Here is a 42,566-nt window from a genome sequence, read left to right as displayed (position 1 = left end):
AAAAGTATGCTATGTTTATTCATGCTAGCCTCCACATTATATTGTTGATAGATATATTATGGCTCTGGTTGAAAAACTAACCCACTGTAGAGGCTAGCACCTTAGTGGGAAGTCATTATGTCTATACAAAATGATGAGAGTGCAATTTGATTGAAACGGAACGGTTGATTTTAAAACCTGTGACATTATCTGATTATGATATGTATCATGATATTTTGTCATGCCCTGATATGACAAAATACTTACCAAAAGGATCTCCGTACACAGAGCAAGAGGTGATTTCTCTTGTTGCTAAACGAGTAGAGCATTGGGAACTAGGCTTTGGAACGTATACTGTTTATTTAAAAAATGATTTAAGTAAAAAATTAGGGTACGTAGGAATAGAAGAGTCCCCAAATCCAAATTGTAACGATATTCGGTATGGTTTTATGCAAATTGGTCAAGGTAAAGGTTATGCATTTGAGGCGGCTAAAGCTTTATTGAAACATACTTTCCAGTTGGATATACATGCAAACATATATGGTGTTGCAGTAAAAGCTAATCTGGCGTCGATTAAAATATTGAAAAAATTAGGGATGGTAGAAGATGACTCTGTAATCATTTATGACGAAGAACGTCTAGTCACATTTTCCATTGCAAAATTTGTATAACAAGGCAATTAAATCGGACGCATAACGGTTGTCGCGATTTTTGCTAGAACCAAAAAGATCGCAAAAACAAAGCCAACCTACACACCATTTATTGCGGCGTTATACGCACCTAAAGTTTAGTATTAAATTTAATCATAGAGAGAGCCATGGAAAGTCAGATTGAGATAGTCGAGAGACTAATTGAGGAAGGTGAAAGTTTCACTTTTCAAAATTTTTGTTTAGCTGTAGGTGATTATCAAGGACGTTATGGTGGCCCTGACTCTCCAGAGTGGGGAATATTTAAAATAAGAGCTCAAAATATAGTATCCAAACATCTTTCAGATAATTCTCCTGCAATGTCTCTAATTGCCGAAGGGCTTACGCAATACACCGAAGGTAATGAGCCAGATAAATTTGAGATAGCTAAATCTAATTTAGTTAAAGCATTAAAAATATTGGCAACGACTTTAAAAAATGATGTTTATGGAGAGCTTAAAGCAGAAAAGAGCACCCCGACATCAGCAGCACTTTCTAATAAAATTTTTGTTGTACATGGTCATGATCAAAGTTTAAAAACCGATATTGAACGCTTTTTACACGAAATAGGTTTAGTCCCAGTTGTCCTTCATCGTGAGGCCGATGAAGGCGCTACTGTGATTGAAAAATTTGAAAAACATAGTGATGTAGGTTTTGCTTTTATTTTGTTAACTCCTGACGAAATTGGTTATACAGTTGATCAAATTAATATCCCTGAACCGGATAAAGTCATTGAGTATAGAGCTAGGCCTAATGTCATATTTGAGTTTGGGTATTTTGTAGGTAAATTAGGCCGAAATCGTGTTTGTTGCTTGCATAAAGGCGATGTGGTTTTACCAAGTGATTTGAACGGTCTAGTTTATAAAAAAGTAGATGGTTCAGTTGATCCTCAAGCATACGCAATAATAAGAGAGCTTAAAGCGGCAGGTTACAAAATCAGTATGTAGTTTGTGCGTATAACAGCAAATCAACTAGGACTAAAAACAGCGGGCTGTTCGCTTCGCTCCATTTTAGCCCACTATTTTTAGCCTGTTATTTGGGCGTTATAACGAAAGTGAGCATGGTCGAAATATTTAACTCAAATTTTAAAAATTACATAGCAAGTGAGTTGGCAAAGCAGTCTATGAATTATTCTGAAGATTTAGATCTTCGGGGGAATTTTATGCTCCTTATTAATCGTATTCGTAGAACCCCAATCGCTCAAAAGCGAAATGTAATTGAGTCATCGGTATTTAACTGCCCTCATGAACATATGTCATCATATCAAAGATTTATCCAGCAGGTTGAGTCTGGCGCTTCTCTTTTGCGATATTGCAGTAGGGGTAACTTTACAAATCCTTATAAAGTAAAGGATCAATTATTTGATGATTGGGGAATCACTCATTTTCACTTTGTTGAAACTGGTACTAAACAGGTGATGTTTGCAATTGTTGAGCCCGAAACTATATTCTTGTTGGCAGTATTCCCCCACGGAATAGGTTTCGGTGACGTCTGGTATAAGAAGCAACTAGTTGAAATTGTTCATAATGAATTTCCTTCTTTGATCGCTTATTTAAAGTTAAACGATTCAAAAAAAATAACAGCTACTGAAGATCATAGACAAGCTCGTAAATTAGGGTTAAACCTACCTGTCGTACTTGATGATGGCTCCTCGTATTACCCAATAGGGGTGGGAGTTATTAGTAACAAAGAGTCGATGCATGACAGTATGGCTTGGATGCACCTTTCTAGACAAATAGAAGCGTATGCTCAATATACTAGTAATTACATGGAGGGCGCTGCATATGGTTGTGGTGTTGAAACTAGCAAGCTAAGTTTTTCTTTAGATTTTGCTTACGATCAACAACAGCAATTATTTTTCGCTCAGTGTAAATCGAGCTGCGGTGTAGTAATTTCATTATAACAACACGCCCTGAGGTGGACAGCTAGTAAAATTTAACTATTAATTGCAAATTTTAAAAGCGGTGAGTCTCTTCTTTTTAGCGCCGCTAAATAGGTTGATTCATCATAGGGAGTGTTAGTTTTCCAACATCTAAATACTATCCTGATCCACTTAAAGGCTAAGGCTCTAATGATACTATTATGTGGTTTTCCTTTAGCTTGTTGTTGCTCATAATAAGCCTTTGCCCAGAATGAATAACGAACCGAAAAACCAGCCCACTCAACAAATGTTTGTCTTAAAAAAGTAGGACAACTATACCGCCAATGTGTCCACATTTTCTTGCCACTACGCTCAATTACAGGCGCTATACCTGCATATTTTTGTAGCTCTGATGCATCATGATAACGCAATCTATTACTGCCAAAAGCGACTAATAAACGAGGAGCAAGTTGTGGGCCTGCACCTGGTAAACTATCAAATATATTTTTATCTGCTTGCGCTTTGTCACCCCTTTAATTGCTTTATCAAGTTGCTCAATACCTTGTAATAATACTTTGAATTGGCTAATTAACACTTCGACTAACATTTGGTTAGGCTCTATCACTCCTTTATCTTCGGTTAATGGCATTGCATTTTTTATACCGAGGATCCGCTTGTTGTTAACGTCTACATAACGTGAGTTATGTGCATTAAAAAAGTCTAATAATGCTTGTTTTCTGGCTCTCTTAGCTTTACCTAATGACGGCCATTTTATAATAAAATTACAAAATATGATGGTGTCTTTTTCTTTAAACCATTCAAGAGCTTGTGGATAATAATTCTTTAATGTCGCGGTTATTTTATTGGATAAATCAACACTGTTTTGCACCAAGCCTCGGCGATATTCAACGAGTTGAGATAGTGATCGTATTGCTGCTGACTCAGGCTCAATAACAGAGAGTTTATCCATGTGTAACGTCAGAATTTCGACCTGTATTAATGCATCAGAAGGGTCGTCCTTTGCACCACTTGGCGTGAATGCTTTACGATATTTTGCTACGGCTGAAGGGTTTATGGTAAATAAAGTCAGGTGTTCATATTTAGCTAATGCATAAATGAGAGGGCCTTTTTTGAGTTCACAAACGATAGCGATTTTTTGCTCTGGATAGCGTTGTTTGAGCTCCATTGCCCAGTCATGTAATGCTTGAGGTTTATGTTTAATGATGGAGTAATTATATATTTCAGTATGGTTAGGATGTTCGCATATATCATGCTTCTTATCAGCCCAATCGATCCCTATTAAAACAGCAAAATTATCAATATTATATCCTTTCATTTTGAAGCTCCTCCGCGTAAAGTAAATGTTGGAATGTGCTTAAGGCTCGTTTCTCGCAGGTCTTATAGATAGTCGTGGTAGGCGATCCCTGAGTATGCGTTTTGAAGCGAGTTGTTCTGTTGGTTCGAACGTCTTGTTAAAAACATAGTATGTTTAGCAATTCAATATTCGTAACCAACAGAAGCATGTTCCATTTAATATAATAATGAATGAATCTATTAAATTAAATGGCTTGGTCGGACTATAAGTTAATCAACTGGACGTATTACGGTTGTCATCATTTTTGCAAAAGAAAAAACCGCAAAAACAATACCAACCTACACGCCAGTTATTAAGGCGTTAGCACTAACGTGAGGATGAGGATTTTTCAGTGAATTCTTTTATTGAAAACTATTGTGGTTGTTGGAAAAGTAAATCTGGATATAGCCTGAATATCGTTCTAAATCCCGATGAGACAGTTAATGTATCATTTCGTCGAGCGGATGAAGATGGCGCTATGTTGCGTCCGTGGCTGAAAAACAGTCCTGCGGTTGATATGCTTGGTAGATTGGATTCTGAAGGTTCTGGAACTTTAGATGTTGAATTATCCGGTGATATAAATAGTTTTTGTTTAAACCTATATTTTGAAGCCTTCGATGACAAATATCAAAAACTATGTCCATCAATAATAAGAAATGAGGAAGAGGCGTTTTTGGAACAATATTATGAGCTTCTAGGACCACTTGATACTTTTGAAAAGTGTTAACAAGAACTTTAAACGGAATATAAACAGTTGGCTATGTTTCACTTCTACACTATTTTAGCTAACTATTTCTGTCCGCTTAAGTGGACGTTGGTATGACTTCCCACGTCAATATAAATATTACTTTTCCCTGCTAAGTATATTTAGATACTTATAGTTTTCTCTGTTATTAAGAGAATTAATGTACAGAATGAAACAAGTAATTTCGTCGGTTATCATGCTGATATTCGTGGATTACTAACCTATTGGTTAGCAGCGCCTACCTTACTTATTTCGTCGTGGTACCTGTCTTCAGTCTATCTTATTAGTAAACTAATAGCAGGTGGCTAAGAGATTGCACTGTTCAATCTTATAGACAGGAATAATTTAATAAAAATATATCAGAGCTTTTGATGCTCTTTTTAGCTCGATATTCGCTCTGTGGGGAGAGTTAGAGTTATTTATGTATCTATGTGAGCATTAACTATTAAATAGTGCTTAGAGTGCTTCTTTGATAATGTGCAAAGATCCTATCAGTTTTAATGACCTACTGGCTATCACTACTCCAATCGATGCATCGTGTCATGAAATCTTGATGAGCATCATCCTATGCAGCAGTGCATCGTTAGGCTATTAAGATAATTGATAGAGGATAGTGGTTTGCACTTTTAATAAACAAAAGTTATTCAACCTCATTTTTGCCCACCGAACTGCTCTAAATTGTCTACAGTAACGCTCTAATTTGCCCACCGAACTGCTCTAATTTGTCTACACTAAGTAGATTATATACTTATTATTCAATATGTTGTGAAGCACTAAAGTTAAAGAGAAAGATAAAATATAAGACCTTTGCAGAATTAATAGATTTTATTTCATTTTTAGCGTTGGGCTTATAAAGCCTGCCAAAATATATAATTTAATACGATATGAGCTAGATTGAGGTAATGAACCTAATTATCAAAGTTATTCAACCTCATTTTTGCCCACTGAACTGCTCTAAATTGTCTACAGTAACGCTCTAATTTGTCCGTCGAACTGCTCTAATTTGTCTACACTAAGCAGGTTTTATATCTATTATTCAATATGTTGTGAAGCACTAAAGTTAAAGAGAAAGATAAAATATAAGATCTTCACAGAATTAATAGGCTCTCTTTATTTTTAGAGTTTCGCTTATAAAGCATGCCAAAATATAATTGATTATGAATGATCTAAATCGAGAGAATGAACTTAATTATCAAAGTTATTCAACCTCATTTTTGCCCACCGAACTGCTCTAAATTGTCTACAGTAACGCTCTAATTTGCCCACCGAACTGCTCTAAATTGTCTACAGTAACGCTCTAATTTGCCCACCGAACTGCTCTAATTTGTCTACACTAAGTAGATTTTATACTTATTATTCAATATGTTGTGAAGCGCTAAAGTTAAAGAGAAAGATAAAATATAAGACCTTTGCAGAATTAATAGATTTTATTTCATTTTTAGCGTTTGGCTTATAAAGCCTGCCAAAATATATAATTTAATACGATATGAGCTAGATTGAGGTAATGAACCTAATTATCAAAGTTATTCAACCTCATTTTTGCCCGCCGAATTGCTCTAAATTGTCTACTTAAAGTATGTTTTTTTATTTAAATTCAATGGTTTATTTTTAATTGGGAGGTTGGGGGAGCTTTGTATTAAAGTCCTTATTGAACTTTGGCTGGATTTTATTTTCTTTTATCATCAATAATATTTAACGATAAAAGGTATTCGAGAACAGGAAAGCAATATGATTGTCTGGTGTGAAATATTCAATGAAGTACTGACAAAGTGAAAAATTGTGAGGTGATCTTTGTTTATATAATCGTAATAGAGACTAATAACACAAAGATCGCTAACCCCCAAGATCAACTCTTTCTGGATTGTTTAAGCTGCTATTTTTTTTGAAGAAACAGTTTTTCGCTGACGTTCTATCAGTTCATCGCTGAACTTTTTATGTAAATCAGAACAGATTATTTTTGTATAACTGATCATTCTTTTGAGATCTTCCATTGTAAGTTTTGCGGATGAATTCCATTTTTTTAGATCTTTTAAATAATTAAATAGTAATTTGAAATTTTTTCTTTTCCACGAACCTTCCTCATTACTTCCAGCATTTACTTTTGGTCTGCGAGCTAACCTTGGTCTTTCTGGCTTAATCCAAGGTGATGTGATTTTTCCCTCTGTACTTATAACTGTTTTTTGGGATTCATTAATGTAAGTAAATTGTATTAAATGAATTTTGTTACTTCGTTTTTTAGTCTCAAAGCTTACAGTTAAATTTGTTTTTCTATTAATTTCATCAATGGCAGGTTGGAGTATGCGTTGTTTAAAATCACGCCATTTAGTATAAGAGCCCGTTGGAATAAGGAGTTTTTCTTTAACAGTATTTAAAAGAAGTTTTAAGTCATAATAATTACCACTTTTCATTTTATATTCTTGTGTTAACCATAGGTACAGCCTGTGTGCAAAAGGTGTTTTTAATTTTCGGATATCGTTTAGTTTTATTTTGGTGAAATTCTTGTTTAATTCAAATAAGTAGGGTGAAATACTATCAGAGAATTTTAGTTCTATGCTATGCCCATCACTCGATGACCGGTGGTAATTACATATGCTAAACCACTTTATTGATTTTTCTTCGGATTCAGAATTTAAGCTTTTAATTTTCAATGTTTTTTCTCTGATGGAAACTAATGAATTTTGCATGTTTCGCCAGATGTTTTTCGGAGACAAGTTAAACATATCTGCAAATTCTTCTGCGTATATCTCAATTGTCCCCATATTCGATTTTCTGGAGTCAACTTTAGTTAAAGCAATGTAAATAAGACGAATTTCATCTATTTTCAAGCTGTAATTTGAGTTAATTAAACTGTTATGTAGGACAACTGTTAAATTATTTTTATTCGAATAAGAAATTTTCATTTTCCTAATAAATTTTGTTGTTTTTATTATTTAACTTTGCATTTTTGTAAGTGCTAGGTGATTACAATTTTGATTGTCGATAACAAATCAAGTTAATTTTGCTCACGTTTAATTAAACCTATGAGTTCATTTTTAAGCGATCTTAGTGTCTTAAGTGCACTTGGGTTATCTAAATAAATACCACAACTAAACTTTCGTTTGTGTCCTCTTAGATAGTTTGTATTTCGGCTAAATACTTTTATTTCTATCTCGTTTATATATGCGGAGTACTTAACATTGATATGTAATATTTCATTGTTGATGATCGCGAGTATTAAAATTGAATTAACAACACCATAAATTTTTTTCATTTCATCTGTCATGAATTAGCTCCCTTTATCGTATTTGTACTGAATGCCAGAGTTTTTGAGACTCTGCATACTTTTTGTCGATATGAGCGGCTAAATCTTCGATTTTAACCATAGTTGGGGAGCGTTCTGAGTTACGTAGCTTTAACGTCGGGAAAGGCAAGGTACATGCCTTTGCTTGGCTCTCTGCTGTTTTAGGCTTAAGGCCTAAGAATTCTTCACTAATTTTTTCAAGCGGTATAAACGGGCTGCCGAAACGAGCTAGTAATGCAAATGTAGTTTCCATAAGATCCTCTAATAATTAACGTCATTAAATGCAATTAAATGCTTTTCATATAACTAGTAAAACACGAGGTCTTAAATTTCCAAACTCCTGGGTATTTTCGCAAAAAGTTCACATAGAACAATTGATTTTTTTGTTTAAAAACAATAATATATGAGTTTTTATGTGAGATTTTTTCTGTGTGTGATGCGGTGTAATAAGGAGTGAAGTTAATTTTATTGGCGAGATTTAAAATTAATTCGAAATTTATTTTAAATATTTACTCTTAAATGTGAGGTAGATCTACTTTTAGCTTAAAAAGCAGTTGTTATCTTATTTTTACCTGATTACGTATAAAGCTCAGCCACTATAGCGGCTGTCCTAATAGCAACAAGCTCAATGGATACGGTATATTCTTGTTCTATTACCATTTTTAATTCGAGGATTACGCTCAAAATCACCAAACTTATTAAAGCATCTTAATATTGTGTATTTAACCACCTGAAATTAAATCACTTTAAAATTCTTCATATGTCAGAGCTTTGTGAGTAATCAAGTATTTTTAATCCTATTAATTATTTTCATATTTTGTACGTAGGGCTCAACAATTTTGAGATTTAAAAATAGTGATTATTAGATTTTTAATCGTACTAATTATTTTAAATTTTGCATGGGTCATTAGAGAGTATTTTATCTTCGATTCTTGCTTAGTAATTCAAGTGTTTTACGAACATTATTTCGTATTAAATTTTTTATAAAAAACTACGCTGTGAATCTTTTTGTATCAAGTGTTAGAAACTCTCTGAAATTTTTCATTCTAGACATGAGAAAATCTGCAAGAATTACATTATGAAATTAGCATTTCTAACCTAATCTAATAGTAACGAAACTACATGCAATTTCGTTACTACCAGAAATTAAAATAATTACATGCAATTTCGTTACTATAGGTTTTTTACACTCAATTTCGTACTATAGGTTTTTAGTGTTTTTTACATGCTATTTGTACGATGGATTTTTTGCGTTTTTTCGTACAATTTATTAATACGTAAAAATTAATTGTGATAATTATTTATTCTAAAATTGTGTGCTTTGACCTTAAAAATAATTTCAGATTTGGAGGGTTAATCGTATCTTTATTATCTTTTTAAGGTGTTAAAAATTACTGATTGTTACTACTAAATTATATTTTTTATGAAGAGTCTTCTTTTATTTTTTATTTCGTTTTGCATTATGAAAAAGTTGACTGTTCAATTAAATTAATATGGTGACTGTTGCGAGTTAATTACTTTTATTGTATTCATATGCATGCTTATGAATGCGGTCGTAGCTTGAATACAAAAGCAATGATTTATTAGGCTTTACATGATGTTTAATATTCATTATTCTAGGGTTTAAACTTATGAATACAAAAAGACTGAAATGAAATTAGCTTATCTTCGAGTTTCAACCATTGAACAAAATACTGATCGTCAAATCATCGAAGCTGATAAAATATTTATTGATAAAGTAAGTGGAGCAAATACAAATCGACCAGAGCTTATTAAGTTAAAAGAGCATGCAAGATCAGGTGATATTGTTATTTGTCATGATATAAGCCGTTTAGCACGTAATCTAAAGGATCTAAAAGACCTTATTGAGTTTTTTATAGATAAGGGGGTTGCAGTTAAATTTTTGAAAGAAAATATGGTGTTTTCGGCAAATAAACAAAACCCTATGAATGAATTGATGCTGAATATGCTTGGTGCTGTTTACCAATTTGAACGAGACATAATGAAACAGCGTCAAGCGGAAGGGATTGCTCAAGCAAAAGCAAAAGGGGTCTATGAAGGAAGATCTTCTTCAATGAGGTTAAAGGCTGATATTATTAATGAATATAAAGAAAAAATTCCGCAACGAACAATAGCTAAAAATCTAGGTACTTCAGTATCTACGGTTCAGCGTGTTATTAAGCAGTATAAGTTAAATGTTTTATGACCACAGTTTAAGTATTAAGAAAGACAATCTAAGAAAATTCTAATTTAGAAACCATTTTTTCAGGGTTTTCTTTGATTAAAGTTAATAGCTTTTTTGTTACACCTGATGGATTACGACGCTTACTTTCCCAACTGCACACTGAGTCATAACTTGCGCCTATTATTTCGGCGAACTCTTTGCGATCTTTGCCTGAAGCTTCTCTAATTGCTTTGACATCTAATGTATCATAGACATGAATATGCTTTTCCTCAGGATTTTTGCTGCCTGTTTCAATATCTAGCATCTCATTTGCACTAGCAAGTAAATCTTCAAATAACTCATCTTTCATAATATATAACCTTTGTTAAATAAGTTTTTCAGAAACTTTTCTCAACTGCTTTTTTTGCTCATTAGTAATATTATCTAATTCATTTTTTGGATAAATAAGGGCTAAATATAATCGGCCAGAAGATGCAGAAAGATTATAATATATAACTCTTACACCGCCACTTTTACCGATTTCTGGCCTAGACCACCTTAGTTTTCTAAACCCTCCTGTACCAGCTATGATTTTACCTAACTCTGGGTTTTCTATTAAAGCTTCTTGCATTTTTTTAAAGTCATCGTCGAGTAACAAACTTTCTCTGTGCTTACTAAAACCGCTAAGCTCAATAAATGTGAACATAATTTACTCTATTTATATGCAGTTTAGATTGTACTATGTACTAAATCAATATTTATATTGATGCTTTCAGTAGTACTATGTACTAAATTAATTTTTATTCATTAAATTTATCATGTAATTTATGCGGAAATAGCTGGGTGTATACTTGCCATAAAATATTTAAATTGCGATGGCCGGTTACTTGAGCTACTTCTTCGATAGAATAACCTTTTTCAAATAATCGGCTTGCACCTTCTCTTCTTAAGTCATGGAAGCGTAGGTCGGTTATTCCTAACATGTTACGTACCCGCTGAAAGCCTGCTGTGACGCTTCGTGAGTTGTAAGGAAATATAAGTTCATGACTTCTAGGTTGTTTCATCATAATATCAAAAGAGCCGCCTAATAATGGAGCGATCATGTGATTTCCTTCTTTCTTTCGAGGATCTTTTCTATCTCGAATTAAAATGGTTTTATGAGCTTCATTTAAGTCATCCCAGCGTAATTTGCAGACCTCTCCAATACGCATACAAGTTAAAATACTAAAGTCGAGGATATCTATGTATGGAATACGCATCTTACCGTTAGCATGAAACTCTTGGCGTTTTAATAAGCCTTCTTTCAATCTTTCTATTTCATCTTCTGTAGGTCGTCTTGTTCGCTTAGTACTTTTTCCAACTAATTTCATATCGATAAGTATTGGAACTGCTTCTTCGAATATCTCAGGACTTGATTTAATATTAAATACGGGTAACGATTTTTTCATGACGGATCGTAAGTATGCAATATCATGATAAATAGTTTGTGGTTTGGTGCCTGTAGCTTTGCGGATCTTACAGTGCTCGATGAGATCACTTGTTTTTAACTGATCGCTTTGGATTGCCGCTATATCACAATCACGAAGCATTTTTATTACATATTGTTTAGTACGCCCCGTGTTATCCCATAAATTTCGATCATCTATAAATTGATCAAGTAGCTCACCAATCGAAGATGCTTTGGATTGATTAATGCCAAATTCTTCTAGTTCTGAAGTTTTATTTCTTCCCCATGTTCTGGCAAGCTCTTTCCTTTTGAATGTCTTGGCTTCTCTGTGTATGATCGAACTGTTCTTTTTTACTGTCACGGTTGCTTTAAAGCGAATTTCACCATTTGCTAATGTACGTGTTTGTATTGAAAAAGATGCCATTTGTCCTACTCCTTTGAGGCGTACTTAAGGCGTACTGTAGAACGAAATTCAGCATAATTCAACGTAATTCAAGGCAGTTTAAGCCGATAAAAAAGTGAACGAAAACAATGATAAACATTAACAAATCAAGTGGTTACCCTACAAATCGCTTTTCTATCGCACCGATGCTTGATTGGACTGATCAGTATTGTCGTTATTTCCATCGTTTAATGAGTAAAAATACGCTGTTATACAGCGAAATGGTCACCACAGGTGCTATTTTGTATGGGAAAGGGGATTACTTACAAAAAGATGCTGCTGAGCATCCAGTAAGTTTGCAGTTAGGTGGCTCAGCACCATTAGATTTGGCGCAAGCTGCTAAAGCAGGTGCGGAACGTGGATTTGATGAAATAAACTTGAATGTAGGTTGCCCTTCTGACCGTGTTCAAAATGGTCGCTTTGGTGCGTGTTTAATGGCTGAAGGGGCATTAGTTGGTGATGCAGTAAAAGCGATGAAGGATGCCAGTGGTTTACCCGTGACGGTTAAAACACGGATTGGTATTGATGAACTAGACTCCTATGAATTTTTATGTGACTTTGTTGAAAAAGTAAAAGCACAAGGTTGTGATACGTTTATTGTTCATGCGCGTAAAGCTTGGTTAAGTGGTTTAAGTCCAAAGCAAAATCGTGATGTACCACCTTTAGATTATGAGCGTGTGTATCAATTAAAGCGTGATTTTCCTGAATTAACGATTGCGATTAATGGCGGTATTAAAACGTTATCTGATTGTGAAACTCATTTGCAGCATTTAGATGGAGTGATGTTAGGAAGAGAGGTTTATGCTAATCCATATATCTTAAGTACGGTTGATCAGCAGTTGTTTGGATGTGACAAAGAGCCATTAACTCGTTTTGAAGTTTTAGAAAAAATGTACCCTTATATTGAATCTCAGTTAAGCCAGGGTGTACACTTAAATCGTGTCGCTCGCCATATGTTAGGCTTGTTTCAAGGTTTACCGGGTGCACGAGCATGGCGTCGACATTTAAGTGAAAATGGTCATATACCCGGTTCAGGTATTGAAGTCATGCAAAAAGCAGCATCATTTGTGATTGAAGATTAAGATCTACTTGTTAGCGAAGGTGAGGTAATAGGATGAAAAAGTTATATTTACTGTTTGCTATGATTGGTATTCAGCTTGCTCTTTATGGTTGTAGCTCACAAACGACAACCGATGCAACAGCGCAAATACAAAGTAAAACGCAGCGTTTAATGATTGTGAGTAGTGGTAACCCCTCGGATGTATTGCCCGCATTTACTACTTATACTTGGAGCGATCAATATAATCAGGTGTTATCAGGGGTTGCGGGACAAAATCAGCAACAGCTGAAAGGTTATATTCGCAACCAAATAACCACTTATTTGAGCAGTAAAGGCTATCAATATCGTGCTGATCCTAAGCAAGCTGATATTGTTGTTGGATTTTTATTTGCGCTAGAAGATGATATTGCGGACCAAACTATTCAGCAACGCTTTGGACTGCTACCAGGTTTAACACGTAGTAATGTTAATGATCCTCGTTATGAAAAAGGGTCACTGTTATTAGCTGCGTTAGATAACCAAGAAAAAACCGTTTATTGGCGCTCTGCTGTGCAAGGCTTTGTCGATTTAGAACAAGATCGCATGGAAGCAGGCTCAGTACGTATGCAATATATTTTAAGTATGATGTTAGGTGATTTTCCACAAGCGGGTAAATAGGCGAGAAAGTCATTACATAAATTGTATTGATGAAACCACACTTAGCAGATATGTATCGGTTGCTATTCAATATACAAATAATGAATGACAACCGATAACGAATATAGTGCAGTATTCTATTTAATGCCGCTCACTGTTAACTAGGGGCTGTTGATCTTTGTCGTTTAAATTTTGTTCACCACAAGTCGTTTTGATCGAGGCGGACAAAGTGAAGCCTAGTCATCCTAAGCAAATTTTGTCCAACAAAGAGCATAACGCCTTGTGGTGAACCCGTAGGGCAACGTTTTCTGACTATTTCTACTGCGTTTTTGCTTATTTATGGAGAATAACCACACGTCATAAGCTCAGCCTTGTATAAAAAGCCAGCAACTCGTTGCAAAAATAAACTTGAAAGATCAACAGACCCTAATAGACTTACTCGCAATATGATTGTTGATTGTGTAGCCACTATCTGAAAAAAAGGCCTGAGTTGCTAGGTACTGATCTTCTAATACTTCTTTTAAGTTATACTCAATTTGTGTAATACCTTTCGCTGCAATCTCATTTTCAATTTGCTTTAACAAATTCTTGCCTACGCCACGTCGACGAGTTAGATCTCTAATAGCTAGTTGTGAAAATATAGCTGTTGTATCTTGGGTTTTTACATTTACAGCACCTATATGGCGCTCATTAAACATCGTGACGTATAACTTGGTATCGGCTTGTGCTAGTTGCTCTTTAATGGCTTGTTCGGTTAATGCTGCCGGTGGTAGGTGGCCTGCATAGGTTTTCTGTAAATCTATTAATAATTGATTTGATAGGGTGTCAGCAATGAAAACGGATAGGCGCATACAAGTCTCACTATTAGGTTGTTAGTTATGTTATTCATTCAGCAGTGGGAAATTAATACTACTGGTATCTGAATAAACTCGATTTTGTTGATAATATTGTATTTTTTTAAGCAATAAGACCACACGCTCTTTTAATGGAATTAATTGCCTTAAGGGCACTAATTGGTAATCTTGTTCGGGTAAAGCTAAGCGTTGTGATAAATATTGTAAGGTTTCAGGGTAAGGGTGCGCAATAAGAATGGTATAAGGGGAATGTAAACTATGTTCGATTGCTGCCTTAAATTGCTTTTCCATCGCCGCTTGTGTGCGTACATTGTCTAAGAATATGTGACGTCTTAAAGCAGGTAGCCCGGCAGTTAATGCTGCGGTTTGTGCGACGCTCTTAGCACTCGTAAAGCTATCTACAAAAAACAATCCCTGTTGATATAACAATTCCATTGTCCATTGCATTGCTGTTTGATTCTCGGTGAGTTGGCTACCCATATGGTTATTAGCACCAACAGCATGGGGGATGACCTTTAGGGAATCGATCAATTGTTGTTGGAGAGTCTGTTTATCCATCTCTTCAATTAATGCACCTTTACCTAATAAATGGTTATGGCTGTGTGCCTGCATTGGTATGTGTAATAGTACTTCTCGATGTTGCTGGTGGGCAGCTCGAGCAAGGCTTTTAGAGAAAGGTGTAAATGGGAGAATAGAAAAAATAACATTTTTTGGTAACTTTAAAAATGCCTGATTATTCTTATTATTACCAATGTCATCAATGATAATAACTAGCTTGCCGATTGCTAAGACATTAGTTGCTGTAATAAAGAGCCATGTATAAAGTAATAATCTACCTGTTTTATTTAGAAAGGTGAGTAGCATATTACTTACTTCTTGTTAACCAGCGTAATGGATCTTCTGCTTTACCTTTGTGGCTTAATTCAAAATATAAGCTGTTTCTATCTTGTCCACCACTGTGTCCTGCCAGCGCTATCGCATCACCTTGAAAAACCACATCACCTGCTTTTTGCAGCAATGTTTCATTGTATCCGTATAAAGTAATATAGTTATCGCTATGGTCGAGCGCGATCACCATGCCGTAGCCTTTAAAATACCCTGCAAATAGAACTCGTCCAGTAGCCACTGCTCTTACTTTTTCGCCCTCATTGGCTGCGATAGCAATACCTTTCCAGGTCACTTGACTGCTACGAGAGCTGCCAAAACGATGTAATACTTTTCCTTGAATAGGCCAAGGTAATTTACCTTTGAGACCTGCAATTTTTGAGTGCGTTTGTGCTTTTTTTCTCGCTGCCGCTTCTGCTTGTGCTATTTTTTCTCGTTCCAGTGCGGCTTGTGCCTGCGCCTTTGCTCTATTCTTACGTTCTTGCGCAGCTTTGGCTTTAGCTGCTGCGAGCTGCCTTTTTTTACGATCTTCGGCTGCTTTTTTAATGCGAGCTCGTAATACTTTCTCGGAGTTCGCTAATTCTGCTATTTTTGCATTTTGATAGTTAATATCTTGTTTTAATTCACGTAGTGCTTGATCGCGTTTTAATCGCTGATTATTTACCGTTGCTTGAGTTTGTTTCTGTTCTTGATACAGGCCTTCAAGAGAAGCCAGTGCTGCTGTTTGTTGGGCGGCGTTTTTATCGAGTTTTTGTTGCGTTGAATGTAAGGCTTCAATACTTTCTAAGCGCGCTTCATTTAAATAATAGTAATAGCTTTTGGCGCGAATGACTTTGCTCAGATCCTCTTGATTTAGCATTAATTTAATAAGGTCATTTTGCCCTGTCATATAAGCACTAATGAGCTGCTGCTCTAATAATGTTTGTTGCTTTTTTTTGTTGTCTTCTAGTTGCTTCGTTTCTTGCTGCAAAGTGATTAGTGCATTGCGTTTGTCATCAATCATTTTTTTGGTTTGATTAACCTGTAAAGATGCCTTGGCAATTGCTTGGTCACTTGCTGCAAGTTGAGCTTCAAGCTGCTGTTGTTGTTTTTGTTGTTCTGATTTTGTTTGTTTACTTTGATTAATTTGACGTTGTAAGTTTGTAAGGTCTGCAGCTGAAATTTGATGGCTAAAAAGAATAGCAACGAGAAAAGGAATGCACAGTAATTGTTTTAAAGGTCCTCGTTGACTGGAATAAAATGGATTTGGCATCACTGTTGGTATCGACCTTATAAACGGATTAGTATGATTGATAAATATATCAATCAGATAATACCTACAATTCTTTTGTATGTTGAGTAAAAAAACAATTACTGAAGGTTTACATGCATTTTATTCGATTAAATAGGAATTTACGCAAATTAAGTGGAAATTACTTGAACGAGATAGCTGATTTTAGGAAGAAATCAGGTGCGCCAGAAGAGCCTAACGCACCAGAGTTAAACTTACTTAACAGTAATTAAAGGTTTACCTGTCATTTCAGTTGGTATTTCCATGTTCATCAATGACAACATAGTCGGTGCGATATCACATAGACGACCGCCTTCAGCTATAGTTGCTTCACGACCCACATAGATAAACGGTACTGGTAAATTAGTATGTGCGGTATGAATGCCACCTGTATCAGGATCAATCATTTGTTCTGCATTACCGTGGTCAGCAGTAATTAAACATTCACCGCCCACTTCTTTTAATGCACCTACAATCTGACCAATACAAGCATCTACAGCTTCACAAGCTTTAACTGCCGCGTCATATACACCAGTGTGTCCAACCATATCGCCATTCGGGTAGTTACAGATGATCACATCGTATTCGCTGCTTTTGATTGCGCCTACTAATTTTTCAGTTAATTCAGCAGAGCTCATTTCTGGTTGCATATCATAGGTCGCCACTGCAGGAGAGCTAATTAATGTACGATGCTCGCCAGGGAACTCATCTTCAATACCACCGTTAAAGAAGAAAGTCACATGTGCGTATTTTTCAGTTTCTGAAATACGTAATTGTGTTTTGTCTTTTTTCGCTAACCATTCACCTAACGTATTAGTTAGTTGTTCGCTTGGGTAAGCTGCTGGCGCTTTAATATCTGCTGCGAACTCTGTTAACGTAACAAAGTGAACGTCTGGTGTTACTGCACGTTCAAAACCAGTGAAGTTTTGATCAGTGAAAGTATAAGTTATCTCACGTGCACGGTCAGCGCGGAAGTTTAAGAATAAAACTGCGTCACCGTCAGAAATAGGTGCAGCTTCGCCAATCACAGTTGCTTTTACAAATTCATCATTTTCATCACGAGCATAAGCATTTTCAAGACCGACTAATGCGCTGTCGGCTGTGTATTCTGATTTTGCTTCAGTAAGTAGGCTATAAGCTTGCTCTACACGATCCCAACGATTGTCACGGTCCATTGCAAAGTAACGGCCCACTAAAGTAGCAGTACGACCAACGCCAACTTCTTTATATTTATCTTCAAATTTCGACAATGTACCTGCTGCACTGCGTGGCGGAGTATCACGGCCATCTAAGAAAGCATGAACGTAAACTTTTTTTGCTCCACGTCTTGCTGCTAGTTCAATGGCTGCAACAATATGATCGTCATGAGAGTGAACACCGCCTGGTGAAGCAAGGCCCATAATATGAACGGCTTTATCTGCTGCAACTGCTTTATCAACCGCGGCAACAAAATTTGCATTTTCATAGAAATCGCCATCGGCGATAGATTTAGTCACTTTGGTTAGGTTTTGGTAAACAGTACGTCCTGCACCAATATTAGTATGACCTACTTCTGAATTACCCATTTGTCCATCTGGTAAACCTACATCCATACCCGATGCCGAAATAAGCGTATTGGCATAGTCTTTACATAATTGGTCTAGAACAGGTGTGTTAGCATTTGATACAGCATTATCTGGCATATCTGGGCGGTAGCCCCAGCCGTCTAAAATCAATAGTACTAATGGTTTCTTAGGAGTTGTCATATCAAACCTCTTTAATGATTAAATTATCTACAAGGGATTTTACAACATTTGTGTAGCTTGTCACTGAAAAAGCCTAGTGTTAGATCAAAGCAAGTTGAAAAAAGCACAAAAAAGCTATTTTCATTTATTAATCTAAATCTCAAGGCTGATATTCTGTTTTCCACAGGGTATACTCATGCTGAAATTTATCCTTACAGAAGAAGAAAAAAGTTATGCAAGAATATATTGATTTTATTACCAACAATCCGATGTTAGCTGCTGCATGGGTCGCGATCGCTGCAATGTTAATCCACAGTGTTGTAAAAGATAAACTAAGCAAGATAAACAATATCAACCCACAGCAAGCAACACAATTAATCAACAAGCAAGATGCGATAGTCGTTGATATTAGAACTGCAGATGAGTTTAAAAAAGGCCATATCGTTAATGCAAAAAATATAACTCCGTCACAGATTCAAGAAGGAAAGTTCGCAGCTATTGAAAATAATAAGCAGACCCCCATTATAGTTGTGTGTGCATCAGGTACTCGCTCTGCAGGTGCTGGTGAGAAGCTGGCAAAAGCTGGTTTTGAGCAAGTAAATAATCTATTTTCAGGTATGAGCGGCTGGACCTCTGCAAATTTACCAATAACTAAGAAGTAATTATGGCTACTATCACTATCTACACCACTCCATATTGCCCATATTGTATTCGTGCAAAACAATTGTTGGACAATAAAAAAGTAACCTATCAAGAAATTGATGTGTCTGACCGTTCTCTTCGTCCGAATATGACAAAATTGACTGGTGGAACAACTGTTCCGCAAATTGTTATAGACGGCAAGGCAATAGGGGGTTGTGACGAGTTATATGCATTAGAACGCGCACACCAACTTGATGAACTGTTAAGTTAATATAAATAATTTTTAAGGATTAAGGAAAGATCATGCCAGAACAACAAGAGCAACAAGTAGAATTCAACATCCAACGTGTTTATGTAAAAGACATCTCTTTTGAATGCCCAAACTCACCAGATATCTTTAAAAAAGAGTGGGCTCCAGAAGTTAAAATGGACATTGATACACAATCTAAGAAATTAGAAGAAGGTGTATATGAAGTGACGTTATCACTGACTGCAACTGCGACAGTAGAAGGTGAAGTTGCTTTCTTATGTGAAGTACAACAAGCGGGTATTTTCTCTGTATCACAGCTTGAAGGCCCTCAATTAGCACATTGCTTAAATGCATTCTGTCCAAATATCCTATTTCCATATGCACGTGAAGCGGTATCAAGCTTAGTGACTCGTGGTACTTTCCCGCAGTTAAACTTAGCACCAGTGAACTTTGATGCTCTATTTCAACAAGCAATGACAAATCAGCAAGCTGAAGTAGAAACATTAAATTCTTAATTAAGTTCTATAACAATCGGCATGAGTATTTGAACCAATATTACCTAAAAATAACAAGCCATAGTTAGGCCTAACTTATAGGGTTAAGTATTAACTCACATAGTTAAGCCCTATTAGCAATGGCTTGTTATCGTCAGTAACATGGAGCATTTATTTATTCCGGTTGACACTATATAGGTGATGATGAATGACTGAAAAAACTGCAATTACAGTTTTAGGTGCAGGGTCTTACGGCACTGCACTTGCTGTTGCATTAGCTCGTAATGGCCACAATACTTTAATTTGGGGTCATCAAGTTGACCATATTCAACGTCTCCAATCAGATCGTGAAAACAAAACCTTCTTACCCGGTGTTACCTTTCCTGAACGTCTTCAACCTGAAAGTGATCTCGCAAAATGTATCGCCGCAACGGATACTATTCTGCTAGTGGTACCAAGCCATGTATTCGGTTTAGTATTATCACAAGTTAAACCTTTATTACGTCCTGAACACCGCATTGCATGGGCAACTAAAGGGCTAGAAGCTAAAACTGGACGGTTATTAGAGGAAGTCGCACGGGATATCGTGGGTAAAGCTTATCCTTTGGCTGTATTGTCTGGGCCAACTTTTGCGATGGAAGTGGCAAAAGGTTTACCTACTGCGGTTGCGGTTGCTGGAACAGATCTTAGCTTTACTCAACATCTTTCAGAGCTTTTTCATAACCAAAGTAATTTTAGAGCTTACATCTCAGAAGACTTTACCGCTGTGCAACTTGGTGGGGCTGTGAAAAATGTGATTGCGATAGGCGCTGGTTTGGCCGATGGATTGGGCTTTGGTGCTAACGCTCGTACGGCATTAATCACGCGTGGATTGGCGGAATTAACTCGTTTAGGTGTTGCTTTAGGTGCCACTGAATCTTCATTTATGGGGATGGCTGGGTTAGGAGATCTAGTCTTAACCTGTACCGATAATCAATCACGTAACCGTCGTTTTGGTTTAGCGTTAGGCTCAGGTAAAGGTATTGATGAAGCTCAGGTTGAAATTGGCCAAGTGGTTGAAGGTTACCGTAATACTGAAGAAGTTTATAATTTGGCAAAACGCGTTAATATTGAAATGCCGATTTGTGAACAAATCTATTACGTACTTTATCAAGGTAAAGCAGTAAAAGAAGCTGCTATGGATTTGTTATCACGTAGTAAGAAAGGCGAGTAGTATTTAGTCTACTTGAGCTTATATAATTCGACATACAAAAAAGGCCTCATTGAGGCCTTTTTTAATCGCTCGTCACAAACTAATGCAAATTAAGCGTCTTGCAATATATTCAACATACGACGTAATGGCTCAGCAGCGCCCCATAGTAGTTGGTCACCTACAGTGAATGCACTGATGTACTCAGGACCCATTGCTAGTTTACGAATACGACCAACAGGAATACTTAATGTACCTGTTACTTTTGCAGGAGAAAGTTCAGAAACCGTTGCTTCACGTTCATTTGGAATCACTTTAACCCATTCGTTGTGCGATGCTAGAATCTTTTCAATTTCAGCTACTGATACATCTTTTTTTAGTTTCATTGTAATTGCTTGGCTATGACAACGCATTGCACCAATGCGGACACACAAACCATCAATCGGTGTTTGTTTATCGCTAGTACCTAGAATTTTGTTTGCTTCAACTTGTGCTTTCCATTCTTCTTTTGATTGACCAGAAGGCATTGGCACATCAATCCATGGGATCAAACTACCCGCTAACGGTGCACCAAACTGTTCAGTAGGTAATGCATCACTGCGAATGAATTCAGCCACTTTTTTATCTATTTCTAAAATAGCAGAGGCTGGATCAGCAAGCTCATCTGCCACTGATGCTTCAATTGCGCCCATTTGGCTAATCAGTTCACGCATATTACGTGCACCGGCACCAGAAGCTGCTTGATAAGTGTGTGGAGAAACCCACTCAATTAAATCTGCTTCAAATAAACCACCTAATGCTAATAACATAAGAGAAACGGTACAGTTACCACCAACATAAGTTTTTACACCGTCAGCTAGACCTTGTTGAATCACATCTTTGTTTACAGGGTCTAATACGATAATGCTGTCATCTTTCATACGTAACGAAGAAGCCGCATCAATCCAGTAACCATTCCAACCGCTAGCACGTAGTGCTGGATAAACTGAATTAGTGTAATCACCACCTTGACAGGTAATGATGATATCCATTTCTGCTAATGCTTCGATTGAAGATGCATCTTTTAAAGTATCTGTTGGCTTACCAACTTCTGGAGATGCTAGACCAACTTGTGAGGTGGTGAAAAATACTGGCTCAATCGTTGCAAAATCATTCTCTTCACGCATTCTTTGCATAAGAACAGATCCAACCATACCGCGCCAACCAACTAAACCCACTTTTTTCATGGTCTACATTTCCTTTCGTTTATAGTTTAAATAGAACCGATTAATCATTAACCGAATACAGAATCTACCATTAGAGGGCTTAATAAGGCTAGTCATTTGATGGTTTGCTTGGGAAAAAAAAGGACAAACTTACCTTGATTGCTTAATTTTTATTAAACTACCAAGGTAAGTTATTGTTACTGGTCAGTAGAGGTGTACCTGCAGTTTTTATAATCGTTGCTTATTAATCGTAGATTGTTGGAATAGGTTGGCGTTTATGCTGCGTACGTAAGTAAATGGCAATCAGTTTATCTTCGATCTCTTGAGGGACGGTTTTACCTTCCAAGAAATCATCAATTTGATCGTAGGTCATGCCCAGTGCTATTTCATCTTCAAGCTGTGGTTTATCTTCTTCTAAATCAGCGGTGGGTGCTTTTTCAACTAACAAACTTGGCGCACCTAAATGTTTAGCAAGTGATCTTACTTGACGTTTGTTTAATCCAAATAAAGGGGCTAAATCACAAGCACCATCACCGTGTTTAGTATAAAAACCTGTGATATTTTCAGCACTATGGTCGGTACCAACAACTAATCCACCAGTTAAACCTGCAACTTCGTATTGAGCAATCATGCGCATACGTGCTTTAACGTTGCCTTTAATAAAGTCGAAGTTGATATCATCGGAGTAATTAATAGTACTGTTCTTAATCGCATCTAAAGTACTTTCATGAATACCATCTGCGCCGGCTTGAATATTCACCGCGACAGTGTGTGTTGGTTGAATGAAACTTAACGCTAACTGAGCTTCATCTTCATCTTTTTGTACTGCATAAGGTAAACGAACTGCAATAAATTGGTAGTTATTAGTGTTTTCTTGCGCGTTCAACTGCTCTACTGATAACTGACATAGTCGCCCGGCAGTGCTGGAATCAACACCACCACTGATACCTAATACCAGGGTTTTACAATGTGCCTTTTTTAATATGTTTTGGATAAAGCTGATACGACGCTGAATTTCACTTTCTATATTGATGTCTGCTAACACACACATCTCTTGCAGTATCTTTTGTTTCATGAGGCAGCCTATTCTTAAAAGGTTAATATTGATATTGATAGATGACAATGCACTATAAAGTACCAAGGATGACTATGATTATGCAAAAAAGTCGCCATTTTTTATAGTTATTTGTTCTGTTGCATTTTGCGGTTAAATTTTTAGTCCTGATAGCAATGTTTTATTCGCACGGTTTTAAAGCATTAAGTTCACTGTGCTTTCCTTAACTTCATTGATAATTTATCTCAATAAGTAAAAAGCATTGAGGTATCTTGATGCATTCCATTGATTAGTCTTGGCGCTTCATTTTGGTGCGTTATGGTCTTTTTTGGTGCGCGTTGTGTTTTTTGATAGATGGAATTCAGTAGTGGGTTGTGCGTATTTATATTGTATTTTTTAAGTAGACTGGATTATTTGTTAAATATTGTCCGCTTTTAGATGTTTTTTAATCAATCAGGTTTTTATTTTTGTTGAATCTCGGATCAATTTTTTTCTTATCCAAGCTCGCTTATTGGCGTATTTGTTGCTACATCTACATTACTAAAAATAAGGTCGTGTCATTAATTGTCTTAATGATGCGCATTATTAGTGATAAACACTTCAAATACTAAAAGGATTTTTACATGAAAAACAAACTTAGAAAACTCGTTTCAGCGACTTCTCTTCTGGCATTATCAGTTGGTATTGCTAATGCAGGGACTTTAGACGATATCAGTAAAGCTGGTGAGCTTAGAGCTTGTTTTGACGCAGGGTATATGCCATTTGAAATGAAATCTAAAAATGGAAGTTATATCGGTTTTGATGTGGATTTAGGTAAGTTGATGGCTAAGCAAATGGGTGTTAAGTACGTACCGGTGAACACTGCATGGGATGGTATTATTCCGGCGTTATTAACAGACAAATGTCATATTATTATGGCCGGCATGACCATTAATGCACAAAGAAATATGCGTGTTAACTTTGCAGACCCGTACATTACAGTTGGTCAATCTATACTACTGAATCCAAAACTAGAAGGTAAAGTACTTAGCTACAAGGATCTTAATGCGGCTGAATACACTATTGCAGGTAAATTGGGGACTTCTGGTGAGCAAGTCATTAAGAGAATGTTATCAAAAGCAAAATATAATGCTTTTGAAACACAGACTGATGCTGCACTTGAAGTCATTAACGGTAAAGCTGATGCAATGATTTACGACATGCCATTCATCTCGATTTATGCAAACCAATCAAAAGGTAAAACGGTCGCCATTCTAGAACCTTTTACCTATGAGCCTTTAGGTTGGGCTGTTAAGCAGGGCGATCCTGATATGTTGAATTTCCTTAATAACTTTCTAAGACAAACTAAAGGCGATGGTAACTATCAACGCATCTATGATAAATGGTTCAATAGTGATACTTGGTTAAGCCAAGTTAAATAAGGTTTTTAAGTAAGCCCTTTAAAACCAGAGGATCTCCTCTGGTTTTTTATTTTATGACTGTCGGTGGACTTATGAACGAAAAACCCAATAAACTGAAATGGCATGTGCTATTTATTATTACGATTGGCCTTATTTCAGCCGGAATTTATTCCGCATCACAAACAATTAATTATAAATGGCAATGGCACCTTGTCCTTCCTTACATTGTTGATACCTCGCCTATTGATATTATTGCACAAGGAGATGCTAGTGCCGCTGTTGATGCAGAAGGTGTGATTACTTTAACATTCGATAATGGCGCTCCTTCAAGAGTAATAACTGGTGCTGACCAAGTGCTTATTTCTGATGGTGATCTTATTTTTGAAGGGGACCTATTAGCACGTAAGGAAGGTATTAGAAGTGGTGTGTTAATTGATGGGTTATATATGACCTTGAAAATTTCAGTTATTTCTTTGTTTTTCTCAATTATTATCGGTTTAATGACCGCTTTAATGCGAATTTCAGACAATCCATTTAGTAAAAACTTATCTATTTTATATATTGAAATTATTCGTGGTACGCCGTTACTAGTGCAAATATTTATCGTTTATTTTTTCCTAGGAACAATTTTCGATCTAGACCGTTTTACCGCTGGTGTTGTTGCATTATCTGTTTTTACAGGTGCCTATGTTGCTGAAATCCTCCGTTCTGGTATTCAGTCTATCTCTGCAGGTCAAATGGAAGCTGCACGTTCGCTTGGCATGACTTATACGAAGGCGATGACTTATGTGATCCTTCCACAAGCTTTTAAGCGTACGTTGCCTCCAATGGCTGGACAGCTTATTAATTTAATTAAAGATTCTTCGTTAGTTTCTGTTATTTCTATTACTGATTTAACAAAAGCGGGACGAGAAGTGGTGAGTGGTAGTTTCGCTACCTTTGAGGTTTGGTTTACTGTTGCTGCATTATATCTAGTTTTAACATCTACCTTATCTTGGGGCATACAGCGTATTGAAAAAAGGTTAGCAAACAATGACAGATAAGCAAAAATACACAGGTAACGATATGATCGTCACTAATGATGTTGATAAAATTTATCCTAACGGTTGTCACGCATTAAAAAAAGTAACAACCAATATTCAACGTGGTGAAGTTGTTGTGATCATTGGGCCTTCTGGCTCAGGTAAATCCACGTATTTACGTACTTTAAATCAATTAGAAACGATTTCTAGTGGCGAAATTATAGTCGATGGCGTCAAAATGTATGCTGATGATACTAATATAAATAAGTTAAGAGAAAATATTGGAATGGTATTTCAATCATTTAATTTATTTCCGCATCTTTCGGTTAGAGAGAATGTCATGTTGGCACCACTAAAAGTGGCTGGTCGTAGTAAAGCCGATATCATTTCAGAAGCTGAGGTGTTGTTAACGCGTGTTGGCCTTGCAGAAAAGATGGATATCTATCCTAACCAACTTTCTGGTGGTCAGCAACAACGTGTTGCCATTGCAAGAGCGCTAGCAATGAAACCTGATATGATGCTTTTTGATGAGCCTACTTCCGCACTTGATCCAGAAATGGTGGGGGAGGTATTGGATGTAATGAAGTCATTAGCGGCTGAAGGCATGACCATGGTGGTGGTTACTCATGAAATGGGCTTTGCTAATGAAGTGGCGGATCGTGTTTTATTTATGGAAGATGGTGTTTTATTAGTTGATGATATTCCAGAAAATATTTTTGGTAAGGTAACAAACCACGTAAGGTTACAAAAATTCTTGTCAAATATCCGATAAGTTTATAACTATCATCGCATTTAAGATAGCGATGAATTTGGGCAAGGTTGTTATAATATCAGCATTAAAAATTGCTATATTTAATACCGATTACATTAAATAAGTGATCTAAATTTTGCGCAGGAAAAATGACTTAGTTTAAGGCGTAAATTTAGCTAAATGGTTGTCCCCTTTACGAAATTTATAACGAAAAAATAAGTTATTTTAACAAGTAAAATAGATCAGTTAATTAGTGTGATTGGTATAACAACCTACTAGATCTTTTTTCTCTACAAATCTACGCCACCTAAGGCAACTTCTGAATCATATTGATTATAAATGTGTATTGGTAAGTTTTCAGCCCCTGATGCTGGAGCACGTTTAGCTCCAGCGTCAAATTTTTAAATAACACCAAGCTCTCTTAGGCGTTCCTTTAAGTATTGATCCGCAGTGTAATTATCTGATAGAACAACTTCTGGTTTTGGATGAAGAAAAAGGGGTAATGAAATTCGAGACTTAGTTTTGTCTGCGCCATCAGGATTAATAACACGATGGGTTGTTGATGGATAATACCCTCCTGATGCTTCCTGTAGCATATCGCCGATATTAACAATTAAATTACCGAAATCAGATGGTACATCTAACCACTCACCTTCTATGCTTTTTACTTGTAGCCCTGGTTCATTAGATGCAGGAAGAATAGTCAGTAAATTAATATCTTCATGGGCACCTGCTCTAATCGCACCTAGCTCTTCATCTCCTTTTAATGGAGGATAATGGAGTATTCTCAATAATGTCTGTTGATTATCTTTAATCATATCTGGAAGCGGTTGTGTGAATAATTGTGAGACTTCAGTTGGTGAATTATTCTCTACCCAACTCAATAGCTCAGCAGCAAGGTTACCCGCTTGTTGATAATAATTTTGAAGTTCAGTTTTTAATTGTTCAGGACATTGCCCCCAAGGATAATAATGAAAATATTCTTTAATATCTTTTTTTGTATTTCCCTTTGCCGTTTCTGAAACTTCAGCTGGGAAAAACCCGTCTTGAGTCTCTGCATTGAAACGAAAGTCGACTTTATCTTGAGAGTTAAAAAACTGCTGCCAATTGTCGTAAATAGACCTCACTATTTGTTGTTGGATAGGATGATTTTTTAATACACCAAACCCTGTATTACGAAGGGATTCAACAAACAATTGTTGCGCATTTTCAGCATTGTAATCTATGGCTTCAAGTTTCATATTTTTGTCTTATGTTTTAAGTAGTAATTTCATATTTTAACAACATTTTAATATGCGAATCTAGGTGCAAATAATATTCGTAAGTTTGAAGTATGCTGTAGAGCACAAAAGAAACATTAGAAAAAGCTTATTAACCTTAATAGTAAACACCATCAAGGTTGCCTTTTCTATATCTATGCATTTCATCGTTGCATCTCAGGCGGTGAAAATTACAAAAAATGAAGAATACTTAATTAAAATGATATTAATCGGATATTTTTTTATGGTTATGTTTACCAAAATATCGAGATCAGTATTTTCTTATACGTTCTTATCAAAAAATCCGCTAAAATGAACCTTTTATCAATCTCTATATTAAGGTCTCACTATGTCTTTAAGTGTTGTTATTCTTGCTGCGGGTAAAGGTACCCGTATGCGCTCTCTTTTACCTAAGGTATTACATAAAATTGCAGATAAACCCATGGTGCAACATGTTATCGACACTGTGAAAGGCATTGGTTCTGAAAATATACACTTAATATACGGACATGGTGGCGACATCATGCAACAGAATATTGCTGACAGTTGTTTAAATTGGATTGAGCAAACAGAGCAATTAGGCACTGGGCATGCGATGCAAATGGCACAGCCACATTTTAAAGCGGATGAAAAAATATTAATCGTATATGGTGATGTACCTCTCCTATCAGCGACCACATTAGAAAAATTAGTCTCTGTACAACCTGAAGGTGGTATTGGCTTGTTAACCATCGAGCTTGATGATCCAACAGGGTATGGACGAATTGAAAGAGCTAACGGCAAAGTGATAGGTATTGTTGAGCAGAAAGACTCAAATGCTGCTCAGTTAGCGATTAAAGAAGTGAACACTGGCATTTTAGTGGCAAATGCTAATGATTTGAATCGTTGGTTACCTGCTTTATCTAACGATAATGCTGCCGGTGAATACTACCTCACTGATATCATTAAAATGGCTCATCAAGAAGGATGTTCTATTGAAACGGTTCAGCCTGAAAATGCATTTGAAGTTGAAGGTGTCAATAACCGTCTACAGCTTGCTAATTTAGAACGTGCTTTTCAACTTGAGAATGCTAATAAATTATTATTAGATGGTGTTATGTTGCGTGATCCAACTCGTTTTGATTTACGTGGCGAATTAACTTGTGGTCAAGATGTTGATATCGATATTAACGTGATCATAGAAGGTAAAGTTAAGTTAGGTTATGGCGTTAAAATTGGTGCGGGCTGTATTCTGAAAAACTGTGAGATTGCTGATAATACAGAAATTAAAGCAAACTCTATTATTGAAGGTGCAAGTATTGGTGCAGGTGCATCAATTGGTCCATTTGCACGATTACGTCCAGATACTGTTATTGCAAATGATGTGCATATCGGTAATTTTGTTGAAGTTAAGAAGTCTACATTAGGCGAAGGTACTAAATGTGGTCATTTAAGTTATATTGGCGATAGTAAAGTAGGCAGTGGCGTTAACATTGGTGCAGGTGTTATTACGTGTAACTATGATGGTGTGAATAAACACCAAACCATCATTGGTGATGATGTATTTGTTGGTAGTGATTGCCAGATTGTTGCACCGGTAACTATTGGTAATGGCGCAACAACAGGAGCGGGTACAACCGTTGTAAGTGATGTACCTGATAATGCCTTATGCATTTCTCGCACTAAACAACGTAATATTGAAGGTTGGAAACGCCCAGTTAAAAAGTAATGTTTAATGGCTAAAGCTTTGAGATGTGGGTCTTGATACTTAATCTTAAAGTCATTTATTTGCGATAAATAAGCATCCATCAAGTAGGTCGATAATGTAAATTATCGGCCTTTTTTATTGCCGATTTTTGATGGAGGCTTTTATATTGAGGTCATCGTATATTAAGGTAGTTAGTATCTTGAGGTATTCGGTATCTGATCAACCTTATAAGTGCATGTGCTGAATGTACGAAAACGCTTACCTTCAGTAGCAATGACTTTATTAGCCAAAGTAAATGAATGGCTTTGAATGCTTTAACGATTTTCTTTTACCGAGTTTACAATCGAGCAATCCGTTATTTCAAACAGTTGAGTAGTTGTTATTGGGTAGGTGAAGGAAAGTAAAAATGGATGTGCCTTTTTCGATGCTAGTAATATCTTGAAATATTAAATAATAGGTACAAAAAAGGAGGCGTTAGCCTCCTTGATTTAGTGACTAATTAGATTAGCACTTTTTAAGATTTAGCGGACGTTTACATACTTGTACACTTCTTAAGTGTGAAAGCGTTTCTTCCGGCATACCTTTTGGTAATTCAATAGTAGAGTGGTCATCGTTTAAACGAATATCACCAATGAAGCGACTATTGATATTTGCTTCATTTGCAATTGCACCAACGATGTTTTTAACTTGAACACCATGCTCACGACCTACATCTAAACGGAACATTTCAAGTTCAACGTCAGTTGGACGTCCACGGCCACGAGGTTTATCTTCGCTACGTGCACGGTCATTACGGTCTGGGCGATCGCCACGAGGGCGCTCATTGCGATCGTTACGGTCACGACGAGGGCGGTCACCACGATCACTGCGTTCATTACGCTCATTGCTACGCGGCTCTACAAACTTTTCTTCAACCGGTTGTAATGGTTTTTCTTTTTGAGCCATCAATAACAATGCTGCACCAATATCAGATTCATCGATTTCAGTGTTGTTTTTAATTTGCTCAAACAAAGTGCGGAAGAAACTTAGATCTTCACTTTCACACGTTGTAAATAATGTTTTTTGGAAGTTATCAATACGTGTTTGTGTTACTTCATCACGTGTTGGTAAGTCCATAATGGTAATTGGTTGACGCGTAGCACGTTCAATCGCTTGTAATAAACGACGTTCGCGAGGTGCAGCAAATAAGATTGCTTTACCAGTACGGCCAGCACGACCAGTACGACCGATACGGTGAACATAAGATTCAGTATCTGTTGGGATATCGTAGTTAACTACTAGGCTGATACGTTCCACATCAAGACCACGTGCAGCAACGTCCGTTGCTACTAAGATATCTAAACCACCAGACTTAAGGCGTGCAATAGTACGCTCACGTGTTTGTTGGTTCATGTCGCCATTTAGTGCAGCACTGCGGTAACCGCGAGCTTCTAAACGTTCTGCTAATTCAACAGTTGCTGTTTTAGTACGAGCAAAGATGATCACGCCGTCAAAATCTTCAGTTTCTAACATACGTGTTAATGCATCTAGCTTGTTAACACCACGTACAATCCAACATTTTTGTTCAATGTTTGAAACCGTTGATGTTTTTGCTTTGATCTTAACTTCTATTGGGTTGTTCATGTAACGCTTAGTAATGCGTTTAATTTGATCCGGCATCGTTGCAGAGAAAAGCGCAGTTTGGTGCTTCTCTGGCATCTCTTTCATGATCGTTTCAACATCATCAATGAAACCCATACGTAACATTTCATCTGCTTCATCAAGTACTAATGTTTTTAGGTTTGATAAATCTAATGTTTTACGTTTTAAGTGATCCATAATACGACCAGGCGTACCAACAACAACGTGTGGACCACGTGTTAATTGCTTGAACTGGATGTTGTAGCTTTGACCACCGTAAATAGGCATAACGTGGAAACCACGCATGTGACGAGAATACGATTGAAATGCTTCTGCTACTTGAATCGCTAATTCACGTGTTGGCGCTAATACCAATACTTGTGGATGGTTTTTGCTGATATCAATGTTTGCTAATAAAGGCAGTGCAAATGCACCTGTTTTACCAGTACCTGTTTGTGCTAGACCTAATACGTCTAAACCATTTAATAGGTGTGGAATACATTGTGCTTGGATAGGAGATGGTGTTTCGTAACCCATTTCTGATACAACTTGCACTAATGCTTCTGGTAAGTTTAATTCTTTAAAGGTTGGTCCGACTGCTTGTTCTACTTGTTGGTTTTCTGACTCTGACATAGTGGCCTCATGAGTTTATAAAAATCTGTACATTGCTCGAATGTACGTTAAATTCAGCCTATTCCTACATCAGCCTAACAAGTTAGATGCTGTAAAACGTGTCCATTAATTTTCGCGAAATCAACCGCGTAGTAGGTTTACTCTGAATATTCTGCTTCGCGTTAGATGGATCCTTCTGCGAGGGAGGCGCATTCTACTGTATTTGTTTATAAAATGCCCGCTTTATTTTGACAAACCGCACGTTTTTTGTAAATTAACCGTGGTGATGGGGGAGAAACCCAATAATTGACTTGTGGTTTCTATATTTAGATGGTTGCTTGATTTTTATTTCATTTAATTACTTATCGCTAGGTTGTGAAGGTAAAAGCAATGCTAAACTACTTTTTTGATCGTTAAGAGTGATCACTGTAAATAGTCGAACATTTTATTGCTAAAACTACCCGCTTCTAGGTGGTTAATTTCGTAAAGGAAATATTTTTACGTTAATTAACTACTTAAGTCGAAGCGTTTTTCTGCGTAAACGTTAACGTCATATTTAGTGTTATACCAATCAGGATAAATAAATGACTAGATAATTACTTAGATTGATCTAACTGTTTGTATAGCGGTTAACTTTATTTGTATTGTGTAGTAAGGAGATATAGTGGCATTAACAACACATAAATTATCAGTATTACAGGGTGTGGGTTTATTAGTATCGGCGTTGTTAGGCTCTGGTGTTTTTATTATTCCTGCTATAGCGGCAAACGTTGCGGGTAGTTGGTCATTATTAGCTTGGGCGATAATGGGAATTCTAATTGTACCGATAGTATTTACATTTGCTCAATTAGGTAAATTATATCCTCATGCTGGCGGCACTGCTTATTATGTTCAGCAAGCCTTTGGAGAGCGAAGTGGTCGGCTAGTTAGTTGGTTATTCATCTGGGTAGTCGCATTGGGTACACCCGTGATCACGATGACCGCCGCTAACTTTTTACAGAATGCGTTAATAGCCTTGCATTTATTGACTAGCGGTACTGATTTTAGATTGTTGATTGCGATCGTTATGTTGCTACTTGTTTTGGTCATTAATCTCTTTGGCCTAAAAACTGCGGCTATTATTCAAACCGTGTTAAGTGTCCTGATTGTTAGCACTTTATTATTTGCTTCTATTGATAGCCAGTTACATCATTCTTTAACATTACCAGTTACTGAGTTTAACGTCGGCAACATTGCCTTCGCGGCCACTTTTATCCTGTGGTGTTTTTTAGGTATTGAAGCGATTACTCACATTGCCGATGACTTTGAGCATCCTCAACGAGATTTTCCCCTCACTATTTTTATTGGTATCACTATTGCTTTAGTGGTTTATGGGTTGATTAGTATTAGCTTGTTACAGACTGGGTTTTATGGCGGTCAGGAAAATAATTTAAATTCGGTGGTTCATCTAGTTGAGGCGAGTTTAGGTCATAAAGGTTATATATTAGTGAACTTAGCAGGATTTTGTACTTGCTTTATTTCAGTGAGTTTATATTTTGTTGGATTTTCTCGTTTATTACAAAGTATGGGTAAACAACAGCAAATACATGATGCTTTTACGCGTTTGAATCAACATCATGTTGCTTATGGCGGGTTAGCTTTTGCGGTAATGCTGTGTTTTGTCATGCTGCTTATCAGTTATTTTATTGATTTAGCGATTGATAACTTAATTGCTTATGCGAATGGATTGTTTATTTTAATTTATTTTGCTGCGGGATTGGCGGGTATTCAATTATTACCGGGTAAAAGTCGATGGATTGCAGTGGTCGCAAGCGTGACTTGCTTTGTTTTATTTCTAGGGTTGGGTAAAGAGATGTTGTTTGCAGTGATACTGATAACAATCTTAGGGGGATATTATACGGTTATCTATACATCAAATAACCGTATTAAAACAAGTTAGGCGTTACTTATAGAAAGAGTGATCGCCTTGAGCATGTTCAGTTACATCACGTACTGCATTAAGCTCACCTGAGAACTCTTCAAGTAATTCTTTTTCGATACCTTCTTTTAAGGTTAAATCTACTTGAGAACAACCATTACAGCCACCGCCAAATTCAATCACGGCAACATTATCGGCAGTGATTTCAATGAGCTTTATAAAACCGCCATGGCTTGCTAATTGTGGATTGATTTGTACCTGGATAACATATTCAACGCGCTCTAGTAATGGAGCGTCATCTTTCACTTTACGCATTTTTGCATTTGGTGCTTTCAGTGTTAGTTGCGTACCTGCATCTTCTTCAACTAGGTCTACAAATGCATCTTCAAGATAAGGTAAGCTAACTTCATCAACTAACGCATCAAAACTTTCAAAACTTAAACGTGTATCGCTAGCTTCAACTGCTTCCGGTGGGCAGTAAGATACACCACATTCTGCTTTAGGTGTGCCTGGGTTGATAACAAACACTCGGATGTTAGTGCCTTCTTTTTGTGGCGCTAGTAGTTTTGCAAAATGTGCTTGTGCAACTGGAGTAATTTCGATCATGTTCAACCTTTATGCTTGAGTAATTTACTAGGACATTATAGCGAGATTTGAATGCAATAATAAAGCAAAGAGTGAAATTGCAGCGAATAATAAAGTGAGGACTGGAATTAAGGTCATTATATCTCTATCGTTACTGACTATTACGCATTGATATTTATAGGTATTAACCTATTTACGTTAACTCAGTACGACAAATGCACCAGACATCAATTGTTTTTACATTCGCCGCTAATAAACACTGACATAAGCTATTTATGGTTGCGCCTGTAGTGACAACATCGTCAATAAGTACAATATTTTTCCCTTGAAAGTTTACCCCTGCTTCAGTCGTTAATGAAAAAGCATTGTTTAAATTATACTGACGCTGCTTTCTAGATAAACCTTCTTGTGCCGTCGTGGATTTATTACGGATAATCAATTGACCGCTGAGTGTTTGCTGGCAAAGTGTCAGCATCGGTAAGTGCTTAATTAACGCATCTTTAATTAACTGTGCTTGATTAAAGCCCCTGCTCCTATGTTTTTTGATGTGAAGCGGAACTGCAATAATATAATCAATACTTTGCAGTTGTTGTTGGTTATAGCGACTCTGTATTGAATGAGCCAGTAACAATCCTAGTAAATCAGCATATAATATTTGACCATTATATTTTAATTGCTTTATTAATTTCGGAAAGGGGGCTTGATAGCCAGCAATGGCATGTAATTGTTGAAAACTAAAGGGATGTTTTAAGCATTCACCACAATAGGCCTGTGAACTGTTTAGTCCACAACCACAATGTAAGCAACAAGGTCTCTCCGTTAATATTGCATCATAACAACACTGACAAATGAGTGACTGTTTGCTTGGTAGGTGACACAATAAACAATGGCTTGGTAAACAAGCTTCGAGTAATGTTTGGCTATGTTGATAAACGTAATGCAGAATATTTTTCAAATCACACCCTATTATTAAATGAGGTTACGGTGAGTATAGAACAGCAAAGTGACGATCAAGAGAATCAACAAAATAATCATCAAAGCAGCCTGCAAAATAAGCAACAAATAAGTGACTCAGAAATTGATTCGCCTTGTTATCAAACAATGGGGAAAGGAAAAAACCTAGTATTAATTCATGGTTGGGGTGTAAACAGTGCTATTTGGTTACTCATAGCAGAGCAACTAAGCCAGCATTATTGTGTACATTTAGTTGATTTACCTGGGTTTGGAAAACAGCCCGAAATTCCTGACTATTCGTTAGCTAGTATTGCACAGACTATTTTAAAAAAATTACCTGAACATGCCGTTTGGTGTGGGTGGTCTTTAGGTGGCTTGATTGCAACTTATGTTGCTCATCATCATCCGGATAGAGTTGAAAAGTTGATTCAGGTTTGTGCCGCGATAAAATTTGTTGAACAAGATAGTTGGTTAGGAGTAAAAAAAGTGGTTTTTGAGCGTTTTAAAGCAGGGGTAATTACACAGCCTCAAAAAACATTAAATCGATTTTTATCCTTACAGGCGATGGGCAGTGTGACCGTCAAAAATGATATCGCTACAATTAAAAATTTATTAGCGGAACAACCGCAACCCAAACAAAAAGCATTAATTGCAGGCTTGGACTTATTAAACAATGTCGATTTACGAGAATCATTTAGCCAATTAAGCATGCCATGTTTAAGTTTATTTGGTCAGTTGGATAGTTTGGTGCCGATTGCTAATATGCCTGAGTTAATTAAATTATACCCTGCTAATCAGCAAGTTATATTTGAACACTCCTCACATGCTCCATTTATTAGTGAGCCAGCACGTTTTCAGCGTGTCGTGATCGACTTTATTGAAGGTTAGCTATTCAATATAAGCTTTATTTTTGTATAAAAAATAGACATAATGGAAGTGTTACCATTGTTTAGGAGTTATTTATGGAAATAAATTCAGCATTTTCGTCAGGGTTGTATGGCTTGAATCAAGCATCACAGCAAATCACTGAATCTAGTGAAAAGATTGCCAATCAATCAGTCAATCCCGAAAGCACAGTAAATAGCAGTTACTCATCAGAGCCTGTGACGGTTGAAGTGATCAATATGAAGTTAGCTGAAATTCAAGCTCAAGCTTCTGCAAAAGTGATTACTACTGCTGATGAAATGGTTGGTTCACTAATTGATGTGTCTGTCTAACCTTAACCACTATGGTTAATGTAAATGTTCAACTTCCTCCTATCGTTGCGGCTCCTTTCCCACAAGCCGCAGAAACCTTACATCGTCAAAATCAATTACAAACAGCTATTCCAAAAACTGAAGAGACGCACGCTTATGCTAAAATGCGATCTCAACAAGAGCGAGAACAAGTCGCTCATCAATCTAGTCAAATTATCCAAAAAGAGCACCCAGACTCCAAACAACAAAGGCATTCAGGTGCTTTTAATCAAAGACGTGACTTTTTCTTCTCTAGTAAATTAAAGCTTTCGCATCGTGAAATGGATAAAGTATCCGTGAAACTAGAAGGGATCTCAGATTACAAACAGGTGATTTCAGTGATCCAAGCAAAATACAGTGATGCTGTTTCTCCCTTTCCAGAACCAACGGTAGATTATAATATTTAGCTGAGGTGATTGGAGAATGTTGGTATGAACAATCGAGCTATCTGTATAATAAGTACTTATAAGTTGTTGGATATGAAGTGAATTTGCTGTTTTTAAAAAATATAAAAATCATGCTTTTCCAATGTTATTTCTGCCTAAAATAATTCTAATCCAAAGCTGTTATCATGCAAAGTAATGCCATAAAGTCGCGCTAGTCTAAAATCATCAGAGATTATCTGAAATAATGTAGTAAATAACTGTTATTGGGGGAGAATACCAACTCCGCTTGCTAACAGAACAATCTTACTGGTTAAAAGGAACTATTTTTGCGTTAAAAATGCTGTAAAGAGAACAACTATTTACGGCAATTTTTGCCTTAAACTAGCTCCTTTTTATAGCGTAATATTTGAACATTAAATTAATGGAATTGGTATAAAACAGGCCGCATATTAATGCGGCCTGTTTTGTTGTTAATGCTTTCTCAAGTGAAAGATTAATCAACCTATTTAGTGAGCATGTCCACAGCCTTCAGCTGAATGGATATGACCATGTGAAATTTCTTCATCAGTTGCTGCACGCACAGAAACAACTTCACCTACAAATTGTAATGCCATACCTGCTAGAGGATGGTTCGCATCGATACTTACATTTTCTTCAGTGACGCCAGTTACTTCTACAGTACGAGGACCTTGCTCAGTTTCTGCTTGAAATGACATACCTACTTCAATTTCATCAACACCTTCAAATAAAGTACGAGGTACTTCTTGAACTAATTCTTCTTGAAAAGGGCCGTAAGCATCTTCAGCTTCTAATTTAACATCAAATTTGTAACCCACTTCTTTACCTTCTAATTCCTTTTCTAAACCAGGTACTAAATATTGTGCACCTTGAATAAACTCAAGTGGGCTACCGTTTTCAGTGCTATCAAGGGCATTACCGTCAACTTCTGCAACACCAAAGTGGATTGCAACTACTGAATTTTTTTCAATTTTCATTGTTATTTCTCTCTATTCTTTATCGGGTTCTGATGGATCAAAAACACCAATTATTTGTTCAAATTGACGTGTTGCTGATTTAGCCTGACTAGGCGTTTGTGTTTGTGTGTAATCACAAGCGACGCAAGTTAAAGTCTCAACTGCATTTTCCAGTGTCAAAGCAATACTGTCAATAGTCTTACATTGTGGGCATTCTGCTCCAGCGATGAAGCGTTTTTTATTTTTAGATACAGGCATATAAACATCACAAATAATAATAAGTACGTCATGATAAACAAATCGATGTTCATTTTCAGTAGTTATGGCTCAACTTTGTAAAGTTCGTTATCATCAGGGATTAATTTATCTGATCCCGACTGAGACCCTGAAATTATGATTGTTGCTACTAATATTGAATTCATCCGTGGCGGAAAAGCTTTACTTGAAAATGCCAGCGCGACAATCAACCCAAAACAGAAGGTTGGCCTAGTGGGGGCAAACGGTTGTGGTAAATCGAGTTTCTTTACTTTATTAAAACAAGAACACCAAGTTGATGCGGGTGAATTAGCGATTCCTCATCACTGGCGACTCGCCAGTGTGGCACAGGAAACACCAGCTTTAGATACCAATGCATTACAGTATGTGATTGATGGTGATCATCAGTTTCGCGCTCTACAAGCAAAGTTAAGGCAAGCAGAAGCGGAAGATAACGGCACCAAAATAGCTGAAATGCATATTTTACTAGATAATGCAGGCGGTTATACTATTGAGTCTCGTGCTGCAGAATTGTTAGCGGGTTTAGGGTTCAGTGAGCAAGCACAAGGCAGAGCCGTTAGTGATTTTTCTGGTGGTTGGCGTATGCGCTTAAATTTGGCACAAGCACTGCTTTGTCCATCTGACTTGCTATTACTCGATGAACCAACCAACCATCTTGACTTAGATGCAGTGATTTGGCTTGAAAAGTGGTTACATCAATATCAAGGTACATTAATACTTATTTCTCATGACCGAGATTTTATTGACAGTATTGTCGATAAAATTATTCACATTGAACAAAATAAATTATTTGAATATACCGGTAACTACACGAGTTTTGAGCGTCAACGTGCTGAAAAATTAACACAGCAACAATCCACCTACGAAAAACAACAAGCGCAAATGGATCATATGCAAAGCTATATTGATCGTTTTCGTTATAAAGCAAACAAAGCAAAGCAAGCACAAAGTCGTATCAAAGCACTCGAAAAAATGGAAACGCTCTTACCTGCGCATATCGATAATCAATTTAGTTTTTCATTTCGAGAGCCAGAAGCCTTACCAATGCCATTATTAACATTAGAAAAAGTCAGTGCGGGTTACGAAGACTTATTAATTCTTGATGAAATAAAATTAAACTTAGTGCCAGGGAGTCGTATCGGCTTATTAGGTCGTAATGGTGCAGGTAAATCAACTTTAGTGAAATTGCTTTCAAATCAACTTCAACCTAAGTCAGGTAAGATTGAGATAAACACCAATGCTAAAATTGGTTACTTTGCACAGCATCAATTAGAGTTTTTACATCTAGACGAAAGCCCGATGCAGCATTTATCGCGTTTAGCTCCTGATGAGAAAGAACTACCATTACGTAATTTCTTAGGTAGTTTTGGTTTTCAAGGAGATAAAGCCTTTGATATTGTAGCTCCGTTTTCTGGCGGAGAGAAAGCGCGTTTAGTTTTAGCGTTATTAGTGTGGCAAAAACCAAATTTATTATTACTCGATGAACCAACCAACCATCTTGATTTAGAAATGCGTCATGCTTTGACTGTCGCATTACAAGCCTTTGAAGGTGCGATGGTTGTGGTCTCGCATGATAGACATTTACTACGTACTACAATTGATGACCTTTATTTAGTGCACGATAAAAAAGTGGAACCCTTTGCTGGTGATTTAGATGATTATCATCAATGGTTGTCAGACCAACAACGTATTGAGAAACAAGCTGCTCAAGGCGTAGATAAAGTGGCCTCGGTGAGTGCTAATCGTAAAGATCAAAAAAGATTAGAGGCTGAATTTCGTAAAAAATTAACACCTTTTAAAAAGCAATTAACGGATTCGGAAAAGAAAATGGATAAATATTCCGGGCGTTTAGCTGAGATTGAAGAGCTGCTAAGTGATAGTTCGCTTTATGAGCAAGAAAATAAAAAACAATTAACGGATCTGTTAAAAGAGCAAGGCGAAGTAAAAGAGCAATTGGAAGAAACTGAAATGTTATGGATGGAAGCACAGGAGCAAATTGAAACCCTGCAATCTGAATTCGAAGCTTGAGTTTTGGATGTAGCTTAGCCATACTCTGTGCGCAATGATTCACCAATACATGAAATAAGAAGGGATTAAAATGAGTTTTGAAGCAAATGAATATTTCGATGGTAACGTTAAATCAATCGCATTCCAAAGCGAAACATTACCTGCAACAGTAGGTGTGATGGAAGTTGGTGAATACACATTTGGTACTAGTGCCTATGAATACATGACAGTAGTAAGTGGTAGCCTAACAGTACGTTTAGCAGATACAACTGAATGGAAAACTTATAAAGCAGGTGAAACATTTGAAGTAGAAGCAAATTCAAGCTTTGATGTTAAAGTTGTTGTGCAAACTGCTTATCTTTGTTTATACAAAGCATAACGTCTACATTAGAACAATAAACTGAATTAATAGGCGCTAAGGCCTTTCATGTAAGTGAAAGGCCTTAAAATATGAGTTTTACTATTATTACAGTAGATAAAAACGCACTATTTATAGTTATATTAGTATTTATAGATAATAAAGTTTAGATATTAAGTGCAATATAATACAAATAACTATCACTTTTTAACCTCAAATCATCATCATTTGCATGAAAAACACACTCTTTGTTGTTTAATTAGCCACTCAGTCACTTTATTGCAAATAATCATAATAAAACGCTTGCTTACCTTTTCAAGATCCCTATAATGCGCATCCACAGACACGGGACGGAACGCAAGTTACCCACCGAGTTTGAGAATAGTTTTTAACGTATTAACGCTTCGTAGTTCGCTTCGAAATTAAGTTAAATTAAAACGTTGACAATGTTCGAAAGGCGCGTAATATACGCCGCCTAGCCGAAAGGCACGCTCTTTAACAATTTAATCAAACAATCTGTGTGAGCACTTGTTGTTGATGTGATTTCAAAAAAATCAAAAATGTAATTCTTCTGCTTGCAGAAAGTTACAGCCTTTCTTGTAAAGGCAACATCAATAATAGTGACACACGAAATAATTCATTATTTCAGAATAATAAATTGTTAGTTTCTTATATTTATATAAGTGATTAGCAGTAAGTTTTAGTCAGTAGTATTGAGTCGCAACTTAGGTTGCAAATTAAACTTTAAATTGAAGAGTTTGATCATGGCTCAGATTGAACGCTGGCGGCAGGCTTAACACATGCAAGTCGAACGGTAACAGAGAATAGCTTGCTATTTTGCTGACGAGTGGCGGACGGGTGAGTAATGCTTGGGAATATGCCTTATGGTGGGGGACAACAGTTGGAAACGACTGCTAATACCGCATAACATCTCCGGATCAAAGTGGGGGACCTTCGGGCCTCACGCCATAAGAGTAGCCCAAGTGGGATTAGCTAGTTGGTAAGGTAATGGCTTACCAAGGCGACGATCCCTAGTTGGTCTTAGAGGATGACCAGCCACACTGGAACTGAGACACGGTCCAGACTCCTACGGGAGGCAGCAGTGGGGAATATTGCACAATGGGCGCAAGCCTGATGCAGCCATGCCGCGTGTGTGAAGAAGGCTTTCGGGTTGTAAAGCACTTTCAGCGAGGAGGAAAGGTTGTACTTTAATAGAGTGCAGCTGTGACGTTACTCGCAGAAGAAGCACCGGCTAACTCCGTGCCAGCAGCCGCGGTAATACGGAGGGTGCGAGCGTTAATCGGAATTACTGGGCGTAAAGCGCGCGTAGGTGGTTAATTAAGTCAGATGTGAAATCCCAGGGCTCAACCTTGGAACTGCATTTGAAACTGGTTGACTAGAGTTTTGTAGAGGGTGGTAGAATTTCAGGTGTAGCGGTGAAATGCGTAGAGATCTGAAGGAATACCAGTGGCGAAGGCGGCCACCTGGACAAAGACTGACACTGAGGCGCGAAGGCGTGGGGAGCAAACGGGATTAGATACCCCGGTAGTCCACGCAGTAAACGATGTCTATTAGAATTTTGTGGCTATATGCCGTGGGATTCAAAGCTAACGCATTAAATAGACCGCCTGGGGAGTACGGCCGCAAGGTTAAAACTCAAATGAATTGACGGGGGCCCGCACAAGCGGTGGAGCATGTGGTTTAATTCGATGCAACGCGAAGAACCTTACCATCCCTTGACATCCAGAGAATCTGTTAGAGATAGTAGAGTGCCTTCGGGAACTCTGAGACAGGTGCTGCATGGCTGTCGTCAGCTCGTGTTGTGAAATGTTGGGTTAAGTCCCGCAACGAGCGCAACCCTTATCCTTATTTGCCAGCGGGTTATGCCGGGAACTCTAGGGACACTGCCGGTGATAAACCGGAGGAAGGTGGGGACGACGTCAAGTCATCATGGCCCTTACGGGATGGGCTACACACGTGCTACAATGGCAAATACAAAGGGCTGCTCACCAGCGATGGTATGCGAATCTCCTAAAGTTTGTCGTAGTCCGGATCGGAGTCTGCAACTCGACTCCGTGAAGTTGGAATCGCTAGTAATCGTGGATCAGAATGCCACGGTGAATACGTTCCCGGGCCTTGTACACACCGCCCGTCACACCATGGGAGTGGGCTGCACCAGAAGTCATTAGCTTAACCCTTCGGGGATGGCGATGACCACGGTGTGGTTCATGACTGGGGTGAAGTCGTAACAAGGTAGCCCTAGGGGAACCTGGGGCTGGATCACCTCCTTACGTAAAGAAA

At 37.1% G+C, this 42,566-nt stretch carries 41 protein-coding genes and 1 rRNA gene; 22 read left to right on the top strand and 20 right to left on the bottom strand.

What is annotated here, in order from left to right:
• Positions 1-146 precede the first annotated feature (146 nt).
• From H5084_RS10280 to H5084_RS10270, 3 genes are all read left to right on the top strand, one after another.
• Entirely contained in the window at positions 147-650 is a 504-nt protein-coding gene (locus H5084_RS10280; RefSeq protein ID WP_182690383.1) for a GNAT family N-acetyltransferase, read from the top strand.
• Between the two features lie 146 nt (positions 651-796).
• Positions 797-1,612: a TIR domain-containing protein gene (locus H5084_RS10275; RefSeq protein ID WP_182690382.1), complete on the top strand. Its 816-nt coding sequence runs from the start codon at positions 797-799 to the stop codon at positions 1,610-1,612.
• Between the two features lie 113 nt (positions 1,613-1,725).
• Positions 1,726-2,568 (top strand): hypothetical protein, encoded by an 843-nt coding sequence (locus H5084_RS10270; protein ID WP_182690381.1) that lies wholly within the window; start codon positions 1,726-1,728, stop codon positions 2,566-2,568.
• A 32-nt stretch (positions 2,569-2,600) separates the two neighbouring features.
• On the opposite strand, the gene H5084_RS19740 is transcribed toward H5084_RS10270, so the two are convergent.
• Entirely contained in the window at positions 2,601-3,029 is a 429-nt protein-coding gene (locus H5084_RS19740; RefSeq protein WP_310735749.1) for a transposase, read from the bottom strand.
• Positions 2,978-3,862, bottom strand: coding sequence for an IS110 family transposase (locus H5084_RS10265; RefSeq protein ID WP_259396743.1), 885 nt, complete (start codon positions 3,860-3,862; stop codon positions 2,978-2,980). The genes H5084_RS19740 and H5084_RS10265 overlap by 52 nt, the downstream gene beginning before the upstream one ends.
• 370 nt (positions 3,863-4,232) lie before the next feature.
• On the opposite strand from H5084_RS10265, the gene H5084_RS10260 reads away from it, so the two are divergent.
• The gene (locus H5084_RS10260; RefSeq protein WP_182690380.1) at positions 4,233-4,607 is read left to right on the top strand and encodes a hypothetical protein; all 375 of its coding nucleotides are present in this window, start codon (positions 4,233-4,235) and stop codon (positions 4,605-4,607) included.
• Between the two features lie 1,883 nt (positions 4,608-6,490).
• On the opposite strand, the gene H5084_RS10255 is transcribed toward H5084_RS10260, so the two are convergent.
• The 3 genes from H5084_RS10255 to H5084_RS10245 form a co-directional block, all read right to left on the bottom strand.
• Positions 6,491-7,525: a replication initiation protein gene (locus H5084_RS10255; protein WP_182690379.1), complete on the bottom strand. Its 1,035-nt coding sequence runs from the start codon at positions 7,523-7,525 to the stop codon at positions 6,491-6,493.
• Between the two features lie 92 nt (positions 7,526-7,617).
• Positions 7,618-7,887, bottom strand: coding sequence for a hypothetical protein (locus H5084_RS10250; RefSeq protein ID WP_182690378.1), 270 nt, complete (start codon positions 7,885-7,887; stop codon positions 7,618-7,620).
• 13 nt (positions 7,888-7,900) lie between these two features.
• Complete coding sequence (locus H5084_RS10245) at positions 7,901-8,158, bottom strand: pyocin activator PrtN family protein (RefSeq protein ID WP_182690377.1); 258 nt, start codon at positions 8,156-8,158, stop codon at positions 7,901-7,903.
• A gap of 1,398 nt (positions 8,159-9,556) precedes the next feature.
• Between H5084_RS10245 and H5084_RS10240 the strand changes: the two genes are divergently transcribed.
• Positions 9,557-10,111 carry a recombinase family protein gene (locus tag H5084_RS10240; RefSeq protein WP_182690376.1) on the top strand — a complete coding sequence of 185 codons (555 nt, stop codon included), beginning with the start codon at positions 9,557-9,559 and terminating at the stop codon, positions 10,109-10,111.
• A gap of 28 nt (positions 10,112-10,139) precedes the next feature.
• Here H5084_RS10240 and nadS read toward each other — a convergent pair whose 3' ends face one another.
• The 3 genes from nadS to H5084_RS10225 all read right to left on the bottom strand — a co-directional run bounded on the left by nadS (position 10,140) and on the right by H5084_RS10225 (position 11,940).
• Positions 10,140-10,439, bottom strand: a complete 300-nt coding sequence (gene nadS / locus H5084_RS10235) for a NadS family protein (protein WP_028868480.1) — start codon at positions 10,437-10,439, stop codon at positions 10,140-10,142.
• A 15-nt stretch (positions 10,440-10,454) separates the two neighbouring features.
• Positions 10,455-10,775: a type II toxin-antitoxin system RelE/ParE family toxin gene (locus tag H5084_RS10230; RefSeq protein WP_182690375.1), complete on the bottom strand. Its 321-nt coding sequence runs from the start codon at positions 10,773-10,775 to the stop codon at positions 10,455-10,457.
• Between the two features lie 94 nt (positions 10,776-10,869).
• Positions 10,870-11,940 carry a site-specific integrase gene (locus H5084_RS10225; RefSeq protein WP_182690374.1) on the bottom strand — a complete coding sequence of 357 codons (1,071 nt, stop codon included), beginning with the start codon at positions 11,938-11,940 and terminating at the stop codon, positions 10,870-10,872.
• Between the two features lie 107 nt (positions 11,941-12,047).
• Between H5084_RS10225 and dusA the strand changes: the two genes are divergently transcribed.
• Complete coding sequence (gene dusA, locus H5084_RS10220; protein ID WP_182690373.1) at positions 12,048-13,040, top strand: tRNA dihydrouridine(20/20a) synthase DusA; 993 nt, start codon at positions 12,048-12,050, stop codon at positions 13,038-13,040.
• 32 nt (positions 13,041-13,072) lie between these two features.
• Positions 13,073-13,675, top strand: a complete 603-nt coding sequence (locus tag H5084_RS10215) for a DUF4136 domain-containing protein (protein ID WP_182690372.1) — start codon at positions 13,073-13,075, stop codon at positions 13,673-13,675.
• Positions 13,676-14,070: 395 nt separating this feature from the next.
• Here H5084_RS10215 and panM read toward each other — a convergent pair whose 3' ends face one another.
• From panM to gpmM, 4 genes are all read right to left on the bottom strand, one after another.
• Entirely contained in the window at positions 14,071-14,505 is a 435-nt protein-coding gene (panM, locus tag H5084_RS10210; RefSeq protein ID WP_182690371.1) for an aspartate 1-decarboxylase autocleavage activator PanM, read from the bottom strand.
• Positions 14,506-14,535: 30 nt separating this feature from the next.
• A complete protein-coding gene (locus H5084_RS10205; protein ID WP_182690370.1) occupies positions 14,536-15,372 on the bottom strand; it encodes a divergent polysaccharide deacetylase family protein in 837 nt (278 codons plus the stop codon).
• Between the two features lies 1 nt (position 15,373).
• The gene (locus H5084_RS10200) at positions 15,374-16,645 is read right to left on the bottom strand and encodes a murein hydrolase activator EnvC (RefSeq protein WP_182690369.1); all 1,272 of its coding nucleotides are present in this window, start codon (positions 16,643-16,645) and stop codon (positions 15,374-15,376) included.
• A gap of 233 nt (positions 16,646-16,878) precedes the next feature.
• Positions 16,879-18,408 carry a 2,3-bisphosphoglycerate-independent phosphoglycerate mutase gene (gpmM, locus tag H5084_RS10195; RefSeq protein WP_182690368.1) on the bottom strand — a complete coding sequence of 510 codons (1,530 nt, stop codon included), beginning with the start codon at positions 18,406-18,408 and terminating at the stop codon, positions 16,879-16,881.
• A 212-nt stretch (positions 18,409-18,620) separates the two neighbouring features.
• On the opposite strand from gpmM, the gene H5084_RS10190 reads away from it, so the two are divergent.
• The 4 genes from H5084_RS10190 (at position 18,621) to gpsA (ending at position 20,986) form a co-directional block, all read left to right on the top strand.
• Entirely contained in the window at positions 18,621-19,049 is a 429-nt protein-coding gene (locus H5084_RS10190) for a rhodanese-like domain-containing protein (protein ID WP_028868472.1), read from the top strand.
• A gap of 2 nt (positions 19,050-19,051) precedes the next feature.
• The gene (grxC, locus tag H5084_RS10185) at positions 19,052-19,300 is read left to right on the top strand and encodes a glutaredoxin 3 (RefSeq protein ID WP_028868471.1); all 249 of its coding nucleotides are present in this window, start codon (positions 19,052-19,054) and stop codon (positions 19,298-19,300) included.
• A 32-nt stretch (positions 19,301-19,332) separates the two neighbouring features.
• Entirely contained in the window at positions 19,333-19,794 is a 462-nt protein-coding gene (gene secB / locus H5084_RS10180) for a protein-export chaperone SecB (protein ID WP_028868470.1), read from the top strand.
• 187 nt (positions 19,795-19,981) lie between these two features.
• The gene (gpsA, locus tag H5084_RS10175) at positions 19,982-20,986 is read left to right on the top strand and encodes an NAD(P)H-dependent glycerol-3-phosphate dehydrogenase (RefSeq protein WP_028868469.1); all 1,005 of its coding nucleotides are present in this window, start codon (positions 19,982-19,984) and stop codon (positions 20,984-20,986) included.
• Between the two features lie 89 nt (positions 20,987-21,075).
• Here gpsA and asd read toward each other — a convergent pair whose 3' ends face one another.
• A complete protein-coding gene (gene asd, locus H5084_RS10170) occupies positions 21,076-22,188 on the bottom strand; it encodes an aspartate-semialdehyde dehydrogenase (RefSeq protein ID WP_028868468.1) in 1,113 nt (370 codons plus the stop codon).
• 223 nt (positions 22,189-22,411) lie between these two features.
• Positions 22,412-23,242, bottom strand: a complete 831-nt coding sequence (nadE, locus tag H5084_RS10165) for an ammonia-dependent NAD(+) synthetase (protein WP_028868467.1) — start codon at positions 23,240-23,242, stop codon at positions 22,412-22,414.
• A 602-nt stretch (positions 23,243-23,844) separates the two neighbouring features.
• On the opposite strand from nadE, the gene H5084_RS10160 reads away from it, so the two are divergent.
• The 3 genes from H5084_RS10160 (at position 23,845) to H5084_RS10150 (ending at position 26,415) form a co-directional block, all read left to right on the top strand.
• The gene (locus H5084_RS10160; RefSeq protein ID WP_028868466.1) at positions 23,845-24,642 is read left to right on the top strand and encodes a transporter substrate-binding domain-containing protein; all 798 of its coding nucleotides are present in this window, start codon (positions 23,845-23,847) and stop codon (positions 24,640-24,642) included.
• Positions 24,643-24,713: 71 nt separating this feature from the next.
• Positions 24,714-25,664, top strand: a complete 951-nt coding sequence (locus H5084_RS10155) for an amino acid ABC transporter permease (RefSeq protein WP_182690367.1) — start codon at positions 24,714-24,716, stop codon at positions 25,662-25,664.
• A gap of 22 nt (positions 25,665-25,686) precedes the next feature.
• Positions 25,687-26,415: an amino acid ABC transporter ATP-binding protein gene (locus H5084_RS10150; protein ID WP_182690385.1), complete on the top strand. Its 729-nt coding sequence runs from the start codon at positions 25,687-25,689 to the stop codon at positions 26,413-26,415.
• 380 nt (positions 26,416-26,795) lie between these two features.
• Here the strand turns inward: H5084_RS10150 and H5084_RS10145 are convergent, their stop codons facing one another.
• Positions 26,796-27,635, bottom strand: a complete 840-nt coding sequence (locus H5084_RS10145; RefSeq protein ID WP_182690366.1) for an isopenicillin N synthase family oxygenase — start codon at positions 27,633-27,635, stop codon at positions 26,796-26,798.
• Positions 27,636-28,002: 367 nt separating this feature from the next.
• Here H5084_RS10145 and glmU point away from each other — a divergent pair, with 367 nt between their 5' ends.
• Positions 28,003-29,361 carry a bifunctional UDP-N-acetylglucosamine diphosphorylase/glucosamine-1-phosphate N-acetyltransferase GlmU gene (gene glmU / locus H5084_RS10140; RefSeq protein ID WP_028868076.1) on the top strand — a complete coding sequence of 453 codons (1,359 nt, stop codon included), beginning with the start codon at positions 28,003-28,005 and terminating at the stop codon, positions 29,359-29,361.
• Positions 29,362-29,844: 483 nt separating this feature from the next.
• Here glmU and H5084_RS10135 read toward each other — a convergent pair whose 3' ends face one another.
• Positions 29,845-31,593, bottom strand: coding sequence for a DEAD/DEAH box helicase (locus tag H5084_RS10135; protein WP_028868075.1), 1,749 nt, complete (start codon positions 31,591-31,593; stop codon positions 29,845-29,847).
• A gap of 643 nt (positions 31,594-32,236) precedes the next feature.
• Here H5084_RS10135 and yjeH point away from each other — a divergent pair.
• The gene (gene yjeH / locus H5084_RS10130; protein WP_182690365.1) at positions 32,237-33,511 is read left to right on the top strand and encodes an L-methionine/branched-chain amino acid transporter; all 1,275 of its coding nucleotides are present in this window, start codon (positions 32,237-32,239) and stop codon (positions 33,509-33,511) included.
• A gap of 3 nt (positions 33,512-33,514) precedes the next feature.
• Here yjeH and nfuA read toward each other — a convergent pair whose 3' ends face one another.
• Together nfuA and H5084_RS10120 are read right to left on the bottom strand one after the other, a co-directional pair.
• Positions 33,515-34,096 carry a Fe-S biogenesis protein NfuA gene (gene nfuA, locus H5084_RS10125; protein ID WP_028868073.1) on the bottom strand — a complete coding sequence of 194 codons (582 nt, stop codon included), beginning with the start codon at positions 34,094-34,096 and terminating at the stop codon, positions 33,515-33,517.
• 172 nt (positions 34,097-34,268) lie between these two features.
• Positions 34,269-35,030 carry a ComF family protein gene (locus H5084_RS10120; RefSeq protein WP_259396742.1) on the bottom strand — a complete coding sequence of 254 codons (762 nt, stop codon included), beginning with the start codon at positions 35,028-35,030 and terminating at the stop codon, positions 34,269-34,271.
• A 29-nt stretch (positions 35,031-35,059) separates the two neighbouring features.
• Between H5084_RS10120 and bioH the strand changes: the two genes are divergently transcribed.
• From bioH to H5084_RS10105, 3 genes are all read left to right on the top strand, one after another.
• A complete protein-coding gene (bioH, locus tag H5084_RS10115; protein WP_245600376.1) occupies positions 35,060-35,917 on the top strand; it encodes a pimeloyl-ACP methyl ester esterase BioH in 858 nt (285 codons plus the stop codon).
• Positions 35,918-35,991: 74 nt separating this feature from the next.
• Positions 35,992-36,246: a hypothetical protein gene (locus H5084_RS10110; RefSeq protein ID WP_028868070.1), complete on the top strand. Its 255-nt coding sequence runs from the start codon at positions 35,992-35,994 to the stop codon at positions 36,244-36,246.
• 11 nt (positions 36,247-36,257) lie between these two features.
• The gene (locus tag H5084_RS10105) at positions 36,258-36,671 is read left to right on the top strand and encodes a hypothetical protein (protein ID WP_028868069.1); all 414 of its coding nucleotides are present in this window, start codon (positions 36,258-36,260) and stop codon (positions 36,669-36,671) included.
• A 485-nt stretch (positions 36,672-37,156) separates the two neighbouring features.
• Here the strand turns inward: H5084_RS10105 and H5084_RS10100 are convergent, their stop codons facing one another.
• Together H5084_RS10100 and H5084_RS10095 are read right to left on the bottom strand one after the other, a co-directional pair.
• Positions 37,157-37,645, bottom strand: a complete 489-nt coding sequence (locus H5084_RS10100) for a peptidylprolyl isomerase (protein WP_028868068.1) — start codon at positions 37,643-37,645, stop codon at positions 37,157-37,159.
• Between the two features lie 12 nt (positions 37,646-37,657).
• Entirely contained in the window at positions 37,658-37,882 is a 225-nt protein-coding gene (locus H5084_RS10095) for a YheV family putative zinc ribbon protein (RefSeq protein WP_028868067.1), read from the bottom strand.
• Between the two features lie 135 nt (positions 37,883-38,017).
• Here H5084_RS10095 and H5084_RS10090 point away from each other — a divergent pair, with 135 nt between their 5' ends.
• The 3 genes from H5084_RS10090 to H5084_RS10080 all read left to right on the top strand — a co-directional run bounded on the left by H5084_RS10090 (position 38,018) and on the right by H5084_RS10080 (position 42,556).
• Positions 38,018-39,928, top strand: a complete 1,911-nt coding sequence (locus H5084_RS10090; RefSeq protein WP_028868066.1) for an ABC transporter ATP-binding protein — start codon at positions 38,018-38,020, stop codon at positions 39,926-39,928.
• Between the two features lie 70 nt (positions 39,929-39,998).
• Positions 39,999-40,286, top strand: coding sequence for a pyrimidine/purine nucleoside phosphorylase (locus H5084_RS10085; RefSeq protein WP_028868065.1), 288 nt, complete (start codon positions 39,999-40,001; stop codon positions 40,284-40,286).
• Positions 40,287-41,011: 725 nt separating this feature from the next.
• Positions 41,012-42,556, top strand: a 16S ribosomal RNA gene (locus tag H5084_RS10080).
• The last annotated feature ends 10 nt before the right edge of the window (positions 42,557-42,566 follow it).

Source organism: Psychromonas sp. SR45-3 (assembly GCF_014163575.1).
Classification (GTDB): Bacteria; Pseudomonadota; Gammaproteobacteria; order Enterobacterales; family Psychromonadaceae; genus Psychromonas; species Psychromonas arctica.
Note: the sequence above shows the minus strand (reverse complement) of the source record. Positions and strands in the feature narration are given on the sequence as shown.

Bases quoted from the DNA above. Each gene is read 5' to 3' on its own strand.
- H5084_RS10275 (WP_182690382.1), top strand. From the start codon at position 797: ATGGAAAGTCAGATTGAGATAGTCGAGAGACTAATTGAGGAAGGTGAA.
- H5084_RS10270 (WP_182690381.1), top strand. From the start codon at position 1,726: ATGGTCGAAATATTTAACTCAAATTTTAAAAATTACATAGCAAGTGAG.
- H5084_RS10265 (WP_259396743.1), bottom strand. From the start codon at position 3,862: ATGAAAGGATATAATATTGATAATTTTGCTGTTTTAATAGGGATCGAT.
- H5084_RS10255 (WP_182690379.1), bottom strand. From the start codon at position 7,525: ATGAAAATTTCTTATTCGAATAAAAATAATTTAACAGTTGTCCTACAT.
- H5084_RS10250 (WP_182690378.1), bottom strand. From the start codon at position 7,887: ATGACAGATGAAATGAAAAAAATTTATGGTGTTGTTAATTCAATTTTA.
- H5084_RS10245 (WP_182690377.1), bottom strand. From the start codon at position 8,158: ATGGAAACTACATTTGCATTACTAGCTCGTTTCGGCAGCCCGTTTATA.
- H5084_RS10240 (WP_182690376.1), top strand. From the start codon at position 9,557: ATGAAATTAGCTTATCTTCGAGTTTCAACCATTGAACAAAATACTGAT.
- nadS (WP_028868480.1), bottom strand. From the start codon at position 10,439: ATGAAAGATGAGTTATTTGAAGATTTACTTGCTAGTGCAAATGAGATG.
- H5084_RS10230 (WP_182690375.1), bottom strand. From the start codon at position 10,775: ATGTTCACATTTATTGAGCTTAGCGGTTTTAGTAAGCACAGAGAAAGT.
- H5084_RS10225 (WP_182690374.1), bottom strand. From the start codon at position 11,940: ATGGCATCTTTTTCAATACAAACACGTACATTAGCAAATGGTGAAATT.
- dusA (WP_182690373.1), top strand. From the start codon at position 12,048: ATGATAAACATTAACAAATCAAGTGGTTACCCTACAAATCGCTTTTCT.
- H5084_RS10215 (WP_182690372.1), top strand. From the start codon at position 13,073: ATGAAAAAGTTATATTTACTGTTTGCTATGATTGGTATTCAGCTTGCT.
- panM (WP_182690371.1), bottom strand. From the start codon at position 14,505: ATGCGCCTATCCGTTTTCATTGCTGACACCCTATCAAATCAATTATTA.
- H5084_RS10205 (WP_182690370.1), bottom strand. From the start codon at position 15,372: ATGCTACTCACCTTTCTAAATAAAACAGGTAGATTATTACTTTATACA.
- H5084_RS10200 (WP_182690369.1), bottom strand. From the start codon at position 16,645: ATGCCAAATCCATTTTATTCCAGTCAACGAGGACCTTTAAAACAATTA.
- gpmM (WP_182690368.1), bottom strand. From the start codon at position 18,408: ATGACAACTCCTAAGAAACCATTAGTACTATTGATTTTAGACGGCTGG.
- H5084_RS10190 (WP_028868472.1), top strand. From the start codon at position 18,621: ATGCAAGAATATATTGATTTTATTACCAACAATCCGATGTTAGCTGCT.
- grxC (WP_028868471.1), top strand. From the start codon at position 19,052: ATGGCTACTATCACTATCTACACCACTCCATATTGCCCATATTGTATT.
- secB (WP_028868470.1), top strand. From the start codon at position 19,333: ATGCCAGAACAACAAGAGCAACAAGTAGAATTCAACATCCAACGTGTT.
- gpsA (WP_028868469.1), top strand. From the start codon at position 19,982: ATGACTGAAAAAACTGCAATTACAGTTTTAGGTGCAGGGTCTTACGGC.
- asd (WP_028868468.1), bottom strand. From the start codon at position 22,188: ATGAAAAAAGTGGGTTTAGTTGGTTGGCGCGGTATGGTTGGATCTGTT.
- nadE (WP_028868467.1), bottom strand. From the start codon at position 23,242: ATGAAACAAAAGATACTGCAAGAGATGTGTGTGTTAGCAGACATCAAT.
- H5084_RS10160 (WP_028868466.1), top strand. From the start codon at position 23,845: ATGAAAAACAAACTTAGAAAACTCGTTTCAGCGACTTCTCTTCTGGCA.
- H5084_RS10155 (WP_182690367.1), top strand. From the start codon at position 24,714: ATGAACGAAAAACCCAATAAACTGAAATGGCATGTGCTATTTATTATT.
- H5084_RS10150 (WP_182690385.1), top strand. From the start codon at position 25,687: ATGATCGTCACTAATGATGTTGATAAAATTTATCCTAACGGTTGTCAC.
- H5084_RS10145 (WP_182690366.1), bottom strand. From the start codon at position 27,635: ATGAAACTTGAAGCCATAGATTACAATGCTGAAAATGCGCAACAATTG.
- glmU (WP_028868076.1), top strand. From the start codon at position 28,003: ATGTCTTTAAGTGTTGTTATTCTTGCTGCGGGTAAAGGTACCCGTATG.
- H5084_RS10135 (WP_028868075.1), bottom strand. From the start codon at position 31,593: ATGTCAGAGTCAGAAAACCAACAAGTAGAACAAGCAGTCGGACCAACC.
- nfuA (WP_028868073.1), bottom strand. From the start codon at position 34,096: ATGATCGAAATTACTCCAGTTGCACAAGCACATTTTGCAAAACTACTA.
- H5084_RS10110 (WP_028868070.1), top strand. From the start codon at position 35,992: ATGGAAATAAATTCAGCATTTTCGTCAGGGTTGTATGGCTTGAATCAA.
- H5084_RS10105 (WP_028868069.1), top strand. From the start codon at position 36,258: ATGGTTAATGTAAATGTTCAACTTCCTCCTATCGTTGCGGCTCCTTTC.
- H5084_RS10100 (WP_028868068.1), bottom strand. From the start codon at position 37,645: ATGAAAATTGAAAAAAATTCAGTAGTTGCAATCCACTTTGGTGTTGCA.
- H5084_RS10095 (WP_028868067.1), bottom strand. From the start codon at position 37,882: ATGCCTGTATCTAAAAATAAAAAACGCTTCATCGCTGGAGCAGAATGC.
- H5084_RS10090 (WP_028868066.1), top strand. From the start codon at position 38,018: ATGATTGTTGCTACTAATATTGAATTCATCCGTGGCGGAAAAGCTTTA.
- H5084_RS10085 (WP_028868065.1), top strand. From the start codon at position 39,999: ATGAGTTTTGAAGCAAATGAATATTTCGATGGTAACGTTAAATCAATC.